41 protein-coding genes and 2 pseudogenes (2 of these 43 only partly in view) are annotated in these 57,671 nt (G+C 40.6%); 12 read left to right on the top strand and 31 right to left on the bottom strand.

The features are described 5' to 3' along the window. From H540_RS0103335 to H540_RS0103350, 3 genes are all read right to left on the bottom strand, one after another. On the bottom strand, nt 1–204 hold the 5' end (the start) of the coding sequence (locus tag H540_RS0103335; protein WP_034670263.1) for a YcnI family copper-binding membrane protein. The gene continues 417 nt to the left of window position 1, outside the view; 204 of the gene's 621 nt are visible here — the first part of the coding sequence; it begins with the start codon at nt 202–204; its stop codon lies beyond the left edge, outside the window. A gap of 27 nt (nt 205–231) precedes the next feature. Next, entirely contained in the window at nt 232–1,905 is a 1,674-nt protein-coding gene (locus H540_RS0103340; RefSeq protein WP_425388069.1) for a copper resistance CopC/CopD family protein, read from the bottom strand. A gap of 314 nt (nt 1,906–2,219) precedes the next feature. After that, a complete protein-coding gene (locus tag H540_RS0103350) occupies nt 2,220–4,169 on the bottom strand; it encodes a hypothetical protein (RefSeq protein WP_051316971.1) in 1,950 nt (649 codons plus the stop codon). A 394-nt stretch (nt 4,170–4,563) separates the two neighbouring features. Between H540_RS0103350 and H540_RS0103355 the strand changes: the two genes are divergently transcribed. From H540_RS0103355 to H540_RS35110, 3 genes are all read left to right on the top strand, one after another. Beyond that, entirely contained in the window at nt 4,564–5,454 is an 891-nt protein-coding gene (locus H540_RS0103355; protein ID WP_051316972.1) for an SDR family oxidoreductase, read from the top strand. Nucleotides 5,455–5,563: 109 nt separating this feature from the next. Then, nucleotides 5,564–6,022 carry a hypothetical protein gene (locus H540_RS0103360; RefSeq protein WP_034670266.1) on the top strand — a complete coding sequence of 153 codons (459 nt, stop codon included), beginning with the start codon at nt 5,564–5,566 and terminating at the stop codon, nt 6,020–6,022. A 5-nt stretch (nt 6,023–6,027) separates the two neighbouring features. Further along, nucleotides 6,028–6,153 carry a hypothetical protein gene (locus H540_RS35110; RefSeq protein ID WP_281172451.1) on the top strand — a complete coding sequence of 42 codons (126 nt, stop codon included), beginning with the start codon at nt 6,028–6,030 and terminating at the stop codon, nt 6,151–6,153. 480 nt (nt 6,154–6,633) lie between these two features. Here H540_RS35110 and H540_RS31285 read toward each other — a convergent pair whose 3' ends face one another. Together H540_RS31285 and H540_RS28895 are read right to left on the bottom strand one after the other, a co-directional pair. Then, nucleotides 6,634–7,518: a hypothetical protein gene (locus tag H540_RS31285; protein WP_051316973.1), complete on the bottom strand. Its 885-nt coding sequence runs from the start codon at nt 7,516–7,518 to the stop codon at nt 6,634–6,636. Nucleotides 7,519–7,742: 224 nt separating this feature from the next. After that, nucleotides 7,743–9,344 (bottom strand): phospholipase C, encoded by a 1,602-nt coding sequence (locus H540_RS28895; protein WP_081414987.1) that lies wholly within the window; start codon nt 9,342–9,344, stop codon nt 7,743–7,745. A 330-nt stretch (nt 9,345–9,674) separates the two neighbouring features. Here H540_RS28895 and H540_RS0103380 point away from each other — a divergent pair, with 330 nt between their 5' ends. Then, nucleotides 9,675–9,983: a hypothetical protein gene (locus H540_RS0103380; RefSeq protein ID WP_155890922.1), complete on the top strand. Its 309-nt coding sequence runs from the start codon at nt 9,675–9,677 to the stop codon at nt 9,981–9,983. A 178-nt stretch (nt 9,984–10,161) separates the two neighbouring features. On the opposite strand, the gene H540_RS0103385 is transcribed toward H540_RS0103380, so the two are convergent. From H540_RS0103385 to H540_RS0103395, 3 genes are all read right to left on the bottom strand, one after another. Further along, entirely contained in the window at nt 10,162–11,961 is a 1,800-nt protein-coding gene (locus H540_RS0103385) for an LPXTG cell wall anchor domain-containing protein (protein ID WP_028399416.1), read from the bottom strand. 575 nt (nt 11,962–12,536) lie between these two features. Next, nucleotides 12,537–13,088 carry a hypothetical protein gene (locus H540_RS0103390; protein ID WP_028399417.1) on the bottom strand — a complete coding sequence of 184 codons (552 nt, stop codon included), beginning with the start codon at nt 13,086–13,088 and terminating at the stop codon, nt 12,537–12,539. Nucleotides 13,089–13,207: 119 nt separating this feature from the next. Beyond that, the gene (locus H540_RS0103395; protein WP_028399418.1) at nt 13,208–14,995 is read right to left on the bottom strand and encodes a beta strand repeat-containing protein; all 1,788 of its coding nucleotides are present in this window, start codon (nt 14,993–14,995) and stop codon (nt 13,208–13,210) included. A 469-nt stretch (nt 14,996–15,464) separates the two neighbouring features. Here H540_RS0103395 and H540_RS35820 point away from each other — a divergent pair, with 469 nt between their 5' ends. Continuing rightward, nucleotides 15,465–15,713, top strand: coding sequence for a DUF6198 family protein (locus H540_RS35820; RefSeq protein ID WP_483782869.1), 249 nt, complete (start codon nt 15,465–15,467; stop codon nt 15,711–15,713). 154 nt (nt 15,714–15,867) lie between these two features. Here H540_RS35820 and speE read toward each other — a convergent pair whose 3' ends face one another. From speE to H540_RS0103430, 7 genes are all read right to left on the bottom strand, one after another. Further along, a complete protein-coding gene (speE, locus tag H540_RS0103400) occupies nt 15,868–16,755 on the bottom strand; it encodes a polyamine aminopropyltransferase (protein ID WP_028399419.1) in 888 nt (295 codons plus the stop codon). A 591-nt stretch (nt 16,756–17,346) separates the two neighbouring features. Further along, nucleotides 17,347–17,751: an NUDIX hydrolase gene (locus H540_RS0103405; protein WP_028399420.1), complete on the bottom strand. Its 405-nt coding sequence runs from the start codon at nt 17,749–17,751 to the stop codon at nt 17,347–17,349. 39 nt (nt 17,752–17,790) lie between these two features. Then, nucleotides 17,791–19,623 carry a 2-aminoethylphosphonate aminotransferase gene (locus H540_RS0103410; protein WP_028399421.1) on the bottom strand — a complete coding sequence of 611 codons (1,833 nt, stop codon included), beginning with the start codon at nt 19,621–19,623 and terminating at the stop codon, nt 17,791–17,793. After that, nucleotides 19,616–20,746, bottom strand: coding sequence for a phosphonopyruvate decarboxylase (gene aepY / locus H540_RS0103415; RefSeq protein ID WP_028399422.1), 1,131 nt, complete (start codon nt 20,744–20,746; stop codon nt 19,616–19,618). The genes H540_RS0103410 and aepY overlap by 8 nt, the downstream gene beginning before the upstream one ends. Further along, nucleotides 20,743–22,257, bottom strand: a complete 1,515-nt coding sequence (aepX, locus tag H540_RS0103420; protein WP_028399423.1) for a phosphoenolpyruvate mutase — start codon at nt 22,255–22,257, stop codon at nt 20,743–20,745. Before aepX ends, aepY begins: the two co-directional genes overlap by 4 nt. Nucleotides 22,258–22,275: 18 nt before the next feature. Then, nucleotides 22,276–23,685, bottom strand: coding sequence for a Mur ligase family protein (locus H540_RS0103425; RefSeq protein WP_028399424.1), 1,410 nt, complete (start codon nt 23,683–23,685; stop codon nt 22,276–22,278). Nucleotides 23,686–23,714: 29 nt separating this feature from the next. Beyond that, the gene (locus H540_RS0103430; RefSeq protein ID WP_028399425.1) at nt 23,715–26,336 is read right to left on the bottom strand and encodes a putative amidoligase domain-containing protein; all 2,622 of its coding nucleotides are present in this window, start codon (nt 26,334–26,336) and stop codon (nt 23,715–23,717) included. Nucleotides 26,337–26,641: 305 nt separating this feature from the next. Here H540_RS0103430 and H540_RS28900 point away from each other — a divergent pair, with 305 nt between their 5' ends. The 6 genes from H540_RS28900 (at nt 26,642) to odhB (ending at nt 38,380) form a co-directional block, all read left to right on the top strand. After that, complete coding sequence (locus tag H540_RS28900) at nt 26,642–27,346, top strand: N-formylglutamate amidohydrolase (protein WP_051316974.1); 705 nt, start codon at nt 26,642–26,644, stop codon at nt 27,344–27,346. Between the two features lie 1,274 nt (nt 27,347–28,620). Beyond that, nucleotides 28,621–29,970 carry a YheC/YheD family endospore coat-associated protein gene (locus tag H540_RS0103440; protein WP_028399426.1) on the top strand — a complete coding sequence of 450 codons (1,350 nt, stop codon included), beginning with the start codon at nt 28,621–28,623 and terminating at the stop codon, nt 29,968–29,970. A 458-nt stretch (nt 29,971–30,428) separates the two neighbouring features. Then, entirely contained in the window at nt 30,429–31,121 is a 693-nt protein-coding gene (locus H540_RS0103445; RefSeq protein WP_028399427.1) for a response regulator transcription factor, read from the top strand. Next, entirely contained in the window at nt 31,099–33,312 is a 2,214-nt protein-coding gene (locus tag H540_RS0103450; RefSeq protein WP_028399428.1) for a HAMP domain-containing sensor histidine kinase, read from the top strand. Before H540_RS0103445 ends, H540_RS0103450 begins: the two co-directional genes overlap by 23 nt. A gap of 780 nt (nt 33,313–34,092) precedes the next feature. Beyond that, nucleotides 34,093–36,960: a 2-oxoglutarate dehydrogenase E1 component gene (locus tag H540_RS0103455; protein ID WP_028399429.1), complete on the top strand. Its 2,868-nt coding sequence runs from the start codon at nt 34,093–34,095 to the stop codon at nt 36,958–36,960. Between the two features lie 151 nt (nt 36,961–37,111). Further along, nucleotides 37,112–38,380, top strand: a complete 1,269-nt coding sequence (gene odhB, locus H540_RS0103460; protein ID WP_028399430.1) for a 2-oxoglutarate dehydrogenase complex dihydrolipoyllysine-residue succinyltransferase — start codon at nt 37,112–37,114, stop codon at nt 38,378–38,380. 112 nt (nt 38,381–38,492) lie between these two features. Here the strand turns inward: odhB and H540_RS0103465 are convergent, their stop codons facing one another. From H540_RS0103465 to H540_RS0103490, 6 genes are all read right to left on the bottom strand, one after another. Then, complete coding sequence (locus H540_RS0103465; protein WP_028399431.1) at nt 38,493–39,425, bottom strand: response regulator; 933 nt, start codon at nt 39,423–39,425, stop codon at nt 38,493–38,495. 4 nt (nt 39,426–39,429) lie between these two features. After that, nucleotides 39,430–40,743, bottom strand: a complete 1,314-nt coding sequence (locus tag H540_RS0103470; protein ID WP_028399432.1) for an ATP-binding protein — start codon at nt 40,741–40,743, stop codon at nt 39,430–39,432. Nucleotides 40,744–40,858: 115 nt separating this feature from the next. Then, on the bottom strand, nt 40,859–42,553 hold the full coding sequence (locus tag H540_RS0103475; protein WP_028399433.1) for an NAD-dependent malic enzyme: 1,695 nt from the start codon (nt 42,551–42,553) through the stop codon (nt 40,859–40,861). A 223-nt stretch (nt 42,554–42,776) separates the two neighbouring features. After that, nucleotides 42,777–44,213 carry an aspartate ammonia-lyase gene (gene aspA / locus H540_RS0103480; protein WP_028399434.1) on the bottom strand — a complete coding sequence of 479 codons (1,437 nt, stop codon included), beginning with the start codon at nt 44,211–44,213 and terminating at the stop codon, nt 42,777–42,779. A gap of 19 nt (nt 44,214–44,232) precedes the next feature. Beyond that, the gene (locus tag H540_RS0103485; RefSeq protein WP_028399435.1) at nt 44,233–45,504 is read right to left on the bottom strand and encodes a cation:dicarboxylate symporter family transporter; all 1,272 of its coding nucleotides are present in this window, start codon (nt 45,502–45,504) and stop codon (nt 44,233–44,235) included. 341 nt (nt 45,505–45,845) lie between these two features. After that, the gene (locus tag H540_RS0103490; RefSeq protein ID WP_028399436.1) at nt 45,846–46,667 is read right to left on the bottom strand and encodes a YitT family protein; all 822 of its coding nucleotides are present in this window, start codon (nt 46,665–46,667) and stop codon (nt 45,846–45,848) included. Nucleotides 46,668–47,115: 448 nt separating this feature from the next. Here H540_RS0103490 and H540_RS0103495 point away from each other — a divergent pair, with 448 nt between their 5' ends. Then, complete coding sequence (locus H540_RS0103495) at nt 47,116–47,433, top strand: winged helix-turn-helix transcriptional regulator (RefSeq protein ID WP_028399437.1); 318 nt, start codon at nt 47,116–47,118, stop codon at nt 47,431–47,433. Between the two features lie 471 nt (nt 47,434–47,904). On the opposite strand, the gene gnd is transcribed toward H540_RS0103495, so the two are convergent. The 10 genes and pseudogenes from gnd to H540_RS0103540 form a co-directional block, all read right to left on the bottom strand. Continuing rightward, nucleotides 47,905–48,798 carry a phosphogluconate dehydrogenase (NAD(+)-dependent, decarboxylating) gene (gene gnd / locus H540_RS0103500; RefSeq protein ID WP_028399438.1) on the bottom strand — a complete coding sequence of 298 codons (894 nt, stop codon included), beginning with the start codon at nt 48,796–48,798 and terminating at the stop codon, nt 47,905–47,907. Nucleotides 48,799–48,897: 99 nt separating this feature from the next. Next, nucleotides 48,898–49,185, bottom strand: a pseudogene (locus tag H540_RS0103505) (transketolase-like TK C-terminal-containing protein); the annotation flags it as partial. Then, a pseudogene (locus H540_RS35450) lies at nt 49,106–49,357 on the bottom strand (hypothetical protein); the annotation flags it as partial. The pseudogenes H540_RS35450 and H540_RS0103505, both read right to left, overlap by 80 nt. Nucleotides 49,358–49,372: 15 nt before the next feature. Continuing rightward, nucleotides 49,373–50,875: a glucose-6-phosphate dehydrogenase gene (gene zwf / locus H540_RS0103510; RefSeq protein WP_028399440.1), complete on the bottom strand. Its 1,503-nt coding sequence runs from the start codon at nt 50,873–50,875 to the stop codon at nt 49,373–49,375. Between the two features lie 625 nt (nt 50,876–51,500). Further along, nucleotides 51,501–51,641 carry a BA3454 family stress response protein gene (locus H540_RS0103515; protein WP_028399441.1) on the bottom strand — a complete coding sequence of 47 codons (141 nt, stop codon included), beginning with the start codon at nt 51,639–51,641 and terminating at the stop codon, nt 51,501–51,503. Between the two features lie 717 nt (nt 51,642–52,358). After that, nucleotides 52,359–53,414 (bottom strand): lactonase family protein, encoded by a 1,056-nt coding sequence (locus H540_RS0103520; RefSeq protein ID WP_425388071.1) that lies wholly within the window; start codon nt 53,412–53,414, stop codon nt 52,359–52,361. 416 nt (nt 53,415–53,830) lie between these two features. Continuing rightward, nucleotides 53,831–54,124: a YmaF family protein gene (locus H540_RS34380; RefSeq protein WP_034670298.1), complete on the bottom strand. Its 294-nt coding sequence runs from the start codon at nt 54,122–54,124 to the stop codon at nt 53,831–53,833. A gap of 764 nt (nt 54,125–54,888) precedes the next feature. Next, entirely contained in the window at nt 54,889–55,491 is a 603-nt protein-coding gene (locus H540_RS0103530; protein WP_028399443.1) for a DedA family protein, read from the bottom strand. A gap of 660 nt (nt 55,492–56,151) precedes the next feature. Next, complete coding sequence (locus tag H540_RS0103535) at nt 56,152–56,358, bottom strand: hypothetical protein (RefSeq protein ID WP_028399444.1); 207 nt, start codon at nt 56,356–56,358, stop codon at nt 56,152–56,154. Nucleotides 56,359–56,893: 535 nt separating this feature from the next. Then, nucleotides 56,894–57,671 carry the 3' portion of a right-handed parallel beta-helix repeat-containing protein gene (locus tag H540_RS0103540; RefSeq protein ID WP_081414991.1) on the bottom strand. The gene runs 35 nt beyond the window's last position, so 778 of the gene's 813 nt are visible here — the last part of the coding sequence; its start codon lies off the right edge, out of view; the stop codon is at nt 56,894–56,896.

Here is a 57,671-nt window from a genome sequence, read left to right on the forward strand (position 1 = left end):
TTGTTGAAATTCTACGCCAGCAGGCATTTTTAAGGTTACTTTTGTTGTTGGCATATCCTTTTCAACCGGTACCTTAACGGTATATGTTTCCCACGCTCCAGTTGTCGAAGTATTTGGCTTTACAGTTACATGAGCACTGGCTGGTACTGAAAAAAGAACCACTGCAAGTATTGTTGGAATAATCATTGTTGCTAACTTTTTCATTTTAATACGATCTCCTTTACCATCTTATTATCGATTGCCTACCGTCGAACGAAAATCTATATCAAAACTGTCGAGAGATGTTGTCAATCCATGCACATGTATATTCCATTGCCCTGTCATATTGAAATACATACCTCTTGTTTGAAACTTTCCTATTGATACGGCTGGAACCCTGAATGTATCTTTTCCCATCTCCATATCTAGAGAAGAAACTGTCAATGTGATTTGTTCAATATCAGTAACAGGTTGTCCACTTTTATCTTTTAAATCAATATCAAATGTATTCATCCCTACTACATTGGGGCTAATGCTTAAAGTGAGTTGATATCCATTATCCAACTGCTTTGTTTCATGAATCGGCCCTGTTGCTGGCACCGGAGGGGTTGGTAAATTCGTCAAAATTGCTGCAATCGCCATAACAATAATCCCTACACTCAACTCGACACCAGCTGTAACCCCAAGTCCTTTACTCCGACGTATCTTACTCTTCACAAAATGAACAGCACCTAGCACAATCATTACTACAAATAAAACGATCTTAGCCAGCAAGGTTTGTCCATAACCTGTATGAAAAAGAGAATTGATTGTTGGAACAAATAATGTGCTTGCAACAATTCCTGTAAAGAAAATTACCGCAGCAGCTGCCATTGCCCAAGGTGAGAAACGGCGAATTGCATCCCAATACAAAGACCAATCTCTTTTATCATTTTCTTTACTGGTATCACCCGCAGGCAAGATAAAAACAATAGCAGCTATCCCTCCCACCCACAAGGAGGCAGATAATAAATGGAGAAAATCCATGAAAACGGCTATTTCTTTATACTTTGAACCTGATGCATGGCCGGTTAAGGCTTTCGTTACAAGCAGTCCTAATATGATAATAATTTGTACTCCCCATGCTTTAAAGGAAGAAAATTCCCCTCGTTTTATAGCCAAATATGTTGTTAAAGCAAGTATGCTAACGAGAACCATCTGAATGATCCACACATGTCCAAAAGCAGGAAGTTCTAGGGTCTCCTTCAATAACGAAGGACTAAAAGCTTGTGACCATGGTACGTCCGCATTAATTGTTGCTTGCAAAGGAAGACTGAACAACAAACTAACCGTAATTCCAAGCAAGGATAACCAAAGGATTAACTTATTGCGTGATTGAACCTTAGTAGACTGATTATGATTTGCTCTATAAATAATAAGATTAAAAAATATAACACCAATATAGAGAGCAAAGCTTGTATATAGGAGTACCCTCTCAATAATCATATCTGCCTTTGGTATATATCCGGTTGTTTTCGCTTGTAGTGTACTAGAATCTTTTCCGGGTGTACCAATACTAAATGGAATCACACCTTGAACAGGGTGGCCATCCGCAGAAATGACTTTCCATTGGATAGAATATGTACCCTTTGGTATGTTCTTTTGCACCCCTGTCTCAATAATCTTCGGTTTTTTTTTATTAATATGGGTATTTTTTAGGTCAACACGTTTTCCTGAAGCATCTATTACAATAAGGGAATCAAAACCGGAAGACTGGATTTCCTCATCAAACTCAATACTTATAACGGAAGGCGCTTTAGCTAAAATTTCATTTTCCATAGGTGTTGCTTTAATAATATAAGCATGCGCAGAAGCAAAAGTGGGAACTAGTATAATTAATACATACACCATTAACATCCATAAACCTAATTTTTTTATTCCAGCCATCTTTATTTCAACTCTTTTCTTCCATTCACATCGGAAATGCTAAAATCAAAACCTCAAAATCATAATAATTCCAAAGAATACCCGTTATTATTTTATACAAATTAAGAAAAAAATCTGTGAATAAATTGCGAATAAATTGTGAAATAGTAGGAAATAGCGGCACATCATCAAACGCCGCAAGCATTTGAAGAACAGATGAAAAACGCAGCTTAGGATTTAACTTTTTTTGTCCAAAATATTGACTCAAATCCATGTTTGTATTTGCACAAAAACTAAGTCAGGCGGCCATAACGACTGCCTGACTTTCAATACGTTTATTCCAATGTTAGTAAATACTTAATCAAAGCATCTTGCTCTTGTTTGGAAAAACCTGTTGAAGCATCTACCCAATAATCATGTCCTTCACCTGTTACATGTGCTTTTCTTACATCGTCTGAAGATTGATTCGCTTTTACTACTTGATTCCTCAAATTTTTATCCACTAATGCCCGCAAACTGTTAAACGGATCAGGTAAAATTCCTTTATTTAATGTTCCCGCCATGCCTAATTGAGTTTTAGGATCAGCTCCAACTGCGACCCCGCCCTCATGTAAATATGGGGCAGACCAATAAAGACCGATGAGGCTAGGAACTTTATATCCTCCTGCTGTACCGCCAATTCCATATGCCAGCTTAATTTGTTCAGAGTCTAAATCTTTCACCGGGACATTTAACACACGTGCACCTTTTGGAACAGGTACAGGTGTATCAGGCGAATAAATCACGGGATCTGTCAAGAGCTCCCCTGCCTTCCTGAACCCTTTCGCCCTTGTTGGTTCCGTACCAATTTCTTGCGCAGAAATAATTTTATTATTTGTTAAAAACTCCCCTGCGTGACAGGAGATACATGATGCACGTTCAAATACCCGTTTACCCAATTGCTTTTCTTCTTCTGTTGCCTTAATTGGTGCCTTTGGAGGAACAAGCGTATTCTGAAAGGCTGACATGGCATTATTTTGCTCTCCTACTCTTGTTCCCGGTGAACTGACAATAAGCCCGTTTAATGAAATAAGTGTAGGTCTTGGGTAGGATGGAAGTGTAACCGCTTTATTTAACCCGGGAGCTGTAGGTGTTGGGTCTACTTCAGCAAAAAATTCCGAAGGCTTCTTTCCTTTATTAGGATCATATCGATATTTTGGATTTGCTGCATTTTGCAAGATGGTGCCCAAATATACTTCTTTGTCAATTCCGAAAATGGCTTTACTTGCTTCAGCAAGGGTGGTCATATCAGAACCTTGGGCATGAACCGCATTATTCAACACACTTAACCCCTTAAACGATCCAGCCATTGAAAATCCGCTCCAGCTGTACGGATGATCTCCCAACGTGAAAGAATCAGGGGTTTGAGATGCGTTGTTGACAGAGTCGAGAGTAACATCAAAGCTTCCTTTAGGCCACTTGATGACGCTTTCATCTACGGCCGCTTCTAAAGCTTTTGGATCCGGCAACGGTTCTTTTTTCCCATCACTTGTCGTAACAGTTTTGTCAAGATTCTTCATATAGTTTTTTAAAGCTGTAACCTCCGTACGTCCAAAATAAGCAGATGTATTCGTACCCAATGCAAGAAGAAGTCCGAAATCAACATCACTATTCACAGCTCCTTCTATTACCTTCTTATTAACCGGATCAACCGTAGCATGGCAAGATACACAGCTTATCCCAACCTTTAATCTTCCTTCTGACCTCACAATTGGCAAACCAAGAACTTCGTTAGAACCTTTTGCAACATCCAATCCTGTATCAATTTTTGTACCTTTTTTAAAAGTTTTTCCTCCTATCGTTACGGTTTCCGCCAATTCCACACGCAAGTTGGTCGTACCTTCACCATTTAATTCCTTTACCGCCTTTTGAAGGTTTTCAATCGTGAGCGGACCGTTATAAAAAGCTCCAATAATGTCTGTTAAGAAGACTTCATTTCCAAATGTTTCTTCATAAAAAGATTTTCTTCCCAAATCTAATAGAGCCTGATCAATTTTTACCGCTCCATTCTGAGGAGACAATAACGCTCTCCCTTTCTCTGTTTGCAATAATTTATTGGCCTCTTTTTGTGAGATCGTTCTTCCCCAAAGATCATATGCAGGTTTATCTTCATTCTTTTCCATCGTCGTTGGTTCAGGCTGCAATATTTGACTTTCAGTGGGAATAAAAGCATATCCTGGTTTACAAAGAGCTATCGCTAAAGCTGACGCAACACCAAAGTATAAGATCCATTTCCTTCCTTTCATCTGTTCCCCTCCTCTAGGAAAATAAAGTGCAAAAACTACCTTTAATTTCTCGCCTTTTGGAAAGAAATATACTTTATCCAGACTACTGTTACATTACAAAGGAGGAGTTGGATCAATAAATCAAAAATATTAGCTAACAGCCAAATTATTTATATACAAGTGAATAAAAAAACCGTCTTTTGATAGTGGGAAGAGATCATCCGGCGACGTGCAGAAGCGCTCAAACCTTTGGTTCATGCAAAGGTAAACCAGAGAGAAGAAGCATACCATACTCCCTTTTGGTTGCTCATAGCACATGGACATGTCGAATTTATCATTCACTCATATATAGGCACTCATCTATTCACCTTTTTAGAATATGTTATAAAAGAAAGATAACCTGAGGAGGCTTACCATGTATCACATCTATGGTTATGTAAAAACGTGCAATACAATTCCCATCACGTTTCCTCCACAATATCAGCCCCAACAACCTGGTATAGAATCCATCATGATTCCAAGACCTATATCCGAAAATCCTCATTATATTGGCAGCGGCAAATTACATAATAAAGTAGCCATTATTACAGGTGGAGATAGCGGCATTGGCCGGGCTGTCACAATTGCCTTCGCAAAAGAAGGAGCGCATGTAGTCATTGTTTATTTGAATGAACATGGAGACGCTTTAGAAACAAAATATAGAGTTGAACAATTGGGACGAAATTGTCTAACAATAGCGGGGGATATCGGAGATGAAAGTTTCTGTCAATACATTGTTCAAAAAACCATCGAAGTATTTGGTCATCTTGAAATCCTTGTTAATAACGCCGGGGAAGCACATCCGCAAGCAAGTATTAAAGACATATCTGCAAAACAACTTCAACGTACCTTTCAAACAAATATTTTTTCATTTTTTTATTTAACGAAAGCAGCGCTTCCCTATTTGAAAAAAGACAGTTCCATTATCAATACTACTTCTTCAGTCGCATACGAAGGACATGAAAACATTATCGATTACGCCGCATCTAAGGGAGCCATCGTCTCTTTTACTCGTTCGTTAGCGTTATCCGTCATAGGCCAGGAAATCCGTGTTAATGGTGTTGCTCCCGGCCCTGTCTGGACTCCTCTCGTACCTTCGAGTGGTCCACCGGAAGCCTATGCAACATTTGGAAGTAACACGCCGATGAGACGGGCTGCACAGCCCTTTGAGCTAGCACCAACTTATGTATATTTGGCTTCAAATGATTCTTCATATGTATCCGGCCAAATTCTACATGTGAACGGCGGAACAATTGTAAATGGGTAAATTGTTCCGATGGCGGAGACAATCAATTAGATTTTGTGTGTCGTTGAAGATAAAAAAGGAATAGGCTACATTCATTAGCATTCAGCATAGTATATGTCAAAAGGGTGTGATGATATTGAAAAAAAATCAAATAGAAAAAGAAAAACAAGCAATCAGTACCATTCAACGGAATATTGATATCATTACAGCCACATTATTAGCGACTGGACAATTTACAATTATAGGAATCTTTGTTACACCAGGAGGGTTTCGGATTTCAGTAGGCGGACCGCTTACAGGCACCAGCAGATTAGAGGGGAAATCAGGAAGCCGAGCAGTGAATTTGATTATTGATGTATTTGACATTCTTACCGCTGTATTATTAATTACCGACCAAATCAATGTCACAGGTACCTTTATTTCTTCTCCCGAAAGGTTTACCGTCAACGTCAGCGGACCAATTTTTGGGGTACCTAAAACAGGACCAGCCCTTCCCGATGTAAACAAAATTTTTACCGATTTCCGCAAGATTGTACCAAAACACTTCAATGTCAATCCTGAATTATTGAGAAAACTTACAAAGGAGTGATTGTTATGGCTTTAACGGATATTCCAACTATTAAACCACCTGAAGGCCTCATTTTTCTCACAGCTATCTCTCTAGTTACCTTTATATTTTTCTTTACACAACCCAAGCCAGGTGATACCGGGGGTATATAGCGCGAGACAAGATAAAAACTCAAGGGGCGCAGAAAAAGAGAGGACCAAAGCAATGATCCTCTCTTAGTACTGAAGATAATATTTTTTAATTAAAAATTCTGCTAGCATAAGAGGTTTCTTACAGGCAAACTTCCAACTTTCAATGTTACAATCTATTCCTCACAGATTTTCTGTCATGTTTCTCTATCTTTTATTTTTTCTCTAAGATTGCTTAACCAATGTAAGCTTCTCCTTATTTTTTAGACAAACCTAAAATAACATCCCCGTAATTCAATACAATCTTGATTGGGGCTTTTCTTTGTAGACTTTACATTGAAGGCTTTAAGAATTGTGTCTTTATGCATAAAAAAGAGCTTCGCTGCTTATTGGGAGCTGCTTCTCGCTTGTTTACAGCAGAACAGCGGAAGCTCCATAGCGAACTAAGTGGAGGAATGTTTGCTTGGTATTGGCTTGAAGAATTACTGTTCACTTATGCTATATTTAGTTTCTATTACCAAAACCCACAATTTTTTCAGTTTGCATGTCTGCATAAATGCTTAGTGGGCCTAAAGTTGCATTCTTGTTTGACTTGAACGCAATAAGATATACTTCTTTACCATCATATTTAACATCGTTTAAACGTCCCATATCCTTATTCACAGTTATCTTTTTTATCGTTGCTTCTTTCCAAGTGCCAATCACCTCGTCTTTTGATTTTTGAGGTAACTGATTCCATACAGCTTCTCTAATATCCAGCTCATTGTCTTGGGTTTGAGCTTTCGTACTACCGCTTTTATCATTTTGAACTTTGGAACTATCTTGATTCTTCAACAAAGCAATTATTTGTTTTTCATCATCCTTAGTTAAAAGGTAATCTTCAATGTGAGTTTCATTTGGAGTCTTCTGGTATGCGATCGTAACTGGTTTTCCTTGGCTTTCTAACCAAATGAAGTAGGTACGACTGGAACCATCTTGATACTTAATTCTCATTTTGCAATCTACGTTGTCACTAGCTTTTTTATCAAATAGTAATGTCTTCTTTGTTGAATGCTCAATGCTAGAAACAAAGGTCATCATATCGTCTTCTTTTGTAAATGTTTTAGTTATTTTCGTTTTTGCAGGAGTAATTTCAATCTGTTTTACTTCTTTTTTCTCGAACATGACAGGATTTGCTTTTGTTTCCTTATCACTTGCTGACTTAGTTGAATCTGTTTGTGAGGTCTGAGAAGATTCTGAATTAGCGGCAGGAGCTTTACTTGTTTCCTTTTGTGTTGCTGTTGCAGCCACATCTTCTTGTTTGGACTTAGAAGAATCTGAATTAGTTGCACATCCAGCTAAACCTAATACAACCGATGAAACAAGAAACAATGAACTTGCTTTTTTCATGTTCTTCTCCCCTTTCTATTCCTCCTTTTAATTCTGTTTTATATTCACAACTTCCTTCAAATAAATACATAAAAAGGGTAAATAAATTAAATGAAGAACAGAACTATATAAATACAATTTATAAGTTCGACATGGATTTTACTCTGTTGGATAAATGAAAAAGGACAGCGTTTTACCGTCCTTTTCCATAACCGTCTATATCTTAATTGATTGTTTTAATATTGTCATTTATTGGATTGTTTATCATCTTGATTATTATCGGATTGTTTATGGCCTTGGTTGTGATTTATCTGTTCACCCGTAATCGGGTCTAGGAATAGCTTGTCCATATTAGGTTTATGTTTAAAATCAAACATATTGTTTAACGTACCTGCTACAGCATCAAAAGAATGATCGCCAATTCGCCCTAAGTTCCAGTTATCTTCAATAAAGCGTAAGATAGAGCTTTGATCCGTCAAAGTATGGTCTACGAAATTCTTCTTCGCGTATGGAGAAATGACCAAAAGTGGTAATCTCGGACCATACCCTGCGCGATCTAAATAATCACCGAGCTTTGGTTTCCCAGCGTTACCAGGTCCGTATAGGGCATCTGTTTTGGCATCATTTGATCCGTTTACGATCTGAGGCATCACATGGTCATACCAACCGTCAGAATCATCATAGGTAATAATAACTGCTGTATCTTTCCATTCCGGTAAATTTTGGAGATGATTGATCGTATCCACCATGAAATGCTGTTCATCTAACGGATCGGAATAGCCGGCATGTCCATCTTGATAGTTTCCTGCTTTCAGATAGCTCACCGCTGGCAGATTTCCAGTGTCTGCTGCTCTCCAGAAATCTTCCAAATCATATTGATGGTTCGCTTGATCGGTGCGGCCAATCATAGCAACTGAAGAAGGCGGCAAATGATCTGGGTTCGATGTAGATTTATAATATTGGAATGGTTCGTGATGCGGATTATAGTCTGTGACGGATTTACCTGCGATATTCTTATGCTGTGCAGTTGTATCACGGAATCCCCCTTGGAACCAACCCCAAGTTAGTTCTTTTTTGTTTAATAAATCTCCAACATTTTTTCCAGTTATTTCAGCTTGGGCCCGTTTCGGGTTCGAAGCTTTATCGAAATAAGGATCTGGATCTCCTATGATAGTTCCATTAACCACATTATCCTCGATATCTCCTAATTTTTGGCCGTTTTGGTATCCGACTGCTCCATGAGTCTGTCCAGAAATCAGATTGAGTGCGCCCGGAGTTGATGGGCCGAAGGTTGTATTAAATGAGTTATCGCTCATAGCAAAGTTTTGGGCATAGTTCCATAACCCGGTTACCGTATTTCCATCATAATAATCCATGACCAAGGACTTATCTGATCCGCCAGAAGTATACTCTACAAACTTATCCATTTTCCCGCCGTTAAACGCTTTTTGTTCAGCCGTATATTCGTGATCCATATCATCCGTCATCGCTTGAGAACGATCAAGACGTTTTGGATTAAACTGGTTCGGGTTATGGGTTAGAAGTTCATTCGTCAATCCGTTGACGGAAGGTGTATTAGGCTTTGCTTCAAATTTTGGTTCACCCACTGGGTTTTTCGCGTTTGGATAGGTACCAAAATAATGATCAAAGGAAACATTCTCACCGAAAATAACAACTACATGTTTAATCGGTGTTGCCGTTTCAGTGGATCCCTTCTCTTTCGAAATCACGGTATCATTATTCTTTTCTTGATCAGCAAATACAAGTGAAGGTATAGAAGTCGTAAAAAGGGTACTCAACGCCACAACACTGCTTGCAGCAAGACCTATTACCGTTTTCTTCTTCATTAATCTCAACTCCGCTAAAGTATTTTTTACAAGAATAATAGTAGGTTGTCATTATTAAGAAAAGATATGTGTAATATTAACTTTCTGTAAAGGGAAACACCACGTGCCGGTCTCGTGCAACTACAATAACAATGTAAAAAACACATAGATTCCTATCAGACCCCTACCTTATGCTGTAAGTCCAAACAATTGACGTTCTAATCCCTTCATTAGCACCTTACTTATTCCAATACTTTTAATGGGAAGAAAGTAAGGTTATAACAAAGAGACTAGGTCTAGGAGAGCTTAACTCAAAATAGAATGCAATATACAAAGAAAGGAGTGGGAACTTTGGAGGAAGAAAAAAATAATGAATTAACTAACGAATTAAAAGAGAGATTAAAAGAGGAAATAAAAACAGAAATAATAAGTGAACTGAAACCGCATCCCTATAAGGGAAAGAAAAAAGTTTACAAAATCCTTTCCGCAGCTCTTATCTTGTTATTTGTATTTGCGATAGGATTTGTTGCAGGTCATTTCGGAGAGCATCACAAAGAATTTCGTCATGCGTACCATAAAGGATTTCATGAAAAACGGGAAAATTCTCATGATTATCAGAAAGAATCACAAGATAAAACAGAAATGGATTCAAACCATTAAACCTAATCTCAGAAACAAGAAAACGAGCCATCTTAGCCTACTGAAAAAAATAAACATAAAACACTCTTTCAAAGTGAAAGAGTGTTTTATGTTTTTCTCCTCATTTTTGAGTTAATGTTTCTTGCAGTTCTTATACTACCCAACGTTCCTAAGATTCCTAGCGGATTAATCTACTCCATTATTCTTTTATAGTTTTTTTACGAATTGCAACATAAAGACAACCGCTAATTGCAAGTAAGCATAAACCAATTAATAGATTGTTAAAGGTATTAGTTGCTGTATCTGGTAATTGATTTTCGACTTTCTGTTCTGCTACACTTTTATCGCTATTGGAGTAGCTTACAAGTGCATAATTGGCAGTATTAGTCGGACTCTTGGCTACTTCCTTATTAACCTGTTGGTTCTCTTTTGTAAGAGTGCCTTGATTATTTCCTGAGCTATCTGGCTGATTTCCGCCTTGGTTACTCCCAGGATTATCCTGTTGACTTCCTGCTTGACCGCTTCCCGGAGCATTCGGCTGGCTTCCTGCTTGACCGCTTCCTGGAGCATCTGGTTGATTTCCTTCTTGGCCGCTTCCTGGAGCATCTGGTTGATTTCCTTCTTGGCCGCTTCCTGGAGCATCTGGTTGATTTCCTTCTTGACCGCTTCCTGGAGCATCTGGTTGATTTCCTTCTTGGCCGCTTCCTGGGTTATCTTGACGAGGCTTTTTCGGACTAAAAATAATTGAAATAAAACTTGACATTCCCGCTAAAACATCACTCGTATCAAAGAGTTTTCCTACAGAAATATAGTTCCCTATCGCTGCAATTCCCCAATCATACGTTTTAGTATATTCTTGGCTGTGAGTAATGTCTTCCTGACCTAGCTCATATTCATTTTGAAATCTTTCTACCTGTCCATTAACATTTATTTCTTGAACAAATTGTACGAATGTTTGCATTGTTCTCTTGAAAATATTTACTAGATTTTTAGATTCAACATGCACACGATCAGCTGTTGTTGTGTTCGTCCCAGCCACATCTACCTGCTGGTTCTGCCCCAATATTGCAGACCCGGAAGTTTGAACACCCTGTACTTGAACATTCGTTACTTCTGTTTGTTGTTCTTTCGTTATATCGGCTATACTTGAGTTTTGATTGGAGCTGACGTTTGTCTGTTGTCCCTGTATAATTTCCGCCTTCGATTCTGATCCTGCATGAGCATATTGCATTTGTTCTGTCGCAACATTTGTATCTTGATTTTGTTCAATTTCAGTTTTCCCTGAAATGAAGCGCTGAATTTGCGCTAGATGCGCCGCCACATCTTGTTCCTGATTCAATACCGCTTCTGCATTAGAAAGTGCCGATTGAACCTGAGCCGCTTGTAAATTTGCAGTCTGTTTTTGCTCAGCTGCATTCTTGTTGATCTGAGCGGATTGCAAAATATCGGAATAGTTGCTTGTCCACTGATTTTGTTGGACATCCGAGCCGCCCTGAGCCGTTTGTGATTGGTTCGTTTTAGTTTCTGCCGCCTGACCTTGCTCTACTTTATTTTGCTTATCAGCCGTTACGTCCCCGTTTCTCTCCGCATGCTGCTGTTGTCCATTTTTAATGTTAGTGGATTGCAGCTGAGATACTTCATCCCTGTTTTTGCCGCTGTTTTGACTCTGCGCTGCCTCACGATGAGTCGTTTGCTGCTGAGCGGCAGCTTGATCTCCCGCTACAGAGCTATTGTTTTCCAGGTTATCATTAGCAGGTTGATTTATGTTCGAATCTGCCTTCTCCCATTGAGCTTTTGTGTTGTTTTGTACATCGGATGCGGACGTATCATTAACATTCCTTTTATTATCGGGGGCTGTTTCTCCAATCTGTCCCTGTTTGGATGATGTCTCTTCATTACTTACTCTAGCTTGATTAAGTTTTGATTCTTGTGCCGAGACAATCGTTCCGCCTATCATTAGATTCGTTACCGTACAAAGAGCTATAGCCTTTTTTAACATATGTCCACCTTCTTCTAGTCAAAGTCAATTATTGGGTTGTATTGTTCATAATAATCAAATAGATTTGTAGAATTAGCCGCTTCATCCTCTTTATATACAACTGAATAAAAAAACCGTCTTTTTATAGTGTGGAAAGAGCATCCGGCGGAGCATAGAAGCGGTCAAATCCTTTTCCTGCCCCATACAAGGGTAAGAGAGAGGAAGCGAGTGCAGGCTTTGGTTCTGTATAGCAGTTCCTATGTCGAATTTATAAATCATTTATATATACATAAAAGTTCAGATTGTCCTTTATTAAGAACGTCTGTGTAAAAAAGGTTACTAAACTTACATTTTACAATTTAAATCCATAGGTAAAAGTAAGATAAGGTGTTTGATTATGATTAGGCAGTGCTTCCCTCTCCATCACGGTACAGCAGATGAAGAGGGCCACTTAAGATATGTCAGGAATTAACCTTCATTTATGAGGCAGCGAATGGAGCATTGCAGTTGTCATCTGAATATTTTCATTCATATGTAACCTTATTCGACTCTGTCCATCCTAAATCCTGTATCCAATTAATCTTAGTTCCCTTATTTTATCTTGTGATATCCGGCTTTGTAATAGCTGCTTGGAACTGTCCCGAATTAACATGAGCATTTTGAGTTTGTATAGACGGTCCTGACGGAATAGCTAGTTGGAAATGAGATGCAGAAGCATGGTTAACCTGTGCTTGCATAACTAAAGATGCTTCAGGAGTGGCAGTCGTTTGAGACACGGAATTATTAATTCCCGTTACTTGCCCTTGTTTTTTTTGTTTAACGACCTGTTCATCACCCATACTCACCCTAACATTCCCGAATTGAGCCAGTTGTGCCGGACCAGAGGTTTTGCCAGCCTGCACCTGCACTCCAGTGACACTCGCACTTTGCCCTTGACTTGCTCCTCCTGCAGTGGCAGCTTGCGTTTGTAATGTATTCTTGGTGCTGTTTTGATATTGTGTAACCCTTGCAGGTCCTGTTGTATTCACAAATCCGCCTTGGGACGCAGAAGTGTTGCTCCATTGATCCTGTGTTACTGGTGAATCCGCGAAACAAGGAACGCTTATAGCCATTGCTACCGTAAAAATACCGACTGTCTTTTTAAACATATTCTTTCCCCTTTCAACATAAATAAGTTCATTTGAGCAGATTATCCAACACAGAAAGCTCCATCCAGCAAAATACTAGATGGAGCTGAAATGAGTTAGGCTCTTTACATATAGTTAGATTAATTTACGCTTTGTCCTTGTACTACAGTAGAGTCGGAAGATTGAGTTTGCTTAATACCGACTCCTGCTGCTGCAGAACTTTGCGTTGTAGTGTTGCTGGAACCTTGATTTTGGACAGTGCCTTTGCCTCCACCAACTTGGATTTGGTCTGTCGCATTTTTGGAAGTTTGTTTTTGGCTGTTAGCAACGCCTACTGCCGCAGAACCTTGTGTTGTCGTGTTGTTAGAAGCCTGGTTTTGGGTAACACCAGGTCGACCGGATTGCCCTTGAGCCGTGCTGTTTTTGGAAACTTGCTTTTGGTCGTTAGCAGCACCTGCTGAAACCGTACCTTGTGTTGTCGTGTTGTTGGAGCTTTGCGCTTGAGTAGGATCGCCTTTTTGCCATTGAGTTGTATCGTTTTTAGATACTTGCTTTTGATCGTTGACAACTCCTGCTGTTTGTGCCCCTTGCACTGTAGTGTTGTTAGAGCCTTGGACTTGAGTAGTACCTTTGCCATGACCGTCTTGCAATTGCGCTGTATTATTTTTAGAAGCTTGATCTTGGTCGTTAGCGAATCCTACTGCCGCAGAACCTTGAGCTGTAGTATTGCTAGAGCCTTGAACTTGAGTAGCGCCATAGTCGCTTCTTTGACCTTGCGCTGTATTATTTTTAGAAGCTTGGGTTTGTCCGTTCAAAGCACCTACTGCAACAGATCCTTGTAACGTATCGTTGCTGGAGCCTTGGGCTTGAGTAGCACCGTTTGCTCCTACTTGCGCTTGGCCTGTGTTATTTTTGGAAGTTTGGTCTTGCCCGTTAGCCCATCCAGTTGCGTTGGAAACTTGTTGTGTACCATTTCCAGCTGCTTGACCTTGGACGACATTAACACCCGCTGCCACTTGACCTTGCGCTGTTTTATTTTTAGAGCCTTGAAGTTGCAAATTATCTTCTCCGCTTGCAGATTGACTTTGGGCAATCCCATTGCCAGCCAATTGACCTTGGAGAATTCCGATACCTAACGCTCCTTGACCCTGTGCTGTTTTATTTTTAGAATCTTGAAGTTGCAAATTATCTTTTCCGCTTGCAGATTGATCTTGGACAGTTCCGTTGCCAGCTAATTGACCTTGGAGGATTCCGATACCTAACGCTCCTTGACCTTGTGCTGTTTTATTTTTAGAATCTTGAAGCTGGGCATTACCATTTCCGGTTGCTCCTTGACCTTGTACAGTCGCACCTCCAGCTCCTTGGTATTGTCCAATAAGAACACCTAGAGCTCCTTGTCCTTGCGCTGTTTTATTCGTAGAACCTTGACCTTGGAAATTATCTTTTCCAGCTACATTTTGAATTTTTGTAACCGCCTGTCCAGTTTCTTGCGTTTGCCCAATTAAAGCACCTAATGCCAATTGGCCTTGTGCTGTTTTATTTTTAGAACCCTGATATTGATCATTGCCTTTTCCAGTTCCGCCTTGGAACATTGTAGTCGAGTATCCGGCCCCCTGGCTTTGACCAATTAAAGCACCTAACGCTCCTTGACCTTGCAATGTTTTATTTTTGGAATCTTGACCTTGAAATAAATTATGGCCATTCGTAACTGTCTGGAATAAACCTGTGCTACTAGCAGAATTTTGAGACTGGTCAATTAAGAGTCCGGCACTAAATTGTGCACGTGTTGTTTTTGAGGTTGCGTTGTGTGTTTGTGTTACATCTGAACTTGCTGCACCGGCACTTATTGCCATTGATGCCATAATCCCAGTGGCCGCTAAAGCACTTACAATTTTCTTTGCGCTAAGCACGTTTCTAATGTTTTTCACTCTCTCTACCTCCAACGCTTTTTTAGGAAATACCTTTTACAATTCATAGTATACTTGGTTTATATTAGAAAGAAAAACTTGATTTCAGCCATTTATTCTTTATAAAGAACGAAATTACAGCGAATTTACTTATGTATTCATAATAAAGAACAAATTTACTTTCGTTATCTAGCTATTACTTTAATTTTCTCAATTTTTCCATAATTCCACAAAATAATTCAAAATTTTCTAAAATTTTCGTAATTCTACAAAATCTTTATAAATTTTACAATTTCCGCATTTATGTTAAAAATATAACACCTCATCAAGTAGTCTTATTTTAATGATTTTACCAAGTCTTTAATGGTACGGTAGGAATTCGTCGACAATCCGAGCTACGAGCGCATACATTTGGATTTACAGTCGGAACGTGGATGATCTCAATCTATTTTATTATTTATTACGAGAAAGGCCGTAATTTCTTGCAGCAATCACTTTTGTATTGATTGGGGTATTAGTAGATTTTTGGCTGTTACAAGTATTTTCCGATTGGAATCCGCAAAACGTTGTGCAGCACTGGCGTATTCTACTTGCCGGAATCATTATCATCGGCTTCGGTGTGGGGCTTTATTTACAACCGATGCTCAATGTGAGTTTAAGGGGAGGAACGCTTTGCGTTCCTCCCCTTTTATCAACAGCCTCATACTCGATATCCTGTTTTGTATATTACTGCAATTGAATTGTTTCTTCATCCTCTATAAACCTATTAATTGAGTTATAAATATCATTAATAGTACCTCTTGAAAGGATGTTCAGGAGAAGCTATTAACCGAGCTGGCAAAGCATTAAAGGGACAGGGGTAAAACACTCGTCCCTTTTTCAGGTTGATTACCTCAGAGCGTTTCTCCATCCACTAGCTTTTTCACGTATTTCGGTAAAGCAAACGAGGCAAGAAAAACCTCAGGGTCAATATATTGTGTATCTTTGTGCTGCAACCGGTTCAAATCTGCCTGAAGAGGGTCCCATTTCTTGGAGGCAATCGTGAAACTCCAAATACCACAGGGGAAGATGGGAACAGCAACCAAATACGTACGGACAATAGGGAATAAATTCCGTAAGTTTTCGACGGTACCTTTTAGAGTAGAGATATTATAATAGGGAGAGCCTGACTGAAAGACAGCAATACCGGCATCAGTAAGACAATCATGGACATATTCGTAAAAACTCGGTTTAAATAACTCGGTTCCTGGTCCCACCGGATCTGGCCGGTCGATCATAAGGACGTCATAGCTTCCCTTTTGCTCCTGAATCCAATCCAGGCCATTGCGATGGATCATGCGGAGTCTTTGATCGTTTTCATAATAAGAGGAAGGGGTTAACCATTGCCGGCATACCTCTGTAACCCGCTGATCGATTTCCACCACATCGATTTGCTCAATTCCTGCATATTTCATCGCCTCACGTGCATGACCACAATCTCCTCCGCCAATCATGGCCACCTTCTTCGGATCCGGATGGGTCACGATGGGAACATGACTGATCATTTCATTATAAATAAATCCATCCTTTGTTGATCCTTGCGGTACTCCATCCAATACTAGCATTTTTCCAAAGCCTTTCGTATCGACAATACTAATTTCTTGAAAAGGGGATTGCTCATAGTGGAGTAAGGTTTTTATTTTATATCCAGTTTTTAATCTAGCCTTCGCAACATAACTCCATAACCAAAGAACGCTATCATCTTTCTTATATCCAGTAAGAGAATCTCGATCATTCATCATTTTCACCTTCTATTTCAAAATTTTATTATCTATATAAGTTGAGAGAAAGATTTTTTATCATTCTTATCTCAACATAAAGTACATGATCTATGTTATTCAAGTAAGGGACTCTTGAAATTGTCAATGAGATCTATATACAAGTGAATAAAAAAACGTCTTTTTATAGTGGGGAAAGAGCATCCGGCGGAGCATAGAAGCGGTCAAACCCTTTTCCTGCCCCATACAAGGGTAAGAGAGAGGAAGCGAGTGCAGGCTTTGGTTCGGTATAGCAGTTCCTATGTCGAATTTATAAATCATTTATATATAGAACTCGAAAATGCAAAAATTAAATTCAACTTATATATAAAATATGGAATAATTCTACGCTTTGCTATGCTTCAATAGCACAAATTAATAGAGATTTCTAATTTCGAATCAGAATCAAACCAAAATAATGCGAAATAAGTGCACATTTTTACTATTCATGTACTTCAACATCGACACTGCCAAAATATTTTTCGCCGCTGCATCCAGACGGCGAAGTATTTTAGCACTTTACCCCGTAAGTAAGGTCAGTTCCGTTAGCGGAAAAACTTGGTAGTTTACTCTTCTTTATATTTCATTTACAAAAGGATGATCTTTCTCGTTTAAACATCGAATGATTCTATCTTGAAAGACTTTCAATGTAATCTTGTGCATCGCCTCATCAAAGGTAAAGTAACCAACTTCCGGACTTTCATTAGATGGAGTAAGTTTGCCGCTGATCGGCTTCCCCTCAAATAAAAAGACACAAGTAGATTTTGCAACAACTTGATCTATACCGTAAAACTTCGTTAGTTGGATATTGATTCCTGACTCTTCCTTCACTTCTCTTATTGCCGCTTCTTTGATCGATTCACCTTCTCCCACATAGCCGCCGGGAAACTCCCATCCCCTATATCCCTTGACCAGAAGTACTTTATTATCTTTATCAAGAACCATAACCGCGACTGCCAATCTATGACTTGGAATCGACATTAATCTTCACCTCCTTACCAATAATCCTTTAAGCGTATTTCATCGATTTATCCGCTTAAGATATTGTTCAAGAAGATGGATAAACTCTTCCATATCCTTATAGGTGACATCACCGATATTCGCCACTCGAAAAGTATTTAGCTTATCAAGCTTACCGGGATAAATTGTAAAACCTCTACTGTAGAAAAAATTATGCATTTCATCAAAATCATAGTTACTGCCCGAAGGTTCTATAATAGACGTGATAATTTTGGAGTGATGGTTTTTAGGAACCAAATGTGTTAAGCCAAGCTGGGCAATACCTTCTATCAACGTTTCCCACGATTTGGAATATCTTTCATACCTGTTCGTAATTCCTTCACGCTTTGTTTCAATGATAGCCTGCTTCAAAGCGTACAGTGTCTGTACAGGAGGGGTAAATCGCATTTGCTTGGTTATGACGAAATGATGATACTGTGCGTATAAATGGAGATAGAGATTTCTCGGTTTGATCTGTCGTGTTCCTTCTAAATGATCTTTATGGGCGATCACAAACGAGACCCCTGCCATTCCTTGGAGATTTTTATTAGAGCTTGCGGCAAGATAACTAATATTCATCTGCTTCATATCGATCGGGATTGCGGCAAATGAACTCATCGCATCGACAATCATCATAATATGATACTTTTTGCATAACTCTCCGACTGCTTCAATATCATTAAGAAGACCTGTCGTAGTCTCGTTATGAACAATCGCAAGATGAGAGACTTTTCCGAAACTATTTTGAATAAAAGCTTCTAGAGCCTCGAGATCAATTGCATCAGCAATGGGGCTTTTGTACTCTAAGTAATTCAGCCCGTATACCTCCGCCATTTGACACATTCGCTTGCCATAAGCACCGTTATTGATGATCACTACAGCATCCTGATCAATAACAGAGCCTAAAATGGATTCGACTGCTGCGGTTCCCGAGCCCCCGAATAATACAGTTGTATACTCATTGGGATCAGCAATACATTTCGTTAATTCGGTGGAAATGAACTCCATGACCTGACCAAACTCTTTTTCCCTTGGACAAATATCCGGTACGATTTGTGCATACTTTACGGTGTCCGTCGTCGTGGCGGGTCCGGGATTCAATAGGATATTTCGTTTGACGGGTCCCATTTCCCGAGCTTTGATAATCGGATAAACTGCATCCACCGCCCGATTCCAATGATTCTCGTCGTCAACCTCACACCATGCCAAGTCGTTCAGCTTATGAACATACAGATCCACGTCCTTAGAAATCCCGACAAGAGCATACTCGTAATCGATATTAGGTTTGACTTCAAAAGCCATCTCTGCATAGGTGCACATTTTTTGAAATGCAGAATAAGAAAGTTTAGTTATCCCTATCAATTCTGCGTAGATGCTGTTCAGATCTTCTTGCCTTTTTGACATATTCACAAGATCATAATTTTCATCCGTTTCAATAAAAACTTCGTCACCGGAATAAGTGAGCTCACTGGCCAATACCACGTCCGCTTTTTGATGCTCTATTAATATGCGCAGCGCGTTTTTTTCATAAATCAAATCCGATTCGAGCAATACAAAATCTTCACAAATGTGATCCCTTAATCCATAAAGGGTATACATGCTTCCAGTAGATTGATATTTTTGATTGTAAACACACTTGATTTGCGGATATTTTAAAGTCAGCTGTTCATACACTTCACTCAAATAACCTGTGCCTATGACAATTTTGTCAATGCCCATTTCCAGCAATTTAGAAATAGAATGTTCAATGATAGGCTTGTTATCAATCTCTAAAAATCCCTTCGGACGATCTACTGTCCTTTCACACATTCTGCTTCCTAGTCCTGCCGCTACAATGACCGCCGTTCTAATCATCTAAAAACACCTGCAATCTTTCTTTAACTTCATAAGGTTTTATTTTTGGCCGTCCAAGACCTTTCTTGGAACCCTTTGCTATTTTTACATATAAAAACGTGAGCTGTTTATGCTGTTTCCACGCCTTGATGCAGTTTTCCAATTCTTCTAGATTATGAACATAAATCGAGTGCACATAGCCGCAGCTAGCAGCAACGTCCACAAAGTTAACATTGTGCGAAACTGTATATTGCCCCCCTGTAGAATCGTGCACGTTATTATCCAGGAGAATATGCAGCATATTGGAGGGGCTATAGCACCCATTGGTGGCCAAATTGCCCATGTGCATAAGCAAAGCCCCATCTCCATCTATGGCAATGATATCCTTATCCTTTCTGGATAAAGACAACCCGAGCCCAAGAGAGCTGACATACCCCATCGAACCTACCATATAAAAATTATTGAAGGCATCTTCAAGCTCGTAAAGTTCACGCCCTGTTTTACCTGTTGTAGTAAGTTGGATTGTTTTACATTCCTTCAGCGAATTAATCATATGCAAGGCTGCATATCTTGACGGGAGCTCATCCTCCATCACTTTCTCTCGCTTCTGGATATTGCTAGCTGCTTTTGATTGCTGTATCTGAAGAGTTACCGGTTCAAATGTTCCTTTTTTAACGATAAAGAAAAAAGGCTTGTTATCTTCTATGCATTGCTGTGCCCGATGCAATTGCTGTTTGACTTCCTCAAAACAAGAAGATAAATATTCCCATTTTATATTCATGGTACTTAACATTTGCGATGTAATTTGCCCCATTAGCTCATGTTGAGGCTCATCCGGAAGCCCTGGCTCTCCACGAAGGCTGACAAAGCCAAGAAGAGGAATTTGAAATGGATGAATGAGAGAAGTTAAAGGTGAAACCGCATTACTCAAGCCGGAGTTCTGCATGAGAACAACAGCCTTCTTCCCTCCGATAGAGGCACCAGCAGCAATAGCTACAGCTTCCCCCTCGTTCGCTGCCACTACGTATTCACACTCATTGATGGCAAAATTAATAAGGGGCTTGAGAAACGAGCAAGGAACCCCGCTATAAAACTCAAATCCTAGCCTTTTCAGTTCCGTCCCGAACATTTCCGTGCTAATCATTCAGCCTCACCGACTTTTTGCAGTTCCATGAAGGTGTCGATATCGAGCCATGAACCTTTAATATATTTCACTGCAATCGGCGCACGAATATGATTGAACAAATCAGCCAAAGTAAGCTGTTTGAAATCTTCTCTCTCTGCCAACTGCTCAAGGGCTTGCTGTAAAATGACTGCGCCTTTGGCGGAAACTTTCCAAAGACCGATAAACTCCCCATGAATGTTCTCGACATCCGGTTCGCTTGATACTTGACTTAATTCTGTTGTTTTGGAATATAACAGCTTCGAATAAGGGACCTTCGCTGTAACAAAGTGTTTAGAGTTGCCCTTGGGTTCAAAGTCGGCATCTACAACAATCGTGATATCATTCGAATCGTTTAGCAATTCATTCAGGACGTGCGTTTTATAAATCATTTCGCCGTAACTTATTACGGTATTGTCTCTTATTTTTTCTCTAAGCGTATAAAGCGAATATAGCTCTTTGCCTTCAGCAGAAACATTGCAAGCGATATCCATCACATCAGAGCTTCCTATTAAACAAATATTCTTTATCCCAGACGTATTGAGCTGTTCAATCTGCCGGTCTAAAAGGGGCTGACTTCCTGACTGCCTTACTAAAATAATAGAATTCGTGTTCTTTTCGGAAGCAGGAAGATATTTTTTTTCCGCCGCAGCAAGCTCTTTCGCTCCTTGAAGTCGAAACACTTCTTCGACCGGAGCTACGCCACCTTCTACATTTACGAGACTTTCATCCTGATAGATTTGCCTTGATGTTTTTTGCATCGCAGTAATAGATGCACGAAGGTTATGATTGGCCCAAATGGCCACACTAACTCCCATATCCCGAAATCGTTCAGTTGGAACCGCATAATATTTTGTCGGTACAATAATAATGGGAAGCCTTCCACCCCACTCTTTCATAAAAGCCTCGATTTCTGTGCTATCCGCTCTTTTACTGTGGATGAGTATGGCATCAGTCCCTGCCTGCCGATAAGCCTCCGCCCGTCGCAGAGCCTCCTGCAGCCCCCAACCCGCAATAAAAGCCTCCACTCTCGAAACCACAACAAAATCATCATCAATCTGACTATCTTTCATTGCTTTGATCTTGCCGCAAAATTCATCGATATCGGCAAGCGGCTGTGCCTCGCCTTTAATAAACGAGTTTGTTTTCGGAAACAGCTTATCTTCAATACAAACCCCGGCGATTTGTCTTTGTTCGAGCTTTTTGATTAGTCGTCTGGCATTATTGAAATTTCCGTAACCCGTATCCCCGTCCAGAAGAATCGGTATAGACGTAGCATCACTCATAAACTCCAAAACTTCCATCACCTGAGTCCATGAAGCCTCGTTGTTGTCCCGGACACCCATAGCAGCCGACATGGATAAGCCGCTTGCCCATATGCCTTTGAATCCTGCTTCCTCAACAATTTTTGCAGATAAAGCATTATGGGCCTCCATGACCAACTCTAGCTGTTTGCTATTGATCAGGTTGCGCAATTGCGCCGTTTTCTTCATCTCTATTCTCCTTTCTTTTTACTCACTATCCTCCGGGATAAGCTTATTCTTTAGTTCTGTAAAGGAAGGTTTCTTCATGACACGGTGGGTAATTTTAAGGAGCAGCACTGCCTTTTCATTGAGATACGGTTGCAAAATCTCATAAATTTCAGTTCCGGTCTCACAAAAATGAACTTTGTTCTTATCCATCCCGAGCTCCAAAGCTCTTCTCCCAATTTCTTTTGCTTCGTCTCCCGCGATGATAAGCAAATCGACATTAGTTTCTACTGCTTTTTCTCCTAGTTTGGCATATTCCTGCTTTGCGTACTGTCCTTCTCCCAATTGAGGCATATAGCCTAAAAGAGCGATTGATGTTTTTTCCTGTGAAACATCCTTAAGCACTTGAAGTGCTGTAGCCATAGAAAGCGGTGAAGAGTTCCATGTATCGTCAATGACCGTACATCCATTAACCCCTGCTTTTGGTTCCAAATGCTCCTCTACTTGTTCGAATGCGGCTAACCGCTTAATAGCAGCTGGAATATCGACACCTACAAATGACACGGCTGCGATTGCCGCAAGAGCATTATAGACATTATGCTCACCATAACCTGGCACGTATACTTCATAGTCCCTGCCTTGGTGCTCTAAGGTGAAACTCATTCCCTCTTTCGCATAGCCAATATTCTTTGCTTGAAAATCAACTCCATTGTTCTTGCCGAAATATATAACTCTTTGAAGATGACTGACATCGACCACCTTCCTAATATTTTCGTCATCAGCATTCAGAATGAGCGTTCCATGAACAGGATCCAGCCCTTCCACAATCTCCGCTTTCGCCCTCATATACTCTTCTGGTGTTTCACAATCGGCTAAATGATGCACCCCGATATTCAACAAGATTCGGATCCCAGGCTGAAAATATCTGCAGGCAGTTCGCAAATAGCCCGGATAACAGACCGGCATCTCAAAGACAGCCACTTCCGTCTCATCATCGATACTGGTTAAATAGCGCAAATTAACGGACTTGGAATTCATGCTCATCCAGGTGGCTTCCACGTTATAATCTTCTTCGAGAATCTGGCTCATCATCTCCTTCGTTGTCGTTTTCCCGCAAGTTCCTGTAACGCCAATGACAGGGATTTGAAAAAAACTGCGGTAATAATCAATAAACTTCCAATAAGCTTCCTCTACATTGTCAACCTTGATGAGGACAATATGCTCTCCTAAATCTGTACACTGCCCTGGTTCATCGGAGACAATCACAATCGAACGATTATCCTTCCAATATTTCCCTCTAATTCGATCTCTATCCAAATGAAACACCAAAGTATGATCCTTAATATATTTTTTAGAACGGTTTTTTACATATTTAATGACAGGATTATCTGACCCGTGCAGTACATGGCCACCAGTCTGCCCAAGAATATCAGTTAACAATAAGCTGTTCATCCGAGAATTCGCCTCTAATCTTTTGTAGTCTATATTTCTTCACTTTCATAACCTGCTAGTAAGGCTGCGTAATTAAGCAGGCGAAGACCGGCCAAATTGCGCAGTTTATACGCTCTGATCTGCGAAAATAAGCTATCGGGCTTTGCGTTGATTTCAAGGATCTTAATCGAATCGTACTGATCGATGAATAAATCCACCGCCAGCTCCCCAAAGGTTCCTGTTTCTTCTTCTACGGTTTCCGCGACATCTCGAGCAATCTTCGCCAATTGATTGCGTATCTCCCGTTGTTCGTTCGGGTTAGAATACAGTTTTTTTAACACCTGACTTAAACGCATGTTAATTTCCGTTTCTTCCGTCATCACGCCCTCATTCGTGAGACGGGTTACCATACCTGTTCTTACCCACTTTTGCTTGCCGTTTTTTTGCATATAGACACGGATTTCCACATAATTTCCTTTAAGCTGTTTCCGCTGGATTCCCTCCTGCACCAGATAAGGTGACTTCTTTTGAAGAGACGAAAGTAAGGCGACTAGCTCCTCCATATCAGTGAGCGGCTGAAATGTCGGTTGCTTGGAATTCATCCAAAAGATTCCCGTTGGTCTTCTAATCACCCGAATCACACCTTTGCTCAAGGATCCGGCCAGCGGCTTTAAAAATACTTCTCCGTAGCGATCCAGCATCTCCGTAATATCAGAAAGATTCTCCAGAAGTCTGGTGTCAGGAAGATGTTCTTCATGCGTTCTAGAGAGGACTTGATAGGATAACCATTTGTCTCCTGTTAAATGAAATAAGGCTGGGGAATTGATAAAAGGGATATTATAAATAGACTGAAGTTTGAAACGGATCTCATCCACTTCGAGCTTCTTATTATAATCATGTTTATAAAAATAACGATCATAAATCACAGCCGGGAATGGGAAAAGTCCGTCACCGTCAATCGACGTCCCTCGAACTACCTTTTGATCCCAATCAATGTCTCGAGGTTCGAAGACATACACAAGCATTTGCTTTTCTTTTGCTAACCGGAACAAATGCTGGAAGTAGGTCGCTTGCCTATCAAAGGGGCGGTTAGCGAGAATCCCCATAACGGGACCTAATGTCAGGACGCCATTTGCAAAGGAAATTTTCGGGTACCAATCTTTCGGGAGAGATAACACGTTTCGAAGGGATGGAGAGAGCTGCACCATACTTGAATTGCGAAAGGAAAACGGATAAGGGCGTATGGTCACCGGTGAAATCGATTTTCCGGCACGAACATATGTCGTCTGTCCTTCTGTCAGGTTAAATTTGATTCTTGTTTTTTTCGGAATTTGGATAATCAATCCCAGGTCATAGGATTGCTTAGGTACTGTCATTCCCCAGTTCCGACGGATATCGCTTGATTCCGCAAACGGATTGCCTTCTTCGATTCGCGCAAACAAAATAGACAATTCTCTCTCGTACAGGGAATAACTTGAAGTATTCATCAGCCGTTTTTTTATGTCCCCCCAAAACTGCTTAAGAAAGATTTGATTTCCCTGGTAATAGGCACGCTGAACGAGTGGATGAAATAAAAAATCACTCGGCAATTCGTGATGATGAGCAGCAACGAGATGGGCAAGACATAAAACGGATAGTGTAAGGTCCGGATCAATAATCCATGAGCTTAGAGATAAATATTCAAACCCATACGGTTTGATACGATAGCGCCCCAAACCTCCGTGTTTTGTTCTCCGTCTGCGCTTGCTCGTTCGCGGATCCTCTATCATCGCCAACGGGACGGCAAGATAATGATCAAGCGCCCGCAATAGAGATAAAGATTGCGGTATTCCAAAATGAATATGCCCGCCGCACTGATATCCCGCGAATGGCATACTGCCTGCTCGAAGTTCGATATTTTCATAAGGTATCTTTTCTGATGCTTCGGATAGCAACTTTTTTATATTGCCAAAGAGTTCATGTGGTGATTCCGCTTTTTCCGGCCGTATTTCTGCTAAGGCGTATTCACCGCTATCTTGTTCAATTTGTCTCTCATCACATCCAACGGGCCCCTCGACAGGGAAAAAATCAGATGTAGGTAAAAGCTCCCCATCACAACTTAACATAAACTCTACATCTGCACCCATGGTGAAGGGCAGTTTTGGCGGGGCGGCCGGTATCGAAATAGGTATTGACGGAGAGTTAACATCTATTACGATAGCCGAATCATTGGCCATCGTTCCGATTTTCACAAAGCCGTTGGTAAGGCCTGTTACGTAAAGGGCACGAATGGCCATGTCCAACCACTCTGTCGGTATACTGCCGCTATCTACATCCTCCCAACTCCAACCATATAACTCTGTTCGAGTGGGTATCTCATCAAATATCACTACTTGATGTGCTATAGCTTCTTGTACTCTTTTTACAGAAAGACCTTGAACTTCTATAAGGTATTCCTTTTCAATCACATAAAGTTTCGTAAAATAATCAAATCCCTCTTCCAGCGCTTGATCTTTAGTATGGACAATAGCAATGTCTTCTCCTTGATTATGTCCATACATTCGACCAACAATTGGATATGAGCAGGTTTTCGCATCTGCTAATTCAACGGCTGGAATATTGTTTATACTAAGAATTTGTAGGGTAAGCTCCTTGTCTGACAACATACAGAATCGGTCTTTTATCGGCTCCATACAAATAACCTCCAATTTTGTAACAATATTCAAAATCTTTGATTTTGGTCGTAATACCTAATGCTATTAAATATATTATGAAACTCTTATTAAATTTCTTGTGTTTTTATCTCAATAAAATCAATTCGTTCACAAAATATATCAACGAACTTTGCTTGCCTTGATAAACGATTAACCATCTTTCCCAGCAAATAGCGGTCATGGTTCACAAATCCTTTTGCATTCGCATTAATTGTAATATAGAGCCAGACTGTCCTTTTCCGACGTATAGTTCGGGAAGCCTATGCAATAGAAGGAGGGAGTTTATGTCGTTAAAGTTTATTCGTCGGAATTACGTGAAATATAATAAAGGCACTGGATTTTTATGTTGCCATGTAGATGCCCAGCACGCTGCCCTCCCTGAAGCGGATCGTTTTACCGGCAAAATTGCAGCGAAGCTAATTTCTCAAACAGGATGTGCGGGAATCATTAGTACAGTATCAAGAACAAAAGCCGATTTGAATAGAGGACCTGATGGTAAAAATAATGAAGCTTTACAGGAATACAGAGATGCCATTAAAGAACTCCTAAACCACTTGGGTATACTGGATGATGAAAAACATCAAGTAACGAAACCTTATCTTCACTTATCTATACATGGCATGAAGGATGTTCATCATGGACCTTATGCTATTGAAATTGGGACACTTCATGGACAATCATGCTCGCCGGAAATCAAGGCTTGGTTTCAGGCGATCTTAACCACAAAGTCCCAAGAAATATTACCTAAAATAGACGTTATATTCGATGAAAGATTTTGGGGCGACAAATCGATTGTTTTTCATAGGCTAGGAGACGAGGAAGATTATCCTGGATACGGTTTTAACTTTCATACATTCCAAATCGAGGTATCCCGAACGCTTCGAGAAAACTACCTTTCTGAAATAGTAGCGTTATTTTCTCAAATCATTGTTGAGTTCCAAACAAAATTTGTGAATCAACAGTGGCCAAGAAATACCGATTATACATGAGGGAATGATAATTTCGACATTTCCATGTGCTATGTGCAACGAAAAGAGAGTATGGTATGCTTCTGGTTTCCCTTTGCATGAACCAACGGTTTGACCGCTTCTGCACGGCTTTTGATCTCTCCCCACTATAAATAGACGGCTTTTTTATTCACTTGTATATAGAAGACCAATCAGTTAAATAGACACTGGAAGAAATTTGACCATTGTCTGTTTCATTAAACACAACCCCGATTCGTTCTTCGTTCGACTAAGATTTATTTCATACAGTCCGGAGTCGTAATTGGCATGGATAAGATGGGTAAAACCTTCGTCTGTTGACTTTGATAAAGTACTTTTGAAGGACGCGTTTTTTGATAATCAAATGCAGTTCGCCCTTTACATACAGAAAAGCGGAACCGGCTCGTTCAGGCGCAGAACCTAAGGTTCTTACCCCTCAAAGGCGCTTTTTGCCAATGCATTGGGTAAGGTTCTTAGGTGGCAGCGCCTAGCCGGTGCAGCTAGACACCACAGAAAAGCGAAACCGGCTCGTTCAGCTCCGGAAGGCAGAGGTTCTCCACCCAAAAAGGCGCTTTTTGCCTTTATGGGTGGGGGTTCTCTGACAGGAGGAGCTAGCCGGTGTAGCTAGACATCTCAGAAAAGCGAAACCGGCTCGTTCAGGCGCTGCTAGACATGTCCCCCAATTTTATACTTTTTACCAATAAAACCACTCCCTAATCGAGAGTGGTTTTTCTTATTGATTATGAACATAGTGGACAATCTTTAGTAAATTGCTGCTTAATGCTTACTCCCTTTTCATATCGATAGAGGAACCGCAGTAAACTTCATCTTTTAAATGTATATATGAGGGAATGATAATTTCGACATAGGAAACGTTGCTATACAGAACCAAAGCCTGCACGCGCTTCCTCTCTCTTACCCTTGTATGGGGCAGGAAAAGGGTTTAACCGCTTCTATGCTCCGCTGGATGCTCTTTCCCCACTATCAAAAGACGGTTTTTTATTCACTTATATATAAATGATTTATAATTTCGACACAGGAAACTCTGCTATACAGAACCAAAGCCTGCACGCGCTTCCTCTCTATGGTTTACCCTTGTATGGGGCAGGAAAAGGGGTTGACCGCTTCTATGCTCCGCTGGATGCTCTTTCCCCACTATCAAAAGACGGTTTTTTTATTCACTTATATATAGTTAACAGTCGTTCCTTATTAAACCAAACTAGAATATAGTATTCATAATAAAAATCTACAAAAACCATAATTAAGGAAGTGAATAAATGGAAAATGGTATACAGTTAACTCTTGATTCCATCCGCAAAGAAAGTTTAACCATTCATCCCGATAAGGCCAAAGCTTTAGGGATTATCAATCAACAAAAGGTACTTATAAGATTCGGTATTCAATCCTCCCCAATAGAGGTTTATACATCTTATGATCTACAGTTAAATCAAGCAAGACTATCTTCTGATATTAGTAAGAAATTAAAAATTCCTCTGAGCTGCCACTTTGATATTCAACAAAAGGACAACGAAATACAAATCGGTCCCTACATTGGTATACTTGCGGGATATTATCAAAAATCAGTGAAAGAACGTCTTGATGACCTATTAGATTATTTATATCATTACAAAGATATCAGAGGAGCAATCCTAGTTTTCTCTCTCGACAATGTAGATAAAGCGAATCATACAATGAAAGGCTATCTTTTTAATCCTGTAACTAACCAGTGGGACGAAGGTACATTTCCCTATCCTTCCGCTATTTTTATTAAGACAGGGACAGTTAGTTCCGAATGGATCAAACATTTTCAATCCGTCATGGGCGACTCCCTTTTTAATGACTTTTATCTTAATAAATGGAGTATTCACAAAAGGCTGGCCGTTTCTCCCCATGTAAAAGCTTATCTCCCCTCATCCATTCTTTATGAAAAACCTTCAGACATCTACTCCTTTTTAAAACAATACCCCAATGCCATTATCAAATCCATCAACGCATCGAAAGGGTCATCTATCTACAAAATCTCAACAGATGAGCACAATCTTGTTATTACCTATCCGAAAACAGGAGGAACCGACAAAATCAAATTTAATAATAGGGACGAAGCTTATTCATTGTTTAAAAAGTATTTTGAAGAAAGGGAATTTATGATTCAAGAAGTATTAAATCTAATTACTTGCCAGAATCGCACAATCGATTTTCGTGTGATTACTTTAAAAGATCAACAAGGGCAATGGCAAGTAATGGGGATGTTTGCCAGACATGGCCAACCAGGAAACATTTTAAGTAATATATCCCCCATGGTCAAATTGGGCGAGGAAACATTGAAGAAAGTCTTGCAACTTAGTGATTCCAATGTCGAAGTATTCATGCAAGAAATATTCCATGTGGCTATAGAAGCTGCTAAGGCCATTGAGAACACTGATGTACACTTTGCAAATACGGGTGTGGATATGGCAATTGACGAAGACGGAAAAATATGGATTATTGAAATTCAACATTGCAATCCTTCACATAATATTGCTTTAAAGGCAGGTTTTGCCGGACTGTATTATGAAATCCTAAAAACTAATATGCTTTACGCAAAGAAACTTGCTGGTTTTCCAAATAACCTCTCAATTTCCCCATGAACCTCCCCCACACATTTGAAGTGGGGGGAATTCTTGCCTAATTCATGAAAATTCATGACTCCGCTTTTCATAGGATTCATTTATTAGCTGTACATAAATACAGTAAATGAAATTAAAAATTCCCAATCAAAAACGGTACCAGATACAAATTCCCGATACCGTCATCACACCTCTTTATATACGAGTTCCCTATATTTCACGAAGTCTTGTCTTTTGTAAAACTCTCGCGATAAGTTCATAATCTTTCGTTCGTGTAATTTTCATGATGATTCCCTCTTTTTTGTGTAGGTGCTTTTCAAATGTATTTCTCCTTTCCTTCCGTGAAACCCCTCTTCGCTTTTTTTATAAAACTCCTTAAGAAAGTCTTAAGAAATCCCATCGCCCGCTGTTAAGATTTATAACCTACAATAAGGAGGCAAAAAGACATGTGATATACTTTCGAAAGGAGCGTGATAGCGATGAATCAATTCAATGTGCTTGTTGTAGATGACGATGAAGAAATCAGAAACGGGATTGAAATTTACTTGAGAAATGAAGGCATCAATGTAGTAAAAGCGAAGGACGGCATCGAAGCGCTGGAGCAGTTGAACGCGCATGACATCCACTTAATTTTGCTGGACATCATGATGCCGCGTCTGGACGGCATTTCTGCCACTTTCAAAATACGCGAGCAAAAAAACATTCCAATCATTATGCTGAGCGCCAAAAGTGAACATGCGGATAAGGTGCTGGGCCTTCAAGTCGGAGCCGACGATTATGTCACGAAGCCGTTCAACCCGCTTGAGCTTATCGCACGGGTCAAATCGCAGTTGAGGCGGTACGTGACTCTCGGTACATATGAAGGGAAAGCGAGGGTCATTGATTTGAACGGCCTTACGCTGGATCAAGCCGCAAAGGAAGTAAGGATTCACGATGAGGCCGTGAAGCTGACGCCGATCGAGTACCGGATTGCGGAATTGCTGATGACGAATGCGGGACGCGTGTTTTCGATTCATGAAATTTACGAACGCGTCTGGAAGGAGCATTGCTTCAATCCCGAAAACACGGTTGCCGTACATATTCGGAATATCCGCGAAAAAATTGAAATTGATCCGAAAAATCCAAGATATTTAAAGGTGGTGTGGGGGATTGGATATAAAATGGAAAAATAGAATTGCATGGTTCGGTTGGTTCATTATGCTTACAATCGGGATAAGCGGCGTGCTGTCCATTATATCGAATGGCGGAGAGTACGCACAAAAGGATTACTTCCATACGCAGGCGTTCCTCGATACGCGCAGCCGATATTTGGATTTGCTGAGCGCTTTTAACCTGAACTATATAAGCAAAGAGGACGCCAAGCAAAAAATCACAGTCACCGACGAGCAAATTAAAGAGCACCGTTACCGGTACGGCGATTTATCAGAGCAAATCACGAACATAAAACAACAGTATGAAGGAAAAATTCAAGAGGCGCTCGCAGCCGGCAACAAGGATGCGGCTGACCTGTATACAGCTGAGCGCGACAAGAAAATCGCGGATATTACGAACAACTTTAAAGACGATGCATATGTCCGCGAAAAAGTCGTTAAGGAAACGGAAAAGCAAGTGGATGAATATTACAAAGCGCTCGAGCAGATGCGTTCTGAATACGAAGACCTTGATAAAGCCTTCAAGTATTATTTGAAGGACACTTCTACGGGAAAAGTCCATACGAATTTGAACACGGAGGATTATAAATCCGCTCAAAAGCTTCTCAACGAACCAGATATGTTGTTTATCAGCCATTTACCCGAATCCACCAGAACAGGATCCATGTCCACAGAGGGACGAGGTCTCGGCATAGAAACCGGATTTCCTGTCACATACGGTTCGTTTCAAGGAATAATCGCCGTGCCAAAGTGGGTGGACACGTCTTCTTCAGTCATGAGCGAGTACAAATATTATCAACAAAGCCAAAAACGTTTTTTCATCTATGCGGCAATCGCCGTGCTTATGCTGCTCGTAAGTATGTATTTATACAAAACGAAGCGGATCCAGCCGTTCGCCCCAACAGACCGCTGGAAAGCTCATTATACTCGCGCACCGATTGATGTTAGGATCGTTTTTTTCTTGGTAACAGCACTTATAGCATTTGTATGCACTACAGAGAACAAACCGTTTTCTTTTCACAGCTTTAATGTATATATGTCGATAACAAACATCCTTACAAGTCTCCTCATTTCAGCGCTCTTTGTGACGATTGCTTTCATGCAAGCATGGCTGCTGCGGGAAGAACTGAAACAGGTACGCTCTTTGCATAACGTGTGGAAGCGAACACTACTTTATAAAATGTGGCAAGCTCTCCAGCGCGCATTTTTGATTCGCAGCGTCGGCGCACAAGTGTTTATTCTGCTTTTCATCGTGTTTTCGCTAGGCTTTGGTGCTATTTTCGTGGCTATTTATAATGCCTCGATCTTACTGTACGTGCCGGCTTGCATTTTGCTAGGAATTCCGATTATTATCTATATCGTCAAAAACACCGGCTACTTCAACCGCATCGTCACTCAAGTGAACGAACTCGCAAGCGGCAATCTACAGCAAGACCTCCCGGTTACAGGCAAAACAGCACTAGCAGACCTTGCCAAAAACATTAACATATTAAAAAGCAATGTGACCTCTTCGCAAAAGGAACAAGCGAAAAGCGAACGTCTTAAAACAGAACTTATCACCAATGTCAGTCATGACTTACGGACGCCATTAACGTCTATCATTACATATACCGAGTTGCTGAAAACACCAGAATTGACCGACGACGAACGTGCCGCATACGTTGAAATCATCGACCGCAAGTCGAAGAGATTAAAAGTCCTGATCGATGACTTATTCGAGGCATCTAAAATGGTGAGCGGCAGCATAGAGCTTGCTAGAGAAAAGGCTGACATCGTACAGCTTTTACAGCAGACTCTGGCCGAACACGATGATAAGATAAAAGAATCCACGCTCCAATTTCGCGTGACCAATTCCGAAAAACACATATACGCCTTTGTGGACGGGCAGAAGATGTGGCGCGTATTCGATAACTTAATCAGTAACATTCTTAAATATTCGCTAGAACACTCAAGGGTATACATCTCGGTAAACTGCCTGCAAGACAAAGCGGTTATCACATTCAAAAACGTTTCCAAATACGAGCTTGGCAAAAATACGGATGAGCTTTTGGAGCGGTTTAAACGAGGAGACACGTCCCGTCACACAGATGGCTCAGGTCTCGGGCTGGCGATCGCCAAATCTATTGTCGATTTGCATGACGGAAGCCTCGATATCGAGCTTGACGGAGATTTGTTCAAGGTCACTGTTGCGTTAGAAGCGATACTGAATTAATATAAAATGCAAAAATCCCTGATCGCAATGGTCAGGGATTTTTGACGTTTTAAAAAAAATAATCCGGTAAACATATAACTCAGGCCCCTATTTCTCAATATACACAGAACGCACAATCGTACGGTTGGACAGTGCCGGCCGAAGCGGATGAAATACCAAAAGAACAAGAAACGAAAATAAGAACAACAAACAAAGCTATAAATCGTTTGAACTTATCCCCCCCTTATAATGCTTTATTTTCCATCGTCATTTTTATACCAATAAAACATTTTTCCTCGTAATCTAAAAATCTTTTAAAAAGTTAACAACCTTTGTTGAGAAAATAAAAAAGATGGATTCTCCACTAAATTCATGGTACTTTTATTCATTTTCTCTGCTATACTCTAGCAAATTTTTGTATAATATATCTGAAAACGCTTACTATATCGATATATGTATTCACAAGGAGATTTTATTTGAATATTCTATCAATTATAGCAAGATTTTCATGCTTAAATTTGCTTTCACGATCTTGTTTTCAGCAATAATTCAATGAACTTATCTTCATTTTTTCAGCGCGGTCCATTTCAGAATGAAAGGGATTTCATGCAGCGATAAGTATTTATGAACGCTTTTTTAAAAAACAGATAAGTAATAGTTTCTAGCCTATATAAATTATTCTGATAACATAAGAAACAGAAAGTAAATAATATGTATTAGCGATTCAGCAATTTTGAAAAGAGCGCAAATCACACTCTTTTCAGTATTAAGGAGAGGTCCAAACGCAGGAGGTTTTGTCGAATGACAAAGAAAAAGACAATTACGAATAACCCATGGTTCAAGTTCCATGGTCCCAACCTAGGTTATGTCATTGAACAATATGATCGTTATGTGACTGAAGGAGATTCCGTTGATCCGGAATTAAAAGAGCTTTTTGAAAACTGGGGCGCTCCTCCTTCTCTTGATATGGATTTATCCAATGAAAGCGGCATAAGCGCAGCTTCCTCTCAAAACGCGGCAGATATTGAGAAAGTTATCAAAGCCGTAAAACTAGTTGACAGCATTCGTTCATACGGCCATCTGTCAGCAAACATCAATCCAATAGAGGAACAAACGGACGTGCATCCTTCATTACATCCGGAAACATACGGACTGAGCGACGCCGATTTGGAAGCGATTCCAGCCAAAATGATTTGGGCAGATGCACCGCGAGACATTCGGACAGCGCTTGATGCGGTTCGTAAATTGAAAGATATTTATACGAAATCTTTAGCATTTGAGTTTGATCATGTACAAGACAGCGAAGAACGCGCATGGCTTCAGAGAATGGTCGAATCAGGTTCTCTAAGTTCATTGAATAACGAAAAACGAATTGCTGTCTTAAAGCGATTGACAGCAGTCGAAGGCTTCGAACAATTCTTGCACAAAACATTCGTCGGCCAAAAGCGCTTCTCCATCGAAGGAGTCGACATGCTTGTACCTATGCTTGATGAAGTCATTTCTGAAGGTGCCAAGGACAGCGTGCGTGATGTTATGGTCGGAATGGCGCATAGAGGACGGCTCAGCGTATTGGCGCATGTATTAGAAAAGCCGTACAGCCATATGTTTTCCGAATTCCAGCATTCTAAAGCTAAACAAGATTCATCCAGTGTAGGCTGGACCGGCGATGTGAAATACCATTTAGGAAAAGAGCAACTTGTTGGATCCGATACTGTACAAACGCGAGTTACCTTAGCGAACAACCCGAGCCATCTTGAGTTTGTGGATCCTGTTGTGGAAGGATTTGCAAGAGCTGCTCAAGAAAATCGCCAAAAAGCCGGTTCTCCGGAGCAAGACGTTTCCAAATCATTTGCGATTTTAGTTCATGGTGATGCAGCGTTCCCAGGTCAAGGAATTGTCTCCGAGACACTGAACTTAGGCAGATTGAACGCATATCACACAGGCGGAACAATTCATGTCATCGCCAATAACTTGGTAGGATTCACAACGGACAGCTATGATTCCCGCTCTACAAGATATTCGAGCGATCTTGCGAAAGGCTTTGATATCCCGATCGTGCATGTGAACGCGGATGATCCAGAAGCTTGTCTTGCCGCTGCATACCTTGCTTACCGATACCGCACTCATTTCCAAAAAGATTTCGTAATCGACTTGGTGGGATATCGCCGCTTCGGTCACAATGAAATGGATGATCCTGCAGTTACGCAGCCGCTTGTGTATAAAAAAATCAGCAAACACCCGACTGTAAGAGCTTTATATGCCGAGCAGCTACAAGCTAAGGGCGTTCTCAGCGCGGAAGAAGTTGAAACAATCAGCCAGTTCATTCAAGAACACCTAAAGGCTGAATACGCTCAAGTTTCTCCGAAAAACACGGAGCATACCGTAGCGGATGTACAAATACCTGAAGTGGTTGCAAACGGAATGCCAAGTATGGATACGAGCGTGCAGGTTGAAACGCTTCGCGAATTGAACAGCGCTCTGTTAGAGTGGCCGGAAGAGTTCCATGTGTATCCGAAAGTGAAAAAAATTCTGGAACGCCGCGAAAGCGCATTCGAAGACGGCGGAAAAGTGGAATGGGCGCTTGCTGAAGCATTGGCATTTGCGACAATTTTACAAGAAGGAACGCCAATTCGTCTGACAGGACAAGATTCACAGCGCGGAACGTTCGCACAGCGCCACATTGTATTGCATGATACAGAGACGAACGAAACATATTCGCCGCTGCATCGTCTGCCGCAGGCCCGTGCTTCCTTTGCGGTGCATAACAGCCCGCTTTCAGAAGCCGCTGTGGTAGGTTTTGAATATGGCTATAATGTATTCGCTCCTGAAACACTTGTTATGTGGGAAGCGCAATACGGAGACTTCGCCAACACGGCGCAGGCTCTCTTCGATCAATTCGTTTCGGCGGGAAGAGCGAAGTGGGGTCAAAAGTCAGGACTTGTCTTGCTATTGCCTCACGGCTATGAGGGACAAGGTCCGGAGCACTCCAGTGCACGCCCAGAGCGCTTCTTGCAGCTGGCTGCGGAAAACAACTGGACAGTGGCGAACTTGACAAGCGCGGCACAGTATTTCCACATTTTGCGCCGTCAAGCAGCGGCTCTTGGAACAGACTTTGTCCGTCCGTTAGTGATTATGACGCCGAAAAGCTTACTGCGCAATCCGCTTACAGCTTCACCTTCTGCTTTGCTCAGCGAAGACAGATTCCAAACCGTGCTGGAGCAGCCGCACCTTGGAGGAGAAGTGGATAAAGTAAAACGTCTTGTCTTAACCACTGGCAAGATGGCAATTGATTTGACAGCGGAAATCGAGTCCGGCAAAGAACAGCGCAATTTGGATGAATTGCATATCCTCCGCGTTGAGCAGCTGTATCCGTTCCCGAAAGACAAAGTTAAATCGATTATCGAGCGTTATAAAAACCTAGAAGAAATCGTATGGGTACAGGAAGAGCCGAGGAATATGGGCGCTTGGCATTATATAGCACCAATTCTGTTCGAGCTTGCTTCCGACAATGTAAAAGCAGGCTACATCGGACGTCCGGATCGTTCAAGCCCGTCAGGCGGCGATCCGCAGACGCACAAAGCGGAACAAGAGCTAATCATCAATTGTACGCTAGACGTTAGTCATACGCTTGGACAAACTGAACTAGAAAAAGAGTTCGTTCACATTTAAGAAAAGCGGAACCGGCTCGCTCAGGTGAAGAATCAGAGGTTCTCTGATTCTTCACCTAGCCGGTGGAGCTAGACATCACGAAAATTTTATAATTTTTTATCTTTGAAAAACTTATAATATCAATGTTAGGCAAATTGGGAGGAAGTTGGACATGATCGAAATCAAAGTACCTGAACTTGCAGAATCTATTTCAGAAGGAACCATCTCACAGTGGCTCATCAACGTGGGCGACAAAGTGAACAAAGGAGAAAGCTTAGTTGAGCTTGAAACAGATAAGGTCAACCTCGAAATCAATACGGAATACTCAGGTATTGTGACAAAAATGCTGAAAGAACCTGGCGATACGGTTGAAGTCGGCGATGTCATCGCGATTTTAGAAGACAATGAAGGGGCAGTCGTACCGGAAGCCGCAGCACCACAAGTTGCAGCACCACAAGCTACAGTATCTGAGCCGGAAGTCAAGGAAGAAGCTGCCGCTCCGCAAAGCATCCAGCCAATGCAAGGGCTTCCGAATACAGAGCGCCCTATCGCTTCACCTGCTGCAAGAAAATTGGCGCGTGAAATGGGAATCGACTTGAACGAAGTGCGCAGCAGCGATCCGCTTGGCAGAATCAGACCGCATGATGTGAAAGCACATACTCCGGCACCGGTACAACAAGAAGCACCGAAAGCCGAAAAACCTCGTCAGGCTGCAATCAAGGTGGACACTGATTTTGACAAGCCAGTAGAGCGCGTGAAAATGTCCCGCCGCCGTCAAACAATCGCAAACCGTCTTGTAGAAGTACAACAAACGGCTGCAATGTTAACGACATTCAACGAAGTGGACATGACGGCTGTTATGGACCTTCGCAAAGAGTACAAAGATGCAATCCTTAAAAAGCATGATGTGCGTCTTGGCTTTATGTCCTTCTTCACAAAAGCTGTTGTGGCGGCATTGAAGCAATTCCCGCTTTTAAACGCGGAAATTCAAGGCGACGAGCTTATCCTCAAGAAGTTCTATGATATCGGAATCGCAGTATCAGCTCCGGAAGGATTAGTCGTTCCTGTCGTACGCGATGCGAATAAATTGAATTTCGCTGAGATCGAAAGAGAAATCGGCGAGCTTGGCAAAAAAGCCCGTGATAACAAACTTACCTTGAAAGAGCTGCAAGGCGGAACATTCACGATTACAAACGGCGGCGTCTTCGGTTCCTTGATGTCAACACCGATCTTAAACGGCCCGCAAGTAGGTATTCTCGGTATGCATAAAATCCAATTAAGACCGGTTGCGATTGATGCAGAGCGTATGGAAAACCGTCCGATGATGTACATCGCCCTTTCTTACGATCACCGCATCGTGGACGGAAAAGAAGCAGTTAGCTTCCTTGCTACTGTTAAGGAACTGTTAGAGGATCCAAAATCGTTGTTATTAGAAGGTTAATAAGTTATATAGTTCCGCGGGATCGCTCGTTCAATCCCAAGCTGCAACATAAAAAACCTCAATCCTTTTTTATTAAAGGATTGAGGTTTTTTGCATTGCTCACATTTACATTCTAATATCCCTCGACTAGCAGCTGCTTTGCCTCGAAATACAAAACCTGAATAAACTTCTTGGCATTAATCCGCGTATGCGTCGTTGAAGTCAAAGATGCTTGCTTTAATTCCGTCATTCGTTGACGCACTGTTGTAAAATCAAAAAACTTCGGCGCGTAGTTCTCAAATTTCGGATTCGCAAAATCGGTGAGACCGAGAGATGCCAAATGATTCAATGACTGGTAGATCGCCCGGCGAACGCGCTGTTCGGACGCCTTTCTCTCTCTGTCAATCTCATCTTGTGAAGCGGCAGTTCCTAATTTTCTTAAGCTGATATGGGTGAAGATATCCTTTAAGGTAGGAAATCCCATCTCAAATTCTCGTTCGGTCTCATAGTGGTACAAATAATCGATGATATCCAGCAAGTCCTTGCTTCCATTTTCTCCGGCTATGCCCAGTTCAGATAAAAGAACTTGCCCCCAATCCGTAATTTTCTTCTCCTCAGAGGATGGCTTTTGTTCTTTTGCAGGATTCCAATCAAATACATTGCTGAGTGACTTCTGAATGTCTTGTATGGATCGTTCCAAACGAATGCGCTCCATGACCTTCTGTACAACCGATAATACTTCAATTCTGTTCAGCGGCTTTGTGATGTAGTATTCAATTCCAAGGGAATAGGCCTCTCCGATCAGCTCTTTGGATTCCACTTGGGAAACCATGATGATTTTCCCTTTAAATGACGGCATAATGCTGCGAATCGTTTCAATTCCGTCCCGGATCGGCATCAATAAGTCAATGAATAAAATATCGACATGCTTGATAGCCAGCGTATGTTCATCTACGAAAGAGCCATCTTCCGCTTCCCCTACAATTTCTCCCAATTCTTCATCCTCTATGATTTGTGACAGCATAGATCGAAAGACTTCATCATCGTCCGTAATATAAAAATGCATAAACTCATCCTTTCTCTGCTAAACTGCGGATCGGCAGCCGGATGGTGAAAATACATCCGTTCTTTCCTTGCCTATCCCGGAGTATAACCTCTCCTCCCAGTTCCTCTGCCATTTCTTTTATATAAGACAGCCCGATTCCTGTAGACGGTGTTCCATCCTCTCTATATTTAGAGGTAAACCCCGGTTTAAAAATGAGCTGTTTATATTTTGCCGGAACTCCTGGACCGTCATCGGCCACTTTATAATCGATCCAATCATCCTCTTTATCTATCGAAACGGTGATTGTACCTGTATCTTCAATCGCTTCTACTGCGTTCGCGACTAAATTGTTGATAAAAGACAGCATAAGGTAAATGTGATAATTCGGATGCTGCCCCTTTATCTGCGACACAAATTCGATTTTCTTTCCTAACAGCGACGCATATTTCTGATTGATTCGGACAACCATGTCTGCCAGCTCATGTACATTCATATATTCCGGCAGATTTTCGCTTGAAATGAGTTTCGAAAGACCGGCAAAAATTCTTTGATTATCTTTTTTGATTTCATGCACCTCTCCGGCTGTTCGTAAAGCTTTTTTTCCCCAATCTTCAATTGGAAGCTTTTGATCTTGTTTAAAATCGTTCATGCTTCGATATAAATCGTAAGATTCTTTTGTTATTGTTTCCGCGTTTTGCAGTGTTTTTTTCAAATGAACGGTCTCTATATATAAGTTCGAAAGGTGCATGATCATATTTTCGTTTTCCTTTCGGACTTGCGATTCTTTCAGCCGTAATTCGTACAGTCTCATCATATTGATGAAGCCCAAAGCAAAAAAGCTTCGAAACACCGCAATAATGATAATCTTGTTCAATACGACTATCGTCACAGCATTCCTCACAAAAAGTTGATAAAGCATCATCTCCGTAAGGCTGGACGCGATTTCAATCGCAATACCGAAACATCCCATAAGCAAAGGGTTATGCTGAAAACGATTGACCCTCATCAAATAAAACAGGCATGCATATGTAAAATAGTAGAAGAACGCCGGATAGCGCACGATGAGCGATGTCGCTAGACTAAAGTTTCCCTGCATCATCCAATCCAATAAAACACGGAACGCCAACACTGATGTTCCTACTAACAATCCCATGACAACAGGTGAAATTTTACGAAAGAACAATAAAGAAAAGAAGAAAATAGGCGTCCCAAAGCTGACGCGAAATACATCATTGAATGGGTGAAAGTTCAATTCACCTGCAATCGGTACAGTAATCATAAGAGCAATAATAATCGAGAAATCTTTATTTTGCAATTGATCCCGTTTCAAATCCGCCACTTCCTGATTTTTGCTACTATTATACCGCCTTATAGTTATAAACACAATTTCCTCCCATACAATCATACATAAGAAAATACAGCTTGCTTTTATAAACAAGCTGTATCCTCGTCCGTTATCCTATAACTATTTCGTTTGTTGCTTTTATAGGCCGATAGACCGGCTCCCACATTGCGTTTCGAACCGCTTGCTTTATATCGTCATGTTTCATTCGTGCCACACCATCGGCAACAGCCGCTTTTGCCACTTCTATCGCGACGATTTCCGAAATGGCGCGAAGATCCTCAATTTGCGGAAGTAAAGGCGCGCCCGGCTTACTTACATCAATCATGCTTGCCACCGCTTTCGCCGCCGCCGCGAACATGCCGTCAGTAATGATACGGGCACGGGACACGTTCGTTCCAAGCCCAAGCCCCGGGAAAATAAGGGCGTTATTGGATTGTCCGATTACATACACTGTTTTGTCATATGTTACAGGAGGGAACGGGCTTCCGGTTGCCACTAGAGCCCGTCCCTCTGTCCAATAGATTAAATCGGCAGGCTTTGCCTCCGCTAGCGGCGTTGGATTGGACATAGGCAGAATTACCGGTCTTTCAACGTGCGCTGCCATTTCTTTCACAATGTCTTCAGTGAATGCTCCTGCAACGGTTGAAGTTCCGATTAAAATAGTCGGATGCACTTGACGAACGACTTCAGCCAAGCCTGCTCCCGCGTTGCTTTCTTCAGCAGGACGCGCATACGGACGCTGAAAGTCGTACAATTCGTCCATATCATCTGTCAGCAAACCGTTCCGGTCAATGCACCAAAATCTGTGATTCGCCTCTTCCCATGAAAGCCCTTCGCGCACCATCGCATCACGTACCTGATCGGCAATTCCGATACCAGCCGTACCTGCGCCGAATACGACAACGCGATGCTCACGCAGCGGAATATCGGAAGCTTGCACTGCCGCCAGAACAGCAGCAAGCGATACGGCTCCTGTACCTTGTATATCGTCATTGAATGTGCAAACCTTATCTCGATACTTCTCTAAAATGTTTCGCGCGTTTTTGGAGCTGAAATCCTCCCAATGCAGCAAAGCGGTAGGAAACATTCTTGACGCCGTACTTACAAACTGCTCAATGAACGCATCATACTGCTCGTCCCGAACACGCGGATGACGATTTCCGATGTAGAACGGATTGTTCAGAAGCTCTTCACGATCTGTGCCCACATCTAAAATGACAGGCATCACACGACCGGGATCGATTCCAGCTGCGGCCGTATAAACGGCTAATTTGCCGATCGCGATATTAATACCGCCGACACCCCAGTCGCCGATTCCTAAAATCCCTTCCCCGTCAGTGATAACAATTAAATCGATATCCTCCGCACTGGCTCCGAAGTTTTTAAACGCCTGTTCAATACCGTTTGTATCATTGATGGATAAGTATACTCCACGTGGTTTGCGGTATTCATTGCTGTAACGCTGAATTGCCTCTCCTACCGTCGGTGTATATACAATCGGTAGCATTTCAGGTAAATGATCTGTTAGTATGCGGTAAAATAATACTTCATTTCGGTCATGTAGTGCTGTTAACGTAACATTTTTATGCAAATCGCTCGGCTGCGAGGAAAATTGTTCATAAGCGCGGCGCGCCTGTTCATCGAGCGTCAGCACCGCCGGCGGCAATAATCCTGTTAAATCCAGAGCCTCTCTCTCCTCCTGCGTAAATGCAACCCCTTTGTTCAACAACGGTACAGCCAGTAATTCCACACCGCGCAAGGCAGTTTCCACTTCCCCGCTTGGAGTAACCGTGAATTTATACATATAATCCCTTCCTTTTCCAATCAAACTTCTGCTGTTGATCCCTGTACATATCAAGTAAGAAAAGCGGAGACTGCGGCAGTACCTAGCCGGCGGAGCTAGACATAAAGAAAAGAGGAGCCTTCGAGGTTCTCTGGTGGCAGCACCTAGCAGACGGAGCTAGACATGTCCCGTATGTCAAGCAAAAAAGGGCTACTGCGCCCTCTTTTGCTTGACATGTACAAGTTTACTGTCTTTCGAAAAGAACTGCACCTGCAATACCTGGATGTGTCATTTCGTAAGGATCCAAAATTAAATCGAGTTCTTCTTCCGATAATACATCATATTTCAAACATAGTTCGCGAATTGGCTGCCCATTCAAAATCGCCTCTCTTGCTATGCGTGCAGCGACCTCATAACCGATATGCGGATTCACCGCCGTAATAATGCCCGCACTCTTTTCCACATATTCCTTCATTCTCTCTTCGTTTGCTCCAATTCCCTTTAAACAATAGTCTGTAAACGCACGGAATGCATTATTCATAATACTGATGGATTGAAGCAAATTAAATACGAGAACTGGTTCCATAACATTCAATTCCAGCTGTCCCGCTTCAGATGCAAGGCAAATCGTATGGTCGTTGCCAATCACTTGGAAAGCGACTTGATTAATAACCTCAGGCATGACCGGGTTGACTTTCCCGGGCATAATGGATGAGCCCGGCTGACGGGCAGGCAATGTAATCTCACCAAGTCCGGCACGAGGGCCGGAAGCCATCAATCGCAAGTCATTGGCAATTTTGGACATGTTCATCATGCATACTTTGAGTGCAGCTGATACTTCCGTATAAGCATCCGTGTTTTGTGTCGCATCCACAAGATGCTCTGCTCCCACAAGCGAAAAGCCACTGATATCAGCAAGATGCTCAACTGCGCTTTCAATGTAGCGAGGGTCCGCGTTCAAGCCGGTTCCCACCGCTGTCGCGCCCATATTCACCTCGTATAAATGCTGGCGTGATTGTTTGATGCGCTTTATATCGCGGGCAAGCACGCGGGCATACGCTTCGAACTCTTGGCCCAAACGGATCGGTACAGCGTCCTGCAGATGCGTCCGGCCCATTTTAATGACATGGTCGAATTCCTTCGCTTTTTGCTCGAATACGCCATGCATATATTCTATTGTGTCCAATAATTTCTCTAACATATTCAATGTTGCAATGTGAATCGCAGTCGGAAAAGCATCATTTGTAGACTGTGACATGTTCACATGACTGTTTGGACTGATATGAAAGTAGTCTCCTCTTTCTTTTCCAATCAATTCAAGCGCACGGTTGGCAATGACCTCATTCGCATTCATGTTCATCGATGTTCCTGCGCCGCCTTGAATTGGATCAACAATGAAATGATCGTGCCATTTGCCGTCGATGATTTCTTGAGCAGCCTCCACAATTGCCTTGCCTGTCCCTTCGTACAGACGCTTTGTTTCCATATTAGCAAGAGCGGCCGCTTTCTTGACGATAGCCAAAGCCTTAATGAGCTCTTCATGAATGGTATACCCTGTGATAGGAAAGTTCTCAACAGCGCGCAATGTTTGAATGCCGTAATAAGCATCCGCCGGTACCTCTTTTTCTCCTAAGAAATCCTTTTCAATCCGCACGTTTTGTTTTATTTCATTTACTTCCATCCGATTCTCCTCCTATTTCTTACGCAACATTTGATTCTTTAACGGAATCCACGTAACGTCGCGCTTTTTCTTTATCAAATTCGCCCTCCCATTTCGCCATTGAAACGGCTGCCAATGCGTTTCCTAATACGTTCACGGCGGAGCGGATCATATCCAAAATGCGGTCGATGCCGGCAATCAAAGCAATTCCCTCTAACGGCAGTCCCATAGAGCCGAGAGTCGCCAGCACAACAACGAACGATGCACCCGGAACTCCAGCCATACCTTTTGAAGTCAGCATAAGTACAAACAGCAATGTGACTTGCTCTGTCAACGACATGTGTACGTTGTACATTTGCGCAATAAACAGCGAAGCAAGTGATTGATAAATCGCCGAGCCCGTCAGGTTAAATGTGTAGCCCGTCGGAATAACGAAAGAAACGACCGCCTTCGGACACCCGAATTGCTCCATCTTTTTCATAATGTTTGGGAGTACTGCTTCAGAACTCGCTGTTGTAAAAGAAAGAATGAGCTCTTCCTTTAAAATTTTAATAAGCGTGAAAATATTCGTTCCTGTCAATTTCGCATTTATGCCCAAAACCACAACAGCAAAGAATATTACAGTTGCATACACAGCCAACACAAGCTTTCCAAGCGGAAGCAACGTGCTCACTCCGAACTTGGCAACTGTCACCGCAATTAGCGCGAATACTCCGAACGGCGCGAGCTTCATCACTTGATTCGTTACCCAAAACATCGCTTCTAGCACACCTTCAAAGAAATGAAGCACCGGCTTCCCTTTGTCTCCGATTGCCGCAACGCCTAGACCGAATAGAACAGTAAAGAAAATGATCGGCAATAAATCGCCCTGCGCCATGGATTCAAATATGTTTTTCGGAACGATATGAACGATCGTTTCCGCAAAGCCTTGCTGTTGCGTGGCATTTGCTGTTTGCTGATACGCTGAGATATCTCCTTTTTGCAGATGGCTCATATCCACGCCAGAGCCGGGATGAAACACGTTTGCGGCCAATAAACCAATCGCGAGCGCAATTGTGGTAACGATTTCAAAATAAAGAATCGTTTTGCCGCCGAGCTTCCCTAGCTTCTTCATGTCTCCTACACCCGCTACCGCAACAATCAGTGCACCTATTACAATCGGCATAACAATCATTTTAATTGCATGAATGAAAATATCGCCAATTGGCGTAATGTAAGCAATGGCTGTTTTGTTTCCATAAAAAACAGCTCCAACAATAATACCTAATACAAGTGCAACAAAAATTTGCGTAGCTAATCCAAATTTTTTCATTTATATCCTCCTTGTTAACGCTTTCAATCTGTATTTTCAAATTACTTAACCAAGTGTACAATCAAAATTACAAAAATCTACAAAAATCTACAAAATCCGCGAAAAATAAGTTTTAAAAGTTTTTTAAGTTTTTTAAGGAAGGCCCTCTCAACTTATATAAGTCCACTTTATTATTCCGACATATCTATCGTTTGCCACGTAGAACAAAAAGGAAACTGCACTCGTTCCCTCTCTCTCTCCCTGCATGGGCCACGAAAAGGGTTTGACCGCTTCTACGCTTAATCGGATGCTCTCTCCCCACTATCAAAAGACGTTTTTTTTATTCACTTGTATATAGCTCATTACTCTCTCCGAAAAACGCCCACCACCTCGACTGTTTGTGTAATATTTATGAATGCGTTCGGATCAATCTTACGAATAAATTCTTTTACATCCGATAACTCGTAGCGAGTAATTACCATCATGATAACTCCCTTTTTTTCCTGTGTAAAAGCCCCTTTCGCTTCCCAAATAGTCATCCCGCGCTTAAGATGAGGAAGCAGTTCTTGCTTAATGTTATCAGCTTTTGATGAAATTATAGTGAGAGTTAGTTTTAATTGGCTAGTATGAACTAAGTCAATTAGCCGTCCGGTAGCATAAATGAATATAATAGTATATAACGCTTTTTCCCATCCAAAAATAAAGCCGGAAATTGTAATAACAGCTCCATTTAAAAGAAAACCCAATGCTCCTACTGGAATATCGCGTTTTTTTCTAATAATCAATGAAATAATATCAAATCCTCCTGTTGATCCTGAAGATCGAAATATCAATCCGACAGCAGTTCCACCCAAAACTCCTCCGAATACCGAAGCAAGAAGAAGATTGGATGTTATACTATAAACTGGGATATATTGCATAAAAATAGTTGTTATAGCAACCGAAAAAATACTATAGAAGATAAATTTTTTCCCAAGTTTAAAATAGCCCAGGATGAAAATAGGCAAATTTAAAAGAAAAATCATGGTTCCTGTATTTAAAGGGAAAACGTGTCCTAAAATCATTGCGATTCCAGTGACTCCGCCGCTAAGAATTTGATTAGGTATAAGAAAGATATTATAAGCAACGCATAATAAAATAGAAGAAAGAAAAATTATTAATAGTTGAATCCCAACTCGAAACATTTTCTTCACCCCTTTTTTCTTTAATATCCCCATCATTAGCCGGCAAATTCATCTTAACAAGATCTGAGCTGATTGAAATCCAGAATTCTAAAGATGCACAAGCTTTAATGAAACAGAGCAAGAATAGCTCCTCTGCTATGTGCTGTAAAAATTTCAAACGAGTATATAGTACTTGCACACCGTTCGTTTGAACCTCCCTTTCTCATCTTTAACTTTTTGTAACATAGTAATTTTATGTAACCAAAATACCTCCTTTGTTACAGTTCTTCGACAAAATTTGTCTTTTTTTATGAAATCGCATACAAATATTTGTTAACATTCATTATGTTTGGTATAATCTTCATTATAAATAAAGAAGCCATCCCCTTTATTAGATATAAATTGTTAGGTTACAATAAATATACAAGTAATTCTTTATTTTAAATTGGCTATAAGGAGATGTTATGAGATGGGGGAACAGCGGGGCCTATGCCCTAAGATAGAAAAAAGCTTTGATCTAATCAGTAAAAGGTGGACAGGTTTAATTATCTATGTATTAATGAGCGGGCCCAAACGTTTTAGCGAAATTCATACGACGATTCCAGATTTAAGTAAGCGCATGCTCACAGAGAGAATGAAAGAACTGGAGGAGCAAGGAATAGTTGTGCGTCATGTCATAACTGAACGCCCTATACGAACGGAGTACTTATTGACAAAAAAAGGGACAGAATTAGGGAAAATTCTTAGTCCAATCAGTCAATGGGCTGAAAGTTGGATGAAGGTATAAAGGAAGGGTCAGTTGGTCTATTAACAGATAAAAAGCATTACACATTCAAGCGCGCGGAGATATTTATTCAGAGGGACCAGGTCAAGTTTTCTTAGCGTTCCTTTTGCTTGATCAGTATTAGCATAACTACTCTCGCTTCTTTTTCATATTTTTCCTCCGTATAGTCACAAAAGATACAAAAAAGCAATAGTTAGCCTTTAAGGAGTCTCTCTTCGAAGATAGTTTTGATCAACCTATTAGGTAATGATTATTGCTATTATTTGCCTTAGCATCTATTAATACTTGAAAGCACTTTCAAAAGTTAATTCATTATATGAAAAAAGAATCCCCTTATCAGGGTAGTGAAAAAATCCATTTAAAGAGAACAAGAAGCTAATCACCTATGTATAGATGATTAGCTTCTTTTCATTTCTATATGTTAATAAAACTCCCCGCTACTTACTAAAATGACACCTTTTTATTTTATTTTTCTTATTTCTTTTCCACAGCATGTCCGCCAAACTCGTTGCGAAGAGCTGCCACAACTTTCCCTGTGAACGTATCGTTCTCTAGTGAACGATAGCGCATCAATAAGGACATTGCGATAACAGGCGTCGCGGCTTGAAGATCCAAAGCTGTTTCAATTGTCCATTTTCCTTCACCGGAAGAATGCATAACCCCTTTGATTTCATCCAGTTTTGCATCTTTAGAAAATGCGTTTTCTGTTAATTCCATGAGCCATGAGCGAATGACGGAACCGTGATTCCATACTCTTGCTACTTTTTCATAGTCGTAGTCAAACTCACTTTTCTCTAATACTTCGAATCCTTCACCTATAGCAGCCATCATGCCGTATTCAATTCCGTTATGAACCATTTTCAAGAAGTGACCGCTTCCTGCTTGCCCTGCATATAAGTACCCGTTTTCAACAGCAGTATCGCGGAAAATAGGTTCCACAATGTTCCACGCTTCCGGATCTCCACCAATCATGTAACAAGCTCCGTTACGAGCGCCTTCCATCCCGCCGGATGTACCGGCATCCATAAAGTGCACCCCAACTTCTTTTAGCTCGTTGTAACGGCGAATCGATTCTTTATAATGTGAATTACCAGCTTCAATCACGATATCTCCTTTTGTTAAAAATGGCGTGATCTCACTAATAACCGAATCTACAACAGCGTGCGGAACCATAATCCAAAGAATTCTTGGTGTTTCTAATGATTGCACGAGTTCCCCTAAGCTAGATGTACCTTCAGCCCCGTATTTTCTCATTTCTTCAACCGCATTTGTATTTAAATCGAACGCCACTACTTCGTGCTTGTTGTCAATTAAGTTTTGACCTAAGTTTAATCCCATTTTCCCTAAACCGATTAATCCAACTTTCATGTTAACTGCCTCCTAAAAGTATCTTCATAAAAGAAGATCTATTATTGATAAAATAGTGTATTTCCTATTTGTTTATTTTTTATTGCGCATCACTTTAATTTAGGAATTTAATAAATCTTTAGTAATTCGAACGACATTTTCTGTCGTAAATCCAAACCATTCCATCACTTCATTTCCAGGTCCTGAAGCCCCAAATGTTTCAATGGACAATACTTTTCCTTCCGGCCCTACAAAACGTTCCCACCCAAGAGAGATACCCATTTCAAGGGATACACGTTTCGTAACAGAAGCAGGAAGAACCGACTCTTTATATTCTTTCGATTGACGGTCGAACAATTCCCAACTCGGCATAGCAACAACACGTACAGATACATTTTCTTTTTCTAATTATGGCCTTTTCGAGTTCATTTGCTAATGCAGGATAAGCTTCTTTATAAGAATTGAACAACTCATTCCATTGCTGTTCTGTTTCACTACCTCTTTGTTTGAGCTCTTCAAAATGTGCTTTTACTTCTTCTGGTACGAAGAAATCCTCTTCGTAATTCCAAGCATACACTTGTTTTGTTGTTTTGAGCTAGACTTGCAGAGCTAATTCCAAGGCTTCTGAAGATTCTTGATCCAACCACCACTTAAATCCATCTTCTTGCAATAATCGATGTGCTGCCTCAGGTCCGTATGAACCCGCCTGATAAGAGCATAAAGGCAATAGGTTCTCTTCAAAAGCTTCTAGAATAGATTGCACCCACTCCCAAGACAATTCAACTTCTTTCCAATGAGCAAAGAACGTGGAATCACCGCGAAAAGCATCAAAAATCAATCGTTCATAGGCTTCAGGCACACCTTTTTGTTCCGCTGAAAAGTTTACCCTCACAGGCTCCATTTTTCCATTATTCAATGGGTTTTTACTATTTAGCTGTAAGGAAATATTTTCATTCGGATTGATTTCCATTATCAATAGATTTGGGGCTACTTTTTCATTTTTGTTCATATATAAATCTTTTAATGAATCTTTGAATTCAATTACGATCCGAGTAGATTTTCCCTTCATTCTTTTTCCTGTACGAATATAGAAGGGTACTCCGCTCCAAAATGGGCTATCGATCCACAGCCGAGCAGCTACAAAGGTATCATTTTGGGAAGAAGCTTCAATTCCAGGCTCGTCTGTATATCCAACAACCGGCTGACCATGAATCTCCCCTGAACTATATTGACCGCGAATAACGTGTAGGCCTACATCTTCTTTTTTTAACGGCCGAAGCGATTCCATCACTTTTCTCTTTCCCTCACGGATATCTTTGGCGCTGATCCGTTTCGGCAGATGCATAGCTGTCATCATCAACATTTGCAACATATGGTTTTGAACCATATCACGAATGGCGCCTGCCTGGTCATAATATCCAGCTCTTCCCTCTAATCCAACCGTTTCACTAGCTGTAATTTGTACATTGGCAATGTACTGATTGTTCCATAAAGCTTGAAGAACAGGATTCGCAAATTCTAAAGCTTCCAAATTTTGAACCATTGGTTTTCCAAGATAATGATCGATACGATAAATTTCATCTTCTTCAAAGGCTTTGCTTAGTTTGGCGTTTAAATCGCGAGCAGATTTCAAATCATGCCCAAATGGTTTTTCAATAATCAGGCGTTTCCAGCCCTGTGCAGAGCCCAATCCACTCTCCTTGATATTTAAAGCAATGATATCAAAAAACTCTGGTGCAACGGATAGATAAAACATTCGATTTTCCGGAATATGCAATTCTTCTTCACGCCGCTCTACAAGATTCAGCAACTTCCGGTAGTCTTCGATATTTGTTACATCTAATGCACTATAACGAAAGGCATCGAGAAACTCTTCCATTTTGAAACGATCATGTACCAAACGTCTGGAAAAAGTTGTTACCGATTGTTCCACATGAGCTTGAAACTCAGCATTGGACATTTCCCTTCTACCTAAACCAATGATGGAAATCGATTGAGGCATTTTTTGATCCACAAATAGATTGTATAGAGCAGGATAAATCTTTCTCTTAGCTAAATCCCCCGTCGCTCCAAATAAGACAAAGGTCATCGATTCCATTTTTTATTCCTCCTTTTTATTGAAAACATTTTTTCAATAAATATTTTTACCTAGTTGTAGGGATGTTGGTTGATCGCAAGATAAAGCTCACTGAAAAGAAAAAACAAATCCATTTATAAATTTTAACAATTTCTTCCATACCATCTGATAAAAACTAACTGAGTATGGATAGCAGGAACAAGACATGGAGCCAGCACCGACTGAACCATTTGTGTGAACGTCTAAACTTTGCGGTATTCCCCCTAAAGGGCTAAACCAAAATCAAAACCTAAAAATTAGGTGATTTTTATTGTAGTAGGTTACATTCCGTAACCATAATAACTCTGAAACTATTCTACGTCAAGTAATATTCGTACAAATTGCGAACACGATATAAACCTTTATAAATAAACATATATTACGTTTTTAACATTAGAATATAAAACTTCATTATCTTTCCAAAAAACCAAAAATTGTTATTTGAGTTACTAAAAATACATATACCTTTTATAATAACTGACGAAATATTGTGTTATTATGTCTATCTGAAAAATCTAAATTAATAAACTTTATTGTTAAAAAAGCAGTGAAATCATAGTGAATCAATCAGTATGGGGAAAATGAACCATATTAGTGAGAATGTGGTTTATTTTCGTAGTGTCCACTGTTTTCTAACTTGTTCTTGAGCCAAATATAAGATTTCTTCTTTCGTGGCCCCTCTATCGACAATAACGTTCGTTTGGTAGCTCTTTCCTTGGTAGTTGACTGTAACTGTTATTTCCATCATCAGTTCTCATTCCTTTCTATAAATAAAAATTTTTCCGCTAACCCAAACTAGATTTTCGATTAGCATATAATGATGAAACCAGATGGATTTCATTGAAGAAGGATATACCATCCAGTTAAAAAATCACAACAGCTGCTTATATGCTATTTCATGAAAAATAAATATAAACAAAATATAAACAACAGGAACTGTTAGCTAGAGTTCCTGTTCATACCTTTTTTGTACTCATAAGTTTTGGAACAATCTCCAAAAAGATACATATACACCAAAGATTTTTAAAACCAAGGTAACTTTAAATCATATAGGTTACTTTAAATAACAATAATGACCATCAAAAAATTTATCATTAAGAAAAATATGAGTAAATTATAAAATTATTATTCAAACCTTTATTATCACCTAGTTGTTTTGTTATATTTTAAAATACAAATAAAAAATCAATTATCTTTTTAAAGGATCTAAATCCATCCATCTTGGTTATTATAAGTACATTAAGCATTTTATTAATCACTTTATTATAAGGGGTGTGAGCAGATGGATTCAAAAATGAACCTATGCCCTAAGGTAGAGCGCTCCTTGAATATTATTAGTAAAAACGGGCTAGTTTAATTATTTCTGTGTTATTTTTGCACAAAAAAACAGGACGAGCATAGTAAGTGCTCATCCTGCTTTTTTGTAATGATAGAATTTTACAAAACTATAAATAGAAAATATAACTTAAACATTCAAAAACTTAACGCATACTGGATCAGGTACAGGAACATCAGACTGTAAAAGCGTTAGCTTTCCTGTAGACGCATTTCTTAAAAATAACACAAGATTGCTGGAATTCTGATTTGAAGCAACAAGGAATTTTTCGGTAGGGTCTAATACAAAATCCCGTGGCCAGCTCCCTTCTGTAGCTGTATGTTCGACAAAGGTAAGCTCACCGGAATCTTGATTCACACTAAAAACAGCAATGCTGTCATGCCCTCGATTTGCTGCGTACACAAAACGGCCATCAGAAGAGATATGAATCGCGCTGCCTTGATTGTTTCCGTTAAATTCTTCTGGAATGCTAGAAATATATTGTAACTCTGTAAAGCTGCCATCTTCAGCATTGTATGTTAGAACGATGACTTCCGAACTAAGCTCAGTCATCATATAGGCGAACTTTCCATTTGGATGAAACACAAGATGCCTTGGGCCGCTTCCTGGCTTGACAGACAAGCTGTTAACTTCTTGTAGTGTCCCATTGTTTACTTCATATGTAATCAATTGGTCGATTCCTAAATCAACAGCCGCCACATACTTTTCATCAGGCGTAAACCCTGCGTAATGCGCGTGCGGTTTTTCTTGTCTTTCTTTATTTGGGCCCGAACCGTTATGTTCAATAATGGATGATGCAGGGCTTACAGTTCCATCTTCCTTTACTGCATATGACTCAATTGTCCCTTTATGGTAATTCGCTGTAACTACCGTGCGATTTTCACTGTCAATACTAACATGACAAGGGGATGCTCCTTCTAATACTTGGGTGTTTAGTGGTTCAAGCTCTCCGGTCTGACCGTTAATTGAATAGACAGCTACACCGCCTGATTCTCCTTCTTTTATGACAGAATAGAGATATCGATTATCTTGACTAATGGTCAAGTATGTAGGATTGTCCAGATTAGCAACTGCCTTTACATTCATGATTTTTGCTGTTTCTGTATCTAGCGTAAAGGTATAAATCCCTTTGCTGTCGCCTTTCGTATAAGTTCCAACATACCCAATGCTGTTATTCGCCATCATTGTATGCTCCTCTCAAAAAAATTTTCTCCATTTCATTATATCCTAAAGTTAGCTGTAAATAATCTTTTCAATTATACCGACTTTTATCTTTTTATCATAAATTAGGCGAGAATACCTCCACTTCAAGGAGCGGAAGTGAGTAAGTGGGGGAGGTTCATAAATCTATAAAAAATAGGCTCTTTTCGCAAAGATTGATTTTATTTTAATTGTTGAGCCGACTGTGTTTGACGGGATGATGTTTATACATAATCTAAGTTGAGCTTGTCCATTATGACATAAAAGACAGGGGATTCTCGTGCCCTTGTAATTCTCCTATACCCTGCATATTGAAGGTTCACAACTACGCTACGCAAATATATGTATACAAGTGAATAAAAAAACAGCTTATCTTATTTAGAAAAGCTGTTTTTATAAATTCATATAAGGGGTTTTTGAATTAAAGTGGCGAATTCTAACTCATGGACATGCCCGTCGTCTAATGTAGTAGTTCCTTTGACAAAGTGTACATGTTTGCCATTACCAACATGAATTGCGGGACCTGTTTCTATTGCGACCTCATGATGATGATTAAAAAAGTCGGTATTAACCAGTATTACATGTACATGACTACTTCCTTTCGGGATCACTTCACTTGTAACTCCAGCAAAACGATGATTATGCCTATCGTCTCCTTCTTCTGCCAATTTAGTACTAGCTACAAATTCATGCACATGTGTCTGAACTGTCTCTGTTGAGTCTCCTGCATATGCTTTAGCAGGAACTGTTTGTGTTGGTTCTCCTGCATATGCTTGGGCAGGAACTGCTTGTGTTGATTTTTCTGCCTCAGTTTTTGTATTAGATTTATCTTCTCTTCGTTGTCTCTCTCTGCTTGATGGTTCTCTACTCATAAAGACGATACCTCCTTTTATGCAAGAATATAATACATTATTATTAGAGCCGATAAGGATATATGCTAAGAAAATCCCTCGCTCAATTTAGAGAAGTGCATCAACCTTCTATAACTATATACAAGTGAATAAAAAAACCGTCTTTTTTAGTGGGGAGAGATCATCCGGCGACGTGCGGAAGCGGTCAACCCCTTGTAGTGGTCCATGCAAGGGTAAACCATAGATAGAAAGAAAGCGCCAATGCCGTTTTGCTGTACCCAGCACATTGAAATGTCGAAATCATAAATCATTCATATATATACACAAATGAATAAAAAAACACCTTTTTATAGTGGGGAGAGAGCATCCGGCGATGTGCAGAAGCGGTCAAACCTTTGGTTCATGCAAGGGGAAACCAGAAGCATATCATACTTTTCGTTGCACATGGCACATGGACATGTCGAATTTATCATTCACTCATATATAGGCGTAAGACAATTCTAAGCCATTTTAGTCACCGCGTTCTTGCCTTTTAAGTATTTAAATGAATTTTCCCCCTAAACATGAATACACATAGGGCACCCTTACGTATAAGTGCCCTATGTGTATTAAGTCTCTATTCTTTTCTTTCTAAATTTCATATAAAACAGAAGGATAATGAATATCGTCAGACATAACAAAATGGCATATCTGCTGTAATGACCTACATATTTGTGCACCAGGTGCCACTCTTGTCCAAGTTTTCTCCCAAGCGTTATAAAAGTAAAGACCCATATGAGGGCTCCTGACCATGAATATAAAATAAACTTCAGAAAAGGCATACGAGTTACGCCGGCTAAATAAGCTGTGACATGTCTAACACCCGGTATAAAATAACCGATAAAAAGTAAAAATGGGCCAAATTTGTTGAAGAGTCGACGTGTATAATTGATTTTCTTTTCCGTAATATGAATCTTCGGACCATATTTTTGTAAAAACGGAATTCCCAGCAGGACTCCTAACAGATAACTGACAGAAATCCCAACACTGGCACCGATATACCCGCTTACCAGCGATCCTATATACGACATTTCTCCCTTATGCACGTTATAGCCCACAAAGGTAAGCAGCGTTTCATCCGGTACTGGTAAACCAATGATTCCCCCTACCATCGCAATAATAATTCCTATGTATCCGTAATGACTAATAAAATGAGCGAGATAATGCTCCATTTGTTATCACCTCTAATTTGTATGCAGACTCATCACAGCTGTATGGCTCGATAAAACCATGATTTTCATTACAAATAGTGTGCCATATATCGTAGTAGCTTTATTCTTGTACCTATGGTTTGGAAGCAAAAAAACAGACACTCTTGAAAATCAGCATATTGCTTTACATGCTTTATTTGCTGCAATAATAGATCCTATTTTCGAATTTATGTTTTGGCTATATGCAAAAGCAGCTGCCCCATTCCCATTGCTGAGAAGATACAGCTCAAAACGATTGAATGAACACAACTGAACCGAATGAAAAATTCCATTTATATGCACGTGAATAAAAAAGCCGTCTTTTTATAGCGGGGAGAGATCAAAAGACGTGCAGAAGCGGTCAAAGCCTTCCAGACGCCCTCCCTGTGTCTTTTTACTAAGCATATAGGTTTGTTCTTTTGTTGGCTGTATCCTGTGAACAGTCACAAACAGAAGAACGGAACGGAAAGCATTGGCGCGGAATTTTATACTTTCTTACTATATAAAAAAACCGCCGCCAAAGGAGGGCGGTGATTTGCGATGAATGCTCCTGTATTTCCTGTACAATGGATACTTACGGACTGCCAGATGTTATCGGTCTCGTGTACTGATTGACTGGAAGAAAATCATCTCTCTAAATCATTAGGTGTCTGCCCCATTGCTATCATGGTCTGACCAAACGCCAAGCAATACCCCCAATGTGTACACAAGCTCCTGCCATTGTCCCAGTTCTCCCTGGAATCCTGCATATCCAAAAGTTTTCAGGATTATGCCGGCCAGTGCAAAAAGCGCAACCCAAGTCTTCCAGTTACGCAAACGCTTAATAATGTTCTCTTTCGTAAATTTCATACTATATCACCTCTTCTCTTGTGTGAGCCGAATGTTGTCAAAATCAAAATACACATCGGCTTGTCCTATACTATTCAAAGCAGGAGTCAGCGGTGATAAGACGAAAACACAAAATTAAGACATTTTAATATGAAGAATACACCAATAAGAACTTATGTTCGTTTTTAGTGTGATAGATATTGGAATTTACTCTATATACAAGTGAATAAAAAAACCGTCTTTTATAGTGGGGAGAGATCATCCGGCGACGTGCAGAAGCGGTCAAACCTTTGCAGCGGTTCATGCAAGAGTAAACCAGAGAGAAGAAGCATACCATACTCCCTTTTGGTTACACATAGCACATGGACATGTCGAATTTATCATTCACTCATATATGCATGAGTTTTTCTGATGTAAGTATTTTAGCCATCGTTCTAGCCGGCGGAGCTAAACATCACGAAAAGCGCAGCTGGGCATACTCCCAGAATTTCACACTTCCGTATTTTATTAAGAAAAATGAAAAACCCTCCGGTATACGGAGGCGTTTCCTACCTTCCTATTCTAAAACTCTTTCATTTGCACGGATACTGCTCCGCTTCAGCTTTTTCGCCTTCTGATTGGATCTTTTCATCTTCATTTTACAATACCAATATTGCGGCTTCAGCCTCGTTAAGCCTTTTTCTATCTGCTTATTGTCCGCAAATTCTATTTTTTTGGCTGTGTCCACCCAAAATGCGGATGATCCATTTTCGTGATATTGGTTGGAAGTAACAGTACCTGTAACAGAATCGGATATTTTCATGCCATAGCTCGTATTTCTTGCGAATATATTATGCTTTACTTCCGCCGTTGCTTCCTCTTTTAATTGCACGCCGATTCCGTTTTCTTCTATTGAATTATTCATCATCACAAGGTACGCAGCACCTCCGCATATTACGCCTGCATGAGAATGCTGGCTGCAAGTGTTATTGACGAACCATATTTTCGTGTTTCCGAAAATGCCTGCTCCATTTTCTTTATTGCTTTGGAAGTGATTGTTTTCCATTGTTCCGCGTGCTGTTCCTTCTATATATAAACCATTTGTATTATCGTAAAAGGAATTTCCCTCAAACAGCTCTGCTCTCACGTTATCGGTTACATGCATACCGATTTCGCGATTTTGTTCTATCGTATTTTTCGTACAGGAAATGGCGCTGTCGCCACACGCCCGTATACCGTGCGTATTGTCATTGACTTTGTTGTTTAGCAGCACAATATTTGCACGTACTTCGACAAGGATACCTGTTTCGTTATTCGTACATGTATTCTCTGAAACTGCCGCTTCTGCACGTCTT

It is taken from the genome of Ectobacillus panaciterrae DSM 19096 (assembly GCF_000430785.1).
GTDB lineage: Bacteria > Bacillota > Bacilli > Bacillales > Bacillaceae_G > Ectobacillus > Ectobacillus panaciterrae.

What these genes read in the sequence shown, in the direction of transcription:
- H540_RS0103340 (WP_425388069.1), bottom strand. Translation starts at nt 1,905, where the DNA reads ATGGCTGGAATAAAAAAATTAGGTTTATGGATGTTAATGGTGTATGTA.
- H540_RS0103350 (WP_051316971.1), bottom strand. Translation starts at nt 4,169, where the DNA reads ATGAAAGGAAGGAAATGGATCTTATACTTTGGTGTTGCGTCAGCTTTA.
- H540_RS0103355 (WP_051316972.1), top strand. Translation starts at nt 4,564, where the DNA reads ATGTATCACATCTATGGTTATGTAAAAACGTGCAATACAATTCCCATC.
- H540_RS0103360 (WP_034670266.1), top strand. Translation starts at nt 5,564, where the DNA reads ATGATATTGAAAAAAAATCAAATAGAAAAAGAAAAACAAGCAATCAGT.
- H540_RS35110 (WP_281172451.1), top strand. Translation starts at nt 6,028, where the DNA reads ATGGCTTTAACGGATATTCCAACTATTAAACCACCTGAAGGCCTCATT.
- H540_RS31285 (WP_051316973.1), bottom strand. Translation starts at nt 7,518, where the DNA reads ATGAAAAAAGCAAGTTCATTGTTTCTTGTTTCATCGGTTGTATTAGGT.
- H540_RS28895 (WP_081414987.1), bottom strand. Translation starts at nt 9,344, where the DNA reads ATGAAGAAGAAAACGGTAATAGGTCTTGCTGCAAGCAGTGTTGTGGCG.
- H540_RS0103385 (WP_028399416.1), bottom strand. Translation starts at nt 11,961, where the DNA reads ATGTTAAAAAAGGCTATAGCTCTTTGTACGGTAACGAATCTAATGATA.
- H540_RS0103390 (WP_028399417.1), bottom strand. Translation starts at nt 13,088, where the DNA reads ATGTTTAAAAAGACAGTCGGTATTTTTACGGTAGCAATGGCTATAAGC.
- speE (WP_028399419.1), bottom strand. Translation starts at nt 16,755, where the DNA reads ATGATGAATGATCGAGATTCTCTTACTGGATATAAGAAAGATGATAGC.
- H540_RS0103405 (WP_028399420.1), bottom strand. Translation starts at nt 17,751, where the DNA reads ATGTCGATTCCAAGTCATAGATTGGCAGTCGCGGTTATGGTTCTTGAT.
- H540_RS0103410 (WP_028399421.1), bottom strand. Translation starts at nt 19,623, where the DNA reads ATGATTAGAACGGCGGTCATTGTAGCGGCAGGACTAGGAAGCAGAATG.
- aepY (WP_028399422.1), bottom strand. Translation starts at nt 20,746, where the DNA reads ATGATTAGCACGGAAATGTTCGGGACGGAACTGAAAAGGCTAGGATTT.
- aepX (WP_028399423.1), bottom strand. Translation starts at nt 22,257, where the DNA reads ATGAAGAAAACGGCGCAATTGCGCAACCTGATCAATAGCAAACAGCTA.
- H540_RS0103425 (WP_028399424.1), bottom strand. Translation starts at nt 23,685, where the DNA reads ATGAACAGCTTATTGTTAACTGATATTCTTGGGCAGACTGGTGGCCAT.
- H540_RS0103430 (WP_028399425.1), bottom strand. Translation starts at nt 26,336, where the DNA reads ATGGAGCCGATAAAAGACCGATTCTGTATGTTGTCAGACAAGGAGCTT.
- H540_RS28900 (WP_051316974.1), top strand. Translation starts at nt 26,642, where the DNA reads ATGTCGTTAAAGTTTATTCGTCGGAATTACGTGAAATATAATAAAGGC.
- H540_RS0103440 (WP_028399426.1), top strand. Translation starts at nt 28,621, where the DNA reads ATGGAAAATGGTATACAGTTAACTCTTGATTCCATCCGCAAAGAAAGT.
- H540_RS0103445 (WP_028399427.1), top strand. Translation starts at nt 30,429, where the DNA reads ATGAATCAATTCAATGTGCTTGTTGTAGATGACGATGAAGAAATCAGA.
- H540_RS0103455 (WP_028399429.1), top strand. Translation starts at nt 34,093, where the DNA reads ATGACAAAGAAAAAGACAATTACGAATAACCCATGGTTCAAGTTCCAT.
- odhB (WP_028399430.1), top strand. Translation starts at nt 37,112, where the DNA reads ATGATCGAAATCAAAGTACCTGAACTTGCAGAATCTATTTCAGAAGGA.
- H540_RS0103465 (WP_028399431.1), bottom strand. Translation starts at nt 39,425, where the DNA reads ATGCATTTTTATATTACGGACGATGATGAAGTCTTTCGATCTATGCTG.
- H540_RS0103475 (WP_028399433.1), bottom strand. Translation starts at nt 42,553, where the DNA reads ATGTATAAATTCACGGTTACTCCAAGCGGGGAAGTGGAAACTGCCTTG.
- aspA (WP_028399434.1), bottom strand. Translation starts at nt 44,213, where the DNA reads ATGGAAGTAAATGAAATAAAACAAAACGTGCGGATTGAAAAGGATTTC.
- H540_RS0103485 (WP_028399435.1), bottom strand. Translation starts at nt 45,504, where the DNA reads ATGAAAAAATTTGGATTAGCTACGCAAATTTTTGTTGCACTTGTATTA.
- H540_RS0103490 (WP_028399436.1), bottom strand. Translation starts at nt 46,667, where the DNA reads ATGTTTCGAGTTGGGATTCAACTATTAATAATTTTTCTTTCTTCTATT.
- H540_RS0103495 (WP_028399437.1), top strand. Translation starts at nt 47,116, where the DNA reads ATGGGGGAACAGCGGGGCCTATGCCCTAAGATAGAAAAAAGCTTTGAT.
- gnd (WP_028399438.1), bottom strand. Translation starts at nt 48,798, where the DNA reads ATGAAAGTTGGATTAATCGGTTTAGGGAAAATGGGATTAAACTTAGGT.
- zwf (WP_028399440.1), bottom strand. Translation starts at nt 50,875, where the DNA reads ATGGAATCGATGACCTTTGTCTTATTTGGAGCGACGGGGGATTTAGCT.
- H540_RS0103515 (WP_028399441.1), bottom strand. Translation starts at nt 51,641, where the DNA reads ATGATGGAAATAACAGTTACAGTCAACTACCAAGGAAAGAGCTACCAA.
- H540_RS0103520 (WP_425388071.1), bottom strand. Translation starts at nt 53,414, where the DNA reads ATGATGGCGAATAACAGCATTGGGTATGTTGGAACTTATACGAAAGGC.
- H540_RS0103530 (WP_028399443.1), bottom strand. Translation starts at nt 55,491, where the DNA reads ATGGAGCATTATCTCGCTCATTTTATTAGTCATTACGGATACATAGGA.
- H540_RS0103535 (WP_028399444.1), bottom strand. Translation starts at nt 56,358, where the DNA reads ATGAAATTTACGAAAGAGAACATTATTAAGCGTTTGCGTAACTGGAAG.